The 54,344-nt window shown below is 66.4% G+C and carries 62 protein-coding genes (2 of these 62 running past the window's edge); 35 read left to right on the forward strand and 27 right to left on the reverse strand.

Translation table 11 applies throughout. The features are described from left to right. From AB0H76_RS33955 to AB0H76_RS33965, 3 genes are all read left to right on the forward strand, one after another. Window positions 1–80, forward strand: partial view of a hypothetical protein gene (locus tag AB0H76_RS33955; RefSeq protein WP_357331160.1) — the final stretch only. It extends 1,126 nt beyond the left edge of the window; the window shows 80 of its 1,206 coding nt (coding positions 1,127–1,206); its start codon lies beyond the left edge, outside the window; it ends in the stop codon at window positions 78–80. A gap of 5 nt (window positions 81–85) precedes the next feature. Then, on the forward strand, window positions 86–2,980 hold the full coding sequence (locus AB0H76_RS33960) for a CHAT domain-containing protein (protein WP_357331161.1): 2,895 nt from the start codon (window positions 86–88) through the stop codon (window positions 2,978–2,980). 430 nt (window positions 2,981–3,410) lie between these two features. Then, complete coding sequence (locus tag AB0H76_RS33965; RefSeq protein ID WP_357331162.1) at window positions 3,411–4,268, forward strand: hypothetical protein; 858 nt, start codon at window positions 3,411–3,413, stop codon at window positions 4,266–4,268. Between the two features lie 312 nt (window positions 4,269–4,580). Here the strand turns inward: AB0H76_RS33965 and AB0H76_RS33970 are convergent, their stop codons facing one another. Then, window positions 4,581–4,757 (reverse strand): hypothetical protein, encoded by a 177-nt coding sequence (locus AB0H76_RS33970; protein WP_357331163.1) that lies wholly within the window; start codon window positions 4,755–4,757, stop codon window positions 4,581–4,583. A 44-nt stretch (window positions 4,758–4,801) separates the two neighbouring features. On the opposite strand from AB0H76_RS33970, the gene AB0H76_RS33975 reads away from it, so the two are divergent. From AB0H76_RS33975 to AB0H76_RS33990, 4 genes are all read left to right on the forward strand, one after another. Beyond that, window positions 4,802–5,293 (forward strand): transposase, encoded by a 492-nt coding sequence (locus AB0H76_RS33975; protein ID WP_357331164.1) that lies wholly within the window; start codon window positions 4,802–4,804, stop codon window positions 5,291–5,293. 138 nt (window positions 5,294–5,431) lie between these two features. Further along, window positions 5,432–6,496 carry a hypothetical protein gene (locus AB0H76_RS33980; protein ID WP_357331165.1) on the forward strand — a complete coding sequence of 355 codons (1,065 nt, stop codon included), beginning with the start codon at window positions 5,432–5,434 and terminating at the stop codon, window positions 6,494–6,496. 267 nt (window positions 6,497–6,763) lie between these two features. Beyond that, window positions 6,764–7,327 carry a hypothetical protein gene (locus AB0H76_RS33985; RefSeq protein WP_357331166.1) on the forward strand — a complete coding sequence of 188 codons (564 nt, stop codon included), beginning with the start codon at window positions 6,764–6,766 and terminating at the stop codon, window positions 7,325–7,327. 399 nt (window positions 7,328–7,726) lie between these two features. Further along, window positions 7,727–8,077, forward strand: coding sequence for a DUF732 domain-containing protein (locus AB0H76_RS33990; RefSeq protein WP_357331167.1), 351 nt, complete (start codon window positions 7,727–7,729; stop codon window positions 8,075–8,077). Window positions 8,078–8,389: 312 nt separating this feature from the next. Here the strand turns inward: AB0H76_RS33990 and AB0H76_RS33995 are convergent, their stop codons facing one another. Then, complete coding sequence (locus AB0H76_RS33995) at window positions 8,390–8,854, reverse strand: hypothetical protein (protein ID WP_357331168.1); 465 nt, start codon at window positions 8,852–8,854, stop codon at window positions 8,390–8,392. 439 nt (window positions 8,855–9,293) lie between these two features. Between AB0H76_RS33995 and AB0H76_RS34000 the strand changes: the two genes are divergently transcribed. Continuing rightward, complete coding sequence (locus AB0H76_RS34000) at window positions 9,294–10,964, forward strand: hypothetical protein (protein WP_357331169.1); 1,671 nt, start codon at window positions 9,294–9,296, stop codon at window positions 10,962–10,964. Between the two features lie 84 nt (window positions 10,965–11,048). Here AB0H76_RS34000 and AB0H76_RS34005 read toward each other — a convergent pair whose 3' ends face one another. Next, a complete protein-coding gene (locus AB0H76_RS34005) occupies window positions 11,049–11,621 on the reverse strand; it encodes a TetR family transcriptional regulator (RefSeq protein ID WP_357331170.1) in 573 nt (190 codons plus the stop codon). An 81-nt stretch (window positions 11,622–11,702) separates the two neighbouring features. Between AB0H76_RS34005 and AB0H76_RS34010 the strand changes: the two genes are divergently transcribed. Next, on the forward strand, window positions 11,703–12,656 hold the full coding sequence (locus AB0H76_RS34010; protein ID WP_357331171.1) for an NADP-dependent oxidoreductase: 954 nt from the start codon (window positions 11,703–11,705) through the stop codon (window positions 12,654–12,656). A gap of 273 nt (window positions 12,657–12,929) precedes the next feature. Here AB0H76_RS34010 and AB0H76_RS34015 read toward each other — a convergent pair whose 3' ends face one another. Both AB0H76_RS34015 and AB0H76_RS34020 read right to left on the reverse strand, forming a co-directional pair. Next, complete coding sequence (locus AB0H76_RS34015) at window positions 12,930–14,042, reverse strand: hypothetical protein (protein WP_357331172.1); 1,113 nt, start codon at window positions 14,040–14,042, stop codon at window positions 12,930–12,932. Between the two features lie 405 nt (window positions 14,043–14,447). Beyond that, the gene (locus AB0H76_RS34020; protein ID WP_357331173.1) at window positions 14,448–15,149 is read right to left on the reverse strand and encodes a PAS and ANTAR domain-containing protein; all 702 of its coding nucleotides are present in this window, start codon (window positions 15,147–15,149) and stop codon (window positions 14,448–14,450) included. A 272-nt stretch (window positions 15,150–15,421) separates the two neighbouring features. On the opposite strand from AB0H76_RS34020, the gene AB0H76_RS34025 reads away from it, so the two are divergent. Then, window positions 15,422–16,093 (forward strand): TetR/AcrR family transcriptional regulator, encoded by a 672-nt coding sequence (locus tag AB0H76_RS34025; protein ID WP_357331174.1) that lies wholly within the window; start codon window positions 15,422–15,424, stop codon window positions 16,091–16,093. Next, window positions 16,090–17,127, forward strand: a complete 1,038-nt coding sequence (locus tag AB0H76_RS34030) for an oxygenase MpaB family protein (RefSeq protein ID WP_357331175.1) — start codon at window positions 16,090–16,092, stop codon at window positions 17,125–17,127. The genes AB0H76_RS34025 and AB0H76_RS34030 overlap by 4 nt, the downstream gene beginning before the upstream one ends. Before the next feature lie 165 nt (window positions 17,128–17,292). Here the strand turns inward: AB0H76_RS34030 and AB0H76_RS34035 are convergent, their stop codons facing one another. Both AB0H76_RS34035 and AB0H76_RS34040 read right to left on the reverse strand, forming a co-directional pair. After that, the gene (locus AB0H76_RS34035) at window positions 17,293–17,691 is read right to left on the reverse strand and encodes a hypothetical protein (RefSeq protein WP_357331176.1); all 399 of its coding nucleotides are present in this window, start codon (window positions 17,689–17,691) and stop codon (window positions 17,293–17,295) included. A 195-nt stretch (window positions 17,692–17,886) separates the two neighbouring features. Then, complete coding sequence (locus AB0H76_RS34040) at window positions 17,887–18,270, reverse strand: HIT domain-containing protein (RefSeq protein ID WP_357331177.1); 384 nt, start codon at window positions 18,268–18,270, stop codon at window positions 17,887–17,889. 427 nt (window positions 18,271–18,697) lie between these two features. Between AB0H76_RS34040 and AB0H76_RS34045 the strand changes: the two genes are divergently transcribed. The 5 genes from AB0H76_RS34045 to AB0H76_RS34065 all read left to right on the forward strand — a co-directional run bounded on the left by AB0H76_RS34045 (window position 18,698) and on the right by AB0H76_RS34065 (window position 21,972). Beyond that, entirely contained in the window at window positions 18,698–19,342 is a 645-nt protein-coding gene (locus AB0H76_RS34045; protein ID WP_357331178.1) for a hypothetical protein, read from the forward strand. A gap of 128 nt (window positions 19,343–19,470) precedes the next feature. After that, window positions 19,471–19,938, forward strand: coding sequence for a hypothetical protein (locus tag AB0H76_RS34050; protein WP_357331179.1), 468 nt, complete (start codon window positions 19,471–19,473; stop codon window positions 19,936–19,938). Between the two features lie 226 nt (window positions 19,939–20,164). Continuing rightward, complete coding sequence (locus tag AB0H76_RS34055) at window positions 20,165–20,380, forward strand: hypothetical protein (RefSeq protein WP_357331180.1); 216 nt, start codon at window positions 20,165–20,167, stop codon at window positions 20,378–20,380. A 111-nt stretch (window positions 20,381–20,491) separates the two neighbouring features. Further along, entirely contained in the window at window positions 20,492–21,415 is a 924-nt protein-coding gene (locus AB0H76_RS34060) for an alpha/beta fold hydrolase (protein ID WP_357331181.1), read from the forward strand. A 71-nt stretch (window positions 21,416–21,486) separates the two neighbouring features. Then, on the forward strand, window positions 21,487–21,972 hold the full coding sequence (locus tag AB0H76_RS34065) for a hypothetical protein (protein ID WP_357331182.1): 486 nt from the start codon (window positions 21,487–21,489) through the stop codon (window positions 21,970–21,972). A gap of 28 nt (window positions 21,973–22,000) precedes the next feature. Here AB0H76_RS34065 and AB0H76_RS34070 read toward each other — a convergent pair whose 3' ends face one another. After that, on the reverse strand, window positions 22,001–22,411 hold the full coding sequence (locus AB0H76_RS34070; RefSeq protein ID WP_357331183.1) for a helix-turn-helix domain-containing protein: 411 nt from the start codon (window positions 22,409–22,411) through the stop codon (window positions 22,001–22,003). Between the two features lie 97 nt (window positions 22,412–22,508). On the opposite strand from AB0H76_RS34070, the gene AB0H76_RS34075 reads away from it, so the two are divergent. Further along, entirely contained in the window at window positions 22,509–23,363 is an 855-nt protein-coding gene (locus AB0H76_RS34075; protein WP_357331184.1) for an alpha/beta hydrolase, read from the forward strand. Window positions 23,364–23,366: 3 nt separating this feature from the next. On the opposite strand, the gene AB0H76_RS34080 is transcribed toward AB0H76_RS34075, so the two are convergent. Both AB0H76_RS34080 and AB0H76_RS34085 read right to left on the reverse strand, forming a co-directional pair. Continuing rightward, entirely contained in the window at window positions 23,367–24,125 is a 759-nt protein-coding gene (locus tag AB0H76_RS34080; protein WP_357331185.1) for a hypothetical protein, read from the reverse strand. 128 nt (window positions 24,126–24,253) lie between these two features. After that, a complete protein-coding gene (locus tag AB0H76_RS34085) occupies window positions 24,254–25,246 on the reverse strand; it encodes a helix-turn-helix domain-containing protein (protein ID WP_357331186.1) in 993 nt (330 codons plus the stop codon). A gap of 124 nt (window positions 25,247–25,370) precedes the next feature. On the opposite strand from AB0H76_RS34085, the gene AB0H76_RS34090 reads away from it, so the two are divergent. Continuing rightward, window positions 25,371–25,859, forward strand: coding sequence for a hypothetical protein (locus AB0H76_RS34090; protein ID WP_357331187.1), 489 nt, complete (start codon window positions 25,371–25,373; stop codon window positions 25,857–25,859). A 62-nt stretch (window positions 25,860–25,921) separates the two neighbouring features. On the opposite strand, the gene AB0H76_RS34095 is transcribed toward AB0H76_RS34090, so the two are convergent. Then, a complete protein-coding gene (locus AB0H76_RS34095; RefSeq protein WP_357331188.1) occupies window positions 25,922–26,146 on the reverse strand; it encodes a hypothetical protein in 225 nt (74 codons plus the stop codon). A 229-nt stretch (window positions 26,147–26,375) separates the two neighbouring features. Between AB0H76_RS34095 and AB0H76_RS34100 the strand changes: the two genes are divergently transcribed. The 6 genes from AB0H76_RS34100 to AB0H76_RS34125 all read left to right on the forward strand — a co-directional run bounded on the left by AB0H76_RS34100 (window position 26,376) and on the right by AB0H76_RS34125 (window position 31,138). After that, window positions 26,376–26,720, forward strand: a complete 345-nt coding sequence (locus AB0H76_RS34100) for a hypothetical protein (protein WP_357331189.1) — start codon at window positions 26,376–26,378, stop codon at window positions 26,718–26,720. A gap of 73 nt (window positions 26,721–26,793) precedes the next feature. Beyond that, window positions 26,794–27,093, forward strand: coding sequence for a hypothetical protein (locus AB0H76_RS34105; RefSeq protein WP_357331190.1), 300 nt, complete (start codon window positions 26,794–26,796; stop codon window positions 27,091–27,093). A gap of 68 nt (window positions 27,094–27,161) precedes the next feature. Then, on the forward strand, window positions 27,162–27,764 hold the full coding sequence (locus tag AB0H76_RS34110) for an alpha/beta fold hydrolase (protein WP_357331191.1): 603 nt from the start codon (window positions 27,162–27,164) through the stop codon (window positions 27,762–27,764). Window positions 27,765–27,963: 199 nt separating this feature from the next. After that, window positions 27,964–28,800, forward strand: a complete 837-nt coding sequence (locus AB0H76_RS34115; protein WP_357331192.1) for a ribosome recycling factor — start codon at window positions 27,964–27,966, stop codon at window positions 28,798–28,800. 319 nt (window positions 28,801–29,119) lie between these two features. After that, a complete protein-coding gene (locus AB0H76_RS34120) occupies window positions 29,120–30,151 on the forward strand; it encodes a hypothetical protein (protein ID WP_357331193.1) in 1,032 nt (343 codons plus the stop codon). A 96-nt stretch (window positions 30,152–30,247) separates the two neighbouring features. Then, window positions 30,248–31,138, forward strand: a complete 891-nt coding sequence (locus AB0H76_RS34125) for a hypothetical protein (protein ID WP_357331194.1) — start codon at window positions 30,248–30,250, stop codon at window positions 31,136–31,138. A gap of 1 nt (window position 31,139) precedes the next feature. Here the strand turns inward: AB0H76_RS34125 and aat are convergent, their stop codons facing one another. From aat to AB0H76_RS34140, 3 genes are all read right to left on the reverse strand, one after another. After that, complete coding sequence (aat, locus tag AB0H76_RS34130) at window positions 31,140–31,877, reverse strand: leucyl/phenylalanyl-tRNA--protein transferase (protein WP_357331195.1); 738 nt, start codon at window positions 31,875–31,877, stop codon at window positions 31,140–31,142. 95 nt (window positions 31,878–31,972) lie between these two features. Beyond that, the gene (locus tag AB0H76_RS34135) at window positions 31,973–33,862 is read right to left on the reverse strand and encodes a serine/threonine-protein kinase (RefSeq protein ID WP_357331196.1); all 1,890 of its coding nucleotides are present in this window, start codon (window positions 33,860–33,862) and stop codon (window positions 31,973–31,975) included. A gap of 111 nt (window positions 33,863–33,973) precedes the next feature. Next, window positions 33,974–34,312: a DUF732 domain-containing protein gene (locus AB0H76_RS34140; protein ID WP_357331197.1), complete on the reverse strand. Its 339-nt coding sequence runs from the start codon at window positions 34,310–34,312 to the stop codon at window positions 33,974–33,976. Between the two features lie 228 nt (window positions 34,313–34,540). Here AB0H76_RS34140 and AB0H76_RS34145 point away from each other — a divergent pair, with 228 nt between their 5' ends. Continuing rightward, complete coding sequence (locus AB0H76_RS34145) at window positions 34,541–34,831, forward strand: hypothetical protein (RefSeq protein WP_357331198.1); 291 nt, start codon at window positions 34,541–34,543, stop codon at window positions 34,829–34,831. Between the two features lie 116 nt (window positions 34,832–34,947). Here AB0H76_RS34145 and AB0H76_RS34150 read toward each other — a convergent pair whose 3' ends face one another. Continuing rightward, window positions 34,948–35,328 (reverse strand): helix-turn-helix domain-containing protein, encoded by a 381-nt coding sequence (locus AB0H76_RS34150; RefSeq protein ID WP_357331199.1) that lies wholly within the window; start codon window positions 35,326–35,328, stop codon window positions 34,948–34,950. 95 nt (window positions 35,329–35,423) lie between these two features. Here AB0H76_RS34150 and AB0H76_RS34155 point away from each other — a divergent pair, with 95 nt between their 5' ends. Then, window positions 35,424–35,831 carry a RidA family protein gene (locus AB0H76_RS34155; protein WP_357331200.1) on the forward strand — a complete coding sequence of 136 codons (408 nt, stop codon included), beginning with the start codon at window positions 35,424–35,426 and terminating at the stop codon, window positions 35,829–35,831. A gap of 24 nt (window positions 35,832–35,855) precedes the next feature. Here the strand turns inward: AB0H76_RS34155 and AB0H76_RS34160 are convergent, their stop codons facing one another. Together AB0H76_RS34160 and AB0H76_RS34165 are read right to left on the reverse strand one after the other, a co-directional pair. Further along, window positions 35,856–36,992, reverse strand: coding sequence for an LLM class flavin-dependent oxidoreductase (locus AB0H76_RS34160; RefSeq protein WP_357331201.1), 1,137 nt, complete (start codon window positions 36,990–36,992; stop codon window positions 35,856–35,858). A gap of 204 nt (window positions 36,993–37,196) precedes the next feature. Further along, on the reverse strand, window positions 37,197–37,664 hold the full coding sequence (locus AB0H76_RS34165; protein ID WP_357331202.1) for an NUDIX domain-containing protein: 468 nt from the start codon (window positions 37,662–37,664) through the stop codon (window positions 37,197–37,199). 119 nt (window positions 37,665–37,783) lie between these two features. Between AB0H76_RS34165 and AB0H76_RS34170 the strand changes: the two genes are divergently transcribed. After that, a complete protein-coding gene (locus AB0H76_RS34170; protein WP_357331203.1) occupies window positions 37,784–38,260 on the forward strand; it encodes a DUF1772 domain-containing protein in 477 nt (158 codons plus the stop codon). 33 nt (window positions 38,261–38,293) lie between these two features. Further along, on the forward strand, window positions 38,294–38,692 hold the full coding sequence (locus AB0H76_RS34175; RefSeq protein ID WP_357331204.1) for a PPOX class F420-dependent oxidoreductase: 399 nt from the start codon (window positions 38,294–38,296) through the stop codon (window positions 38,690–38,692). A gap of 36 nt (window positions 38,693–38,728) precedes the next feature. Here AB0H76_RS34175 and AB0H76_RS34180 read toward each other — a convergent pair whose 3' ends face one another. Beyond that, window positions 38,729–39,136 carry a hypothetical protein gene (locus AB0H76_RS34180; RefSeq protein ID WP_357331205.1) on the reverse strand — a complete coding sequence of 136 codons (408 nt, stop codon included), beginning with the start codon at window positions 39,134–39,136 and terminating at the stop codon, window positions 38,729–38,731. Window positions 39,137–39,263: 127 nt separating this feature from the next. Here AB0H76_RS34180 and AB0H76_RS34185 point away from each other — a divergent pair, with 127 nt between their 5' ends. Together AB0H76_RS34185 and AB0H76_RS34190 are read left to right on the forward strand one after the other, a co-directional pair. After that, a complete protein-coding gene (locus AB0H76_RS34185; protein WP_357331206.1) occupies window positions 39,264–41,075 on the forward strand; it encodes a hypothetical protein in 1,812 nt (603 codons plus the stop codon). Window positions 41,076–41,126: 51 nt separating this feature from the next. Then, window positions 41,127–41,933, forward strand: coding sequence for an adenylate/guanylate cyclase domain-containing protein (locus tag AB0H76_RS34190; RefSeq protein WP_357331207.1), 807 nt, complete (start codon window positions 41,127–41,129; stop codon window positions 41,931–41,933). Window positions 41,934–42,230: 297 nt separating this feature from the next. Here AB0H76_RS34190 and AB0H76_RS34195 read toward each other — a convergent pair whose 3' ends face one another. Both AB0H76_RS34195 and AB0H76_RS34200 read right to left on the reverse strand, forming a co-directional pair. Beyond that, window positions 42,231–43,508 (reverse strand): DoxX family protein, encoded by a 1,278-nt coding sequence (locus AB0H76_RS34195; protein WP_357331208.1) that lies wholly within the window; start codon window positions 43,506–43,508, stop codon window positions 42,231–42,233. Then, window positions 43,505–44,083, reverse strand: coding sequence for a M15 family metallopeptidase (locus tag AB0H76_RS34200; protein ID WP_357331209.1), 579 nt, complete (start codon window positions 44,081–44,083; stop codon window positions 43,505–43,507). The genes AB0H76_RS34195 and AB0H76_RS34200 overlap by 4 nt, the downstream gene beginning before the upstream one ends. 89 nt (window positions 44,084–44,172) lie before the next feature. Between AB0H76_RS34200 and vanR-Sc the strand changes: the two genes are divergently transcribed. Both vanR-Sc and AB0H76_RS34210 read left to right on the forward strand, forming a co-directional pair. Continuing rightward, the gene (gene vanR-Sc, locus AB0H76_RS34205; protein ID WP_357331210.1) at window positions 44,173–44,844 is read left to right on the forward strand and encodes a VanSc-type vancomycin resistance response regulator transcription factor VanR; all 672 of its coding nucleotides are present in this window, start codon (window positions 44,173–44,175) and stop codon (window positions 44,842–44,844) included. Window positions 44,845–44,860: 16 nt separating this feature from the next. Beyond that, complete coding sequence (locus AB0H76_RS34210; RefSeq protein ID WP_357331469.1) at window positions 44,861–45,916, forward strand: HAMP domain-containing sensor histidine kinase; 1,056 nt, start codon at window positions 44,861–44,863, stop codon at window positions 45,914–45,916. A 33-nt stretch (window positions 45,917–45,949) separates the two neighbouring features. Here the strand turns inward: AB0H76_RS34210 and AB0H76_RS34215 are convergent, their stop codons facing one another. Continuing rightward, window positions 45,950–46,336, reverse strand: coding sequence for a MerR family transcriptional regulator (locus AB0H76_RS34215; protein WP_357331211.1), 387 nt, complete (start codon window positions 46,334–46,336; stop codon window positions 45,950–45,952). A gap of 88 nt (window positions 46,337–46,424) precedes the next feature. On the opposite strand from AB0H76_RS34215, the gene AB0H76_RS34220 reads away from it, so the two are divergent. Next, a complete protein-coding gene (locus AB0H76_RS34220; RefSeq protein ID WP_357331212.1) occupies window positions 46,425–47,900 on the forward strand; it encodes an MFS transporter in 1,476 nt (491 codons plus the stop codon). Between the two features lie 26 nt (window positions 47,901–47,926). Here AB0H76_RS34220 and AB0H76_RS34225 read toward each other — a convergent pair whose 3' ends face one another. From AB0H76_RS34225 to AB0H76_RS34235, 3 genes are read right to left on the reverse strand one after another with little or no spacing between them, the layout of a single operon-like run. Then, window positions 47,927–48,424: a carboxymuconolactone decarboxylase family protein gene (locus tag AB0H76_RS34225; RefSeq protein WP_357331213.1), complete on the reverse strand. Its 498-nt coding sequence runs from the start codon at window positions 48,422–48,424 to the stop codon at window positions 47,927–47,929. 30 nt (window positions 48,425–48,454) lie between these two features. After that, complete coding sequence (locus tag AB0H76_RS34230; protein WP_357331214.1) at window positions 48,455–48,847, reverse strand: DoxX family protein; 393 nt, start codon at window positions 48,845–48,847, stop codon at window positions 48,455–48,457. Between the two features lie 23 nt (window positions 48,848–48,870). Continuing rightward, complete coding sequence (locus AB0H76_RS34235) at window positions 48,871–50,043, reverse strand: serine hydrolase domain-containing protein (protein ID WP_357331215.1); 1,173 nt, start codon at window positions 50,041–50,043, stop codon at window positions 48,871–48,873. A 173-nt stretch (window positions 50,044–50,216) separates the two neighbouring features. Here AB0H76_RS34235 and AB0H76_RS34240 point away from each other — a divergent pair, with 173 nt between their 5' ends. Then, window positions 50,217–51,104: a sigma-70 family RNA polymerase sigma factor gene (locus AB0H76_RS34240; protein WP_357331216.1), complete on the forward strand. Its 888-nt coding sequence runs from the start codon at window positions 50,217–50,219 to the stop codon at window positions 51,102–51,104. Between the two features lie 21 nt (window positions 51,105–51,125). Here AB0H76_RS34240 and AB0H76_RS34245 read toward each other — a convergent pair whose 3' ends face one another. Then, window positions 51,126–52,337 (reverse strand): pyridoxal phosphate-dependent aminotransferase, encoded by a 1,212-nt coding sequence (locus AB0H76_RS34245; RefSeq protein WP_357331217.1) that lies wholly within the window; start codon window positions 52,335–52,337, stop codon window positions 51,126–51,128. An 84-nt stretch (window positions 52,338–52,421) separates the two neighbouring features. Here AB0H76_RS34245 and AB0H76_RS34250 point away from each other — a divergent pair, with 84 nt between their 5' ends. Beyond that, a complete protein-coding gene (locus tag AB0H76_RS34250) occupies window positions 52,422–53,006 on the forward strand; it encodes a helix-turn-helix domain-containing protein (RefSeq protein ID WP_357331218.1) in 585 nt (194 codons plus the stop codon). Between the two features lie 8 nt (window positions 53,007–53,014). Here AB0H76_RS34250 and AB0H76_RS34255 read toward each other — a convergent pair whose 3' ends face one another. Together AB0H76_RS34255 and AB0H76_RS34260 are read right to left on the reverse strand one after the other, a co-directional pair. After that, the gene (locus AB0H76_RS34255; protein WP_357331219.1) at window positions 53,015–54,166 is read right to left on the reverse strand and encodes an ankyrin repeat domain-containing protein; all 1,152 of its coding nucleotides are present in this window, start codon (window positions 54,164–54,166) and stop codon (window positions 53,015–53,017) included. Between the two features lie 82 nt (window positions 54,167–54,248). Next, window positions 54,249–54,344: the 3' portion of a nuclear transport factor 2 family protein gene (locus AB0H76_RS34260; RefSeq protein WP_357331220.1), read on the reverse strand. Its footprint extends 411 nt past the window's final position; 96 of the gene's 507 nt are visible here — the last part of the coding sequence; its start codon lies beyond the right edge, outside the window; it ends in the stop codon at window positions 54,249–54,251.

A 54,344-nucleotide genomic window follows, 5' to 3' on the forward strand; every position in this document is an offset into this window, starting at 1 on the left:
CCCCCGATCTCGTCGATCACTTCAGCTACTTCGCTCAGACAGCGCTGTCGAACACGCTCACGCGCTGGCTGCGGGGGTGAGCGGTATGGCACGAACCGAGAGCTTCGGCCAGCGCTTGACAGTGTCGCGCGCCGCAGTGTCGTTGAACGAGGCTTTCGAGCAGCTCGCGAGATACAAGCAGACCAGCGACCACGTGCACCTGGCGCGCGCCGTCCAAAGCTGCGAACGGGCCCGTTCACTGCTGGAGCGAGTCACTTCGGGTCCGCCGTGGCACCCGCTGTTCCCGGTGGTGCTCGCGCACCTTTCACACTGTTATCGGACTCGATACGAGCTGAACGGCGCCACCGGCGATCTGGACGCCTCGATCACATGCGCACAGCAGGCGCTCATCGAGGCTCCCGACCACGAGATGGTGCTGGCGTTCAACCATAATCTGGGACTCTCGTTGCTGGCGCGCTTCGAACGAACCCAGGACCTGCGCGATGTCGACCGAGCCATCGAGGTCTACACACCGTATATCGAGCAATCTGCGGCGAGCGCCGAAAGGGCCGCGCACCTGGCCAATTTCAGCCACATATATCGCGCCCGGCACGCCCGGACCAACAATCTCGCCGACCTCGAGACCGCGATATCGCTCGCACAGCAGGCGCTCGACATGGTCGGCAACGACGATTCACATGCGGTATTCGTTCTGGGTGCACTGGCCGTCGGATACAAAGCGCGGTTCGGATTTACCTCCGACATAGACGATCTCGATCGTTCTATCGAATTGTGCGAGCAGGCCGTGGCCGCCCTTCCCGCCACCCACGTACTGCTCCCTGGTCAATGGTCCAACCTGGCCATGGAGTACCTGACGAGATTCGCCTTCAAAGGCGCACTGGCCGATATCGATCGTGCGGTCGAACTCGCCCGGGCGGCCGCGGCCCGGACCAGCCGGGCGGGTCTCGACCATTCCGTCTACGCGAACAACGTCGGAATCGTGCTGCGCCGGCGTGGCGAAAGGCTGGACAGCCTGGCGGATTTGCGCGAGGCGATCGAGGCGGGCGAAGACGCGGTGGCTTCGATCCCGCGCGACCACTCCGACCGTCCGCGCTGGTTGACGAATCTGGGCAGCGCCTATCGGGCGCTCTACGAACGAGTCGGCGATTCCGCGCTGATCGAGCGGTCGCTCGACGCTTTCTCGACCGCCTGTGACGTCGCACCGACCGACTATCCGGAGCGGGCTTGGTGGCTGGTTAACATGGCGATCGTCCGGATCCTGCGGCACCGTGAGACCGCCGATCGCGAGGACCTCGACAGCGCCGTCACCCTGTGCCGGCAGGCGATGAGCGACCTGCCTGACGAGCATCCGAATCAACTACGCGCCTTCACCGTCCTGTTCGACGCACTCCTCAAGCTGGTCGAGACCACCGGCACGCCGATCGATCCGATCGATCTGCGTCGCGGCGTCGAGGCCGTGGAACACGCCACCCCGCCCTCGGCCTATCAGCGTGTCCGGCTGGGGCACGTACTCGGCGAACTCGCCATGGCCGTCGGCGATTTCGCGGTCGCGGTGCGGGCGCTAGACCATGCGGTCGCGGCGCTGCCGGCGGTAGCGGCCTACGAACTCGCGCGCGCCGATCAAGAGGACGCCCTGGCCACCCACTCGGGCCTGGTCGGCGACGCTATCGTGGCGCACCTGCGCAACGGTGATCTCGAAGGAGCGATCGTCGCGGCCGAACACGGCCGGGCGGTGCTCTTCAGCGCCGCGTTGGATGCTCGATCGGATCTGACCGATCTCGACGACCGCGCCCCCGACCTGTCGACCCGGTTGCGGGCGGTTCGAGCCGGCCTCGACGACCGCTCGGAGTCGGTCCCGCAAACAGAATTACGGGTTCGCTGGGCAGCCTACGGCCGACTGCTCGCCCAGATCCGTGCGATGCCGGGTCTAGAGCGGTTCCTGCTGCCACCCACGTTCGAGCAACTGCGCCACGCGGCCGCAGGCGGCTATGTCGTAGTGGTGAACGCGGCCCAGGCCGAGGGCCATGCGGTGATCATCTCCGCCGGCGCCGCCCCCGAACTGGTTGCGCTGCCCGGTCTTCGGCGTGGCGAGGCGTATTCGTGGGCACGCAGGCTCCGATCGGCGACACAGGACCCCTCGGCCGGTTCCAGCGCACGCGAAACCGTGGCGGCCCTGCTGAGCTGGTTGTGGGACACCGTGGTCGAGGCGATAGCCGATGCGCTGCCACCGGGAGTGATCTCGCGGGTGTGGTGGATGCCGGTCGGTCCGCTGGCGACCATGCCCCTGCATGCCGCCGGCCACCCCGGAGCGAACGGCGCACTCGATGTCATGGTGTCCTCTTACATACCCACGCTTCGTGCGCTGATCGTCGCACGGGGCCGGCGGCGCCCGGCCAGCCGACGCCTGATGACCGTCGCGATGCCGACTACTCCCGGGATGCCCCACTTGCCCGGCACGGTCGCCGAATCCGAGGCACTGGCCGCACACCTCACCGCGAGCCAGGAACTCAGCGCCCGCTCGGCCACCGTCGGCGAGGTGACACGCGGAATGGCCGATTGCAACTGGGTCCATTTCGCCTGCCATGCCAGTACCGATCCCGCTGTGCCATCGAACGGTGGACTGCATCTGCACGACGGCAAGCTGTCGATCAACGCTGTCCACCGCTTGCGCCTGGAGAGCGCGGAAATGGCCTACCTGTCGGCTTGCTCCACCGCCAATACTGCAGTGCGACACGCTGACGAATCGGTACACCTGGCCTCTGCTTTCCACCTCGCCGGCTTCCGGCATGTGGTGGCCGCACTGTGGCCGGTCGACGACATGCTGGCAGCTCGCGCCGCGGAAGCGTTCTACACGAACCTGCCGGACGAACCCAGTAGTGACGCCCCCGCCGCCGCGCTGCATTTGGTCGCGCACGAACTGCGCGCCGCCCACCGCGACAGCCCGCACCTGTGGGCGCCGCTGGTACACAGTGGACCGTAAGCGCGAAAAAGCCCCGCCCCGATTAGTTGCTTCGCCGCATCAGCGTATGGAGACGGAGTTCGTGTATCGCTCGCACTGTCGTGAATTGCTCGACCGCGTCGCTGTGGGCGAGGACACGCGTCCGGGCACGGCGGCCGGGATCTGTTGCGCGCTGCTGCAAGTGAGTGAGTTGGCCCGCAGGGGTACACGATTGACCATCCCGACGGCAACCGCAGAGACGTGAGAGCTCGCAGCTGCCAGTCCCGTCCACACCGAACTCCGCTGTCCCGCGCTGGCCGGTTCGGTCGGCCCGGTATGCGGCAGAAGCGGATGTATACCGTCATAGCCTGCTCGAGACTGTCGAGACCTTGCGTCCAAGCGGCTTCGCCTGTGCGGATCCGGCGCGGTACCTCCGTCGCCAAAGATCGCTGCGTTGGCTACCTTCAGCGGCATGATCTATCCCAGTGAGGGTTCGGCGTCGCGGGTAGCGCAACTGGCGAAAATCGCGCTCGAAGATTGGATGCAGGATTGGCCAATCGAGGTCTCCGATCCGGCACGGCTCGACGAGTTCATTGAGCTGTTGCTTGCCCACAAGCTCGATTGGTCGCTGAGCTTTTGGTTACTGGATCTTGTCCTCGAATCGGCCTGGGACGACATGTGCATCGCGCCGCAGGACCGTCGGACGGAACGAACCGAGCCGTTGATCGACGCTTTGGTGGCGGTGTGGAAGGCGACTAAAGCACCGAGAATCGCACTGCAGCTTGAGGACTGGGCATGCGTGGAGGCCGCCGATCCCGACGAGATGTTCGGTGTGAGCCCGCTGGTGCGGGAAGCGCGTCGGCGGGTCGGCCTCAGCACTGCGCGCTCTGCGGACGGGCTGATCTATCTTCTCGACAGTGCGTCGTCCGCTGAACTGGCTGACCAAGGGGCCGATTCCGTACTGTTCGACTACTTAATGTTGGCCGAGGGCGCGGTCGGTATCCGCACCCGAGTCAACGGCAATGTCTCGGTCGCGATCGATGTTCTCGACGCTGCTCCTGGCGATGACAACGATGCTTTCGACAGCGTGACCGAGTGCAGCCTGCGAGTCGACTCCAGCAGGTTGAAACTCATTTCGCCAGCCAGCGACGCGCACGACGGTGACCTGGTAACAGTGCCGGCTGGGTGGCTGCGATTGCGAGTGTCGCTATTCCAGTTCCCAGATTCGAACGCCTCCGCCGATTTGCAGCACGTCCAAATCCAATGCTGGCCTGCCGAACACCGCAAACCAGCCTTGGTCAAAGAACAGAATCCCAACGCTCCTCAGTGATATGACCTGAGTACACTCGTCGGTATCGGCGGATCCGGACGAACTCAATTCGGCTACTTAAGACTGGTGCCAGGGCTTGATCCCGGCCAGGATCAAGTCCAGGTTCCCAGCGAGAAGCCCTCAAATCGGCTGCCCACCCGCATCATTGGTGTGGCTCTCACATGGCTTGCTTCTCGCCGGGCACCGCGCGAGGAGTGGCTGGAAAGGGGTCTGCCCGAGCTCGAAGTAGCGTTGCCCTCCCTCGCCGATCACACCCGTCGACCAGGGAGGACACCGATGACAGTCATCATCGGCATGGACTCACACAAACGCTCAGCCACTATCGAAATCATCGACCACACCGGCAAGATCCGAGCTGTCGGAAGATATGGGACCGACAAGGCCGGATACGCCGAAATGATCGCCGCTGGCCGGCAATTCGGGAACAGAGTCTGGGCTGTGGAAGGCTGCAACGGTGTGGGCCGCCATATCGCTTGCCGCCTGGTCCACGACGGGGAAACCGTGGTGGACGTGCCTGCGAAACTTCCGCCCAAGTGCGAGTATTCGCTACCGGCAACGGCCGCAAGACCGACCCTGTCGATGCCCACTCGGTTGCGATGGCAGCACTGCACTCCCCGAACCTGCTTCGGGTCGAACCCGACCCCGACTTACTCCTGCTGAGCATGCTCGCCGATCGCCGTGACGAACTCGGACGCGCCCGCACCGAAACAATCAACCGACTGCACCGGTTCCTCCTCGAACTCTTCCCTGGAGGGGCCGAGAAATACTTGTCTGCCACCAAGGCACGCGCGTTGATCGCGACGGTCGAACCACGCGATCCGCTCGGCAAAGCCCGCCGCCGGCTGAGCGTCGAGCTGATCGGTGAACTCCAAACACGCGGGGCGCGGCAGAAAGGTTCCAGCCCCCACCGACGTCTATGGATTTGTGGTGGCGAGATCAACCCTTCTGTGACTGACCAACCTGATCACGCTATCTGTCACCGCGGGCGGTTTCTTTCGTATGAAATCTGCCGGGGATTGAAGTAGCCGGGCCGGATATGCGGCGTGCGGTCGAGGGCCTGTGGCGGTTGACTGCAGAGGAGGCGTCCGACCGAATACTCCCGTCGTGGGGTTTGATAGTGTTCGAACTACAGTTCGAACACCCTGATCCGATGAGGTTTGTTCATGACCCCCACCACGCCACCCCGAGCTGTTGATGTCGCAGCCGTGTGTCCCGCCTTGGTACCGCTGGCTCGTCCGGCGACCCGGCTGCACCCGCGCCGCGGCACTCCATCGGCGTACGACAGCTCGATCGGCGGCCCGTTGTTGTGGCCAGCCGACGAGTCATGGCCACACTGTCATGGCCCGCACGGGTGGCACTTGGTAACCGACCCGTTGAATCCGCACGGGCTGAACCCGTTGCAGTCGTTGGCGGATGCCAAGCTGCAGCGGGACAGCCACATGCCGTCGCGGCGGATGGCTGAATTCCATGCCTCGAGTGGGGGGACTTTCACTGCGGAGGAGTGGGAAACAATCGATAGGCTCGAGCGGGGTGTTCCGCTGCCCGAGGGGCCGAACGCCATGTTGGCTGTGGCGCAGTTGTATACGCGTGATGTGCCAGGGTTACGGCCACCTCCGGGCAAGGACCTGCTGCAGATTCTGTGGTGCCCGTTGGACAACGCCGAAGGTATGCCCGAGACCACACTGGTGTGGCGCTCTGCGGCCGACGTCACCGATATTCTGACTGCCCCGCCGGAGCCCGCGGCAGTGGAATACGGTTACGACTACGTGCCCGTGCCGTGCACGGTGGAACCGGAATGCATTGTCGAGTACCCGAACTCGGGTGACCTCCGCGTGCGTGGCGGTGAGCCGCTGGAGCAGGTGCGACGGTGGGCGGTCCAGCATGCCGGGGTCGATGTTCCGGTTGGCCTCGAGGTGGAGGCGGGCTTCGAGCGCTTCGACGAGCTGTGTGTAGCCCCTGGATGGAAGGTCGGCGGCCATATCAGGTGGGGGCTCATGGACCCTTTTCCGCAGCCATGTCCCACCTGCGGAACCGAAACCGAGCCACTGCTCACCATGGCCTCGACCGAATGGGACGGCGCAACTCGCAGCTGGATACCGTACGAAGATCAAGCCCTGGAAGCTGGAACAGCCATCGGTCCCGGCGTCACAATCGCTCGCGGTTACAACATGATCCTGCGCGTCTGCCCAGCATCGCCCGATCACCCGCACATCCAACTCATTCAGTAGCTCTGTCCCATGGGGAAGCGGAAACCCCCGCCGGTCATAACGGAAAACCCGACCCACATTGGTGACAACAACGATGGAAAACCTGTGATAGATACCTGGGCCGGAACGTCGACATTCGCCAGCTAAGACACCTCAGCCGGCGACAAATACGTTGATCAGCCACGCTTGCTCAGCGCGGTATGCGGCAGATGAGTGCGTTCACCCGTTGGCAACAAGGCGCGAACGAGAGCAGCGCGCGCCCGAATTCTGTCCAGTATTGTCACGACAATGGGGAGCGGCAACCGTTACGAGGCATACGAAGATGACCTATGGGAACGGTTGGCCAGACTACTGCCCTCTGCCGAGGACACCGAGAACTTTCGCGACTGCCGAGAATCAGGCCACCAAGAAGCCGGGCTGTGGATCTTGATGCAACGGCTTCTCGAGCACCAGATTCCGATCAACGACCGAACACGCGCCGAGATCGAAATTCTCGCAGAGCAGTGGGGCGAACGGTTGGCCCGCCACGACCAAATCGCCGCCTGCGTCAGGGATTCCACCGACTACGGTTCCATACGACTGCTCCCCGATGATCGCGCGACACCAGTCCATCCAAGCCAGATCGGCATCACCGACGCTGCGCTGACAGGCCTACTCGTCGTCCCATGGCTCGAATGCTTGCGATGCGGACGAGTGCTAGCGCGGGTCCACGCGCAGGAGCCATGGGGAGACTTGAGCTACCTGGCGACTCACTACATCGTCTGGCATCGCACCGCGTCGGACGGGTCCCTCGAGACCTTCGACGAGCCCGACCTACACAGTGCCTTCGAACTGCTCATGAACTGCGCGTGATCCGACCAATGCACTGAAATCGGCATGACAGTCCGTTGGCCGGGAGTGAGGTGCCCACTGAGCGTTGATCTTCCGCGGCACCGCCCTGGCCGGTTCGGTCAGCGCGGTATGCGGCATGTGCGGACGTTTCAGTGGCGGTTGTGAGCCGCTCGGCCCGTCGATCATTCGCAGGGTCGCTTCTTGTCTGCGCCGGGCCGAGGACAGGAAGCCTGCTCGGTCGTCAGCAATTCCAGTGACGCAGCCACGGTGACCGCCGACGCCGAGCAGGCCGGGGAACCCCCTGTGGCCGAAGGCATTCTGTGGACTCGAGCGGCGCTCACAGCTCGCTGCGGACGCCGCGTATGTCCGACATCTTTCGTATGCTCAGCAAACGAAGTCGGACGACAGAAGGCGCGATTGATGTTGGGAAAAAGCACTGCGGTGGCGGCGCTGGCGTGCGCCGCGATCGTGGCGAGCACCGGCTGGGCGAATGCGGGGGTAAGCCCCAAGGAGGAGCAACGCTTCCTCGATGCCGCACGGGACTGGTCGCCCTCGCTGATGTGGGTGTCGGACAGCGGTCTACTGGAGATCGGCTATGCGATGTGCGAGGTGTACGCGAAGCGGGGCGTCGATGTTCCGACCTTGGAAGGCATGATCACCACCGCGATGGACGGGGGCTTGAGCAGGGATCAGGCACGCGCGGTCGGATCCAGCGCCGCGGTGATCCTGTGCACAGAGAACGCCCACGCGGCAATGCTGATGCCCGACTAGGTCTTGACCAACGCGACATCGCCACCTGATTCGGCGGCCGCGATCCGCGCGTGGGCCAGAACGCAGGGGCGGACGGTCTCCGCAAGAGGGCACCTCGATCCATCCTGAACTCGGCAGAGGCGGACGTTCTGAGCGCAGCGGCTCTGGGCCCGCCGGCCACCGCCTCGTGACCACTTCACTCAGCGCGCACAGCGGCAATTGAGTGTGTTTTCGGTGGGTGGCGCTGTCCGGGTGCTGGGTGGAACACGCCGCCTTTGGAACCGTCGGGATGTGGCGTATAGCCGTGACCGGCAAGCGGTTACGACCGGTCGGCTACGTCGTCTCCAATGAGAAAATGACTATGCCATCGTCGTCGTAGTGTCGCGACATACTCCCGAATTGAACACCCTCCACGAGTTCGCAGACCAGCGCGAAGTCCGAATCGGCGATCCCGCACACTGCGCTGTTGTCATCGAAGTCCTGCAATTGGTACACGGTGAGACCGCCCCAGTTCGGCGGGACGTAGATCGAAAGGCCGGTGAGCAAGCCTTTCGGGCGGGAAGAGACAACCTGCGGCGGGCCCAGCAACGAGTGCTCGGAGAAGACGTTGGGCACGGTGAGGTCGAACTCGGACCTTTCGCCGGGGCTGCCGCTGTCGTTGTGGCGCCGGGCCTCCTCTTCGGCCATCTCGAGATCAACGCGGTCCGGGTAGAGGCTGGGATCGACAACGACGGTTTCGAACGTGGTGGGGTACTTGGCAGGGTCGTACTTGGTGATTTCGAACCGGAGCTGTTCCACAGGAGTCCTTCACGACGACGGGTTTGATCATGACGAGTGTATCGACAAGGATTGTGGCGCAGCTGTTTCCAGATCGAATGCGATGTGGGGAGCAAAACACTGAATCGGCAGTCCACTGTTTTTGACCGGCCGCGGATCGACACGGCCGGTTGATCTTCCACCGCATACCGCGTTGGCCTGTTCGGTCAGCGCGGGAATCGGATATACATACATCGGATGCGGTCGTTCTCGGACCGGTCAATAACTCGCCATTCAGCCCAGGACCCGTTGAGATTCTTTCAGCGCTGGCGGATCGGCGAAACCGCTGGGTGGTCGAACCGGCACAGCCGCTGCGGTCGTCGTTCGTGCGGCGATCAATACGGGCCCTGGGGGTCTGCGCGCTGTACGGTTGAACGCAGGGGGCAGACGCGGCTCCCGTTGCGGCACAGGGTAGAGCGGCATGATCGAAAACAACGCAGGCGCATATTCCGGCACACGGCTGGACAGAGCCGAGGGCGTGCGCACCATCTGTGCGTCCGACGAGCGTCCGGACGCGGTCGTCGACCCGAGCGATCGGCCCGACCCGGACACATTCGGCCTCGTGCACCTCGAACTGAGGTACGTCATTCGCGGGCGCGTTCCGGGTTCCCCTTACCGCGGCAACGCATTCCGGCTCGCAGACCTGCCGACCGACGCCGATGCGAGTCGGATGGAGGGCGGGGCCGCCGAATCGGTGGCCAACGACGGGTATACCGGCCCGCGCACTCGGCATGCCGTGCTGCCGGTTCTGCCATTACCTGGCGATGTCGATATCGCAGCCGTACTCCGGGACGGGCGGGATCCCGTCGCACGACTGGTCGCGGAACTGTTCTGGTTCTGGCCCACCGAGTACACCGATCCGGCGGTCGACGGCATCGATCAAGCCAACGCCGAGTGGCTCGACAGGCTGCCCGGCGATCCGATCGCGGCGCACAACTTGGCGGTTCTGCGACACATCGAAGCTTTCGAGACACCGCAGGGCGATCATCCCGAAACCTGGCTCGACGCGCTCACCGCATGGGACATGACGATCGGCGCCGCCGGCACCTGGCGGTGGCTGCACGTGCGCGCCGAACAGGTCCAGGTCGGTGACGATAGGCTCCGGTTCGGGCCGGCCGACCTAGCCGAGCTCCGCCAGGAGTTGCCCGCAGCGATCCTTCGAATCCACGCCAATGCGATCGCGGTCGCCGCCCTGGGCGACCGGATGGACGCTGCCGCAATGCAACTCGAGGTGCTCCACCGATTCGCAGCGCAGGCGGCCGCGTCCCGTAGTGTGTTCGATCCCGCGACCGTGCTGTCCGTGCGTGACGAGATCGCTCGGGAAATTTTGAGCGGCATACCGTTTCACGTTTCGGGCGTGGTCGACAAGGCGACGAGGGATCCGAGGAGCGGGCTTCATCGAGCACGGGATTTGCTCACGAGCGCGGCTCGCGTGGTGGCATTTCTACGAGTTCTGGGTAGCGAAGATCCGGAATCGGTGAACACGATCAAGACCGAGACCACGACCGCGGCGACTAGAGCGATCGCCGTCTACTACCGTGCCTGCAATGACGGTCCGGGAACTCGTGCGGTGCTGGCCGACATCCGCGGGTTCGCGAGCGGCACAAGCGCGGTGCGGTACCTCGACCAGGTGACCTACGAGCTCGACGAGACATGGTTGGCCGAGACCTGCTGGTTCTGTCATGCACGCCCCAGTGTGGCCGGCGCCTCGCGGGTGGTCGGCAGGCAAAAAGTCCTGCGCTACCCCCGAGCCCAGGAAACCAGAATCGATGTCCCGCGATGTGTCAGATGCCGCTTTCTGCACTGGCTCGACAATGTCGTCGGCACGGTGCCGACGGCGCTGACTCTTCTTGGCGTAGTCCTGCTGGCGATCAACATGGCCACCGGCATGCACACCCATGCTTGGCCCCTCCTGGGGCTTGTCGGCGCCATGTTCCTGGGCAGTATGGCCGTCGGTGTACTACTCGCTTTCAAGTTCCCTTCCGGCTTGGCCGATTTCAAGTCGGCCGAGAAATACCCGGGGGTCGAGAAACTGCGATATCCGCCACCGGGCTCCGCACCCCTTCCGGACCGAGCGATCAGCGAGCAATAGCGGATGTTCCGCACGTGCGAACGCCCCGAGATGGTCTCGGGGCATTGATCTTTCAGCTGGATCGTCCAGCCCGGCCGGTCGTACTCAGCGGACCGTCGGGGCTCGCGGCGTGACCGCGTCGCGCAGCTCGGCGGCGGCCCGGGTGATGAGTTCGGAGAAGGTCGCGTCCGGGTTGGCCAGCCAGCGGGAGGTGGCGCGCCGGGAAATCGCGATCGCGATGTCGGAGATGAAGCGTGCTTCGCCGGAATCGATCCCACGGCGTTCGAGTGCCCGCGTCAGTGCGTTGGCGACGTCGGCGAGCTTGATCAGGTCGCGTTCGGCCAGCGCCGGGTTGGCGGCGATCACCCCGACGCGACGCAGTAGGAACTCGCGGGAGCGAAAAGCCTTGTCGGCGGTCCCCAGCGCGGTCAGTAGCGCCTCGAACGGCATGAGGTCCGGGGCCGCCGCCTCGACCCGGGTGACGAGGTGGGTCTCGAGCTCGTTGCCGGCAAAAAGGACTTCCCGCTTGTCGGGGAAGTAGCGGTAGAAGGAGCGTTCGGTCAGCCCCGCGGTACGCGCGATCTGCGCGACCGTGGTGCGCTCGAATCCCTGTGTTTCGAACAGCTCGAGCGCCGCGCGTTCGAGGCGGCCCTGTGCGTCGGATTCCCATCTCGGCATAGTCACCATGATGACAGCAGAGGCTGTCGTCGGGCTGGTAGGGTCAATGACAACAGATGCTGTCATCACTTGGAGATCGCCATGAAGGCTCTACAGTTCGACCGATTCGGTTCCCCGGACGTGATCGTGCTCCGTGAAGTCCCGAAGCCGGAGCCGGGACCCGGCCAGATCCGGGTCGCGGTGCAGGCGTGCGGCCTGAATCCGGGCGATTGGGCGGTGGTCGACGGACTCCTCGCCGACCGATTGCCGCCGTTGCCGCGTGGCCTGGGCTTCGAGATCGCGGGCACCGTCGACGCCCTCGGTGCGGATGTCACGGGCGTCGAGATCGGCGACGGAGTGTTCGGCCCCGCGACTTTCGACGGCCCGACGGCAGGGGCCGCCGAGTACGCGCTGATGGCGGCCTGGGCACGCATTCCCGAGGGCGTCACCGCCGAGCAGGCCTCCGCGCTGCCGATGGCGGCCGAGACCGCGTGGCACGCGCTGGACGACCTCGGCGTCCAGCCGGGTGAGTTGTTGCTCGTCCACGGCGCGGGCTCCACCGTCGGTGAGGCCGCGGTGCGCTTGGCGCTGCACCGGGGAATCCGGGTGATCGCCACCGCCGGGTCCGCACGGGCCGCCGTGCTGGAAGACATCGGCGCCCGAGTAACCGGTTACGGCGACGGCATGGCCGAACGCGTCACCGCTCTGGCCGCCGGCCGCGTTGACCGCGCCCTGGACACGGCCCCGACCGGCGGCCGGATCGACCGCCTCGACCGGGCCAGCCCAGCCGGTGGCGCACTGCCGACCCTGATCGAGCTGACCGGTGACCCCGACCGCGTCCTCACCGTCTCCGACTTCGCCGCCGCGGCCGAGCTGGGTGCCCGGACCACCCACATCGAGATGCGCTATGACCGGCTCGACGAGTTCGCTCGGCTCGCCGGCGAAGGCGTCCTGGCCGTATCGGTCGCCCGCACCTACACCCTCGACCAGATCCACGAGGCTGCCGAGCTCAGCCGGTCCCGTCGGCCCGGCGGCAAGCTCACGCTCGTCCTGTGACCGCCTCGCTGCCCGGCCAGGCGATCCCTCCGCCGAACAAGCGCTGAGACTCGAACCCCGTAACCGCGATAAATCGTGGGGTGGTGCGGATGAAGCTCACAGCGGCGATTCTGTCAGGGTGATCTCAGCGGCTTGTGCGGACACCGAATTATGTTGCCGCGGTCCATGACAACACCGATTCGGCCGCGAGGTGCCGGCGTCGGAGTTCGCGGCAAGGGTGGCAGAAGGATTCGGCGTGGGTGCCGTACCGCACCGGCGAGCCGGGAATCGTTCTCATCGCGACACTTCCAGCCCCGGATTCGAGGCGATCGCCTCGAGCAGCTCGAACGGCAACGGCTCGGGACCATCGCCGGAGGTGACCTGGATCTGGGTCCGGGACGGGCGGGTGACGGTCACGGTGCGGGTCGTTTGTGTGGAGGGTGACGGCTCTATCACTGTGCTTCGCGATTCGTGCCTCTCGACCACCGTTCCGTCCGGCAGCCGACGCGACGTCGCGCCGTCATTCGACGAAAGCTCCTGCGGGAGAGGCTGTTCGATGCTGACCGACACGCTCAACCGTGATCGACGGCCAGGTGTGGTTACCCGAACCGCCTGGCACGCCCCGCCTGTGCTCGCTGGTAGCAGCGCCCCGAGCGGCGGATCGAGGGTCAAGCCGTCGAGTGGTATCTGCGCTAGGACCGCGTCCCATCGACGAGCCTGGGCCTGATCGATCGAGGGGGAGGACTCCGCCCAGATATTGCAGGACTCGGGCGGGCTCGGCGTTCCGGGCGGAACCGGTGCGGTGACGCGGAGCCCGGGAACGGTGACGACCGCGACGAGATCATCGATGGTCAGCGGGACGGTTCCGGTATAGCCGCTTCCGTCACTGGCGTCGTCGGTGGCGTAGGCGTGGGCGACGGATCCGTCGGGCAGGTAAGCGGTGGCCGATCGCGAAAGGGTGCGAACACCATTCGTCTCGTACCAGGTGTCGTGGGTATCGACGATCGTGTCGTCGGGAAGGCGGCGTCTCTCATCGAGATCGCCGGCGACGCACGGCGGAATCGGCGTGCGGGACTCGCGAACGTTCACCGACAGTGAGCCCGATCGGTCGCCGCGCAGCAGCGTGGCGCGCGCATCGGTCCAACCGCCGAACGTCTCGTCCGTCGTCGGGTCGCCGTGGATCGGCTGGAATACCAGTGACCGATCCACCGGTGCGAAGGCGATCTCGACACCACCGGGCAGCGCCGCACGCAGCGCCTTCGTCATCGCGGCGGCCTTGGGCCCGGAGAACCACGGATAGGACGGATTGTCGTACACGGGTGCTTCGTAGGTAACCACCGAAAACAATTGCCCCGGCTGCGGCGGCTCCACCACATCGCAACCCGGGATCCGCACCGGAAATGCCACCGGCGGAGTGACATACGAATAGTCGTCGGCCGATTCCGGCGGCTCCGAAGTGGTCGGGGTGAGCGGTGCGGTGGTCAACTCCGGCTCCGGCTCGTGCAGCAGCCCGGCGATGAGATAGGCGGCGGCGACGATCGCCACGCACGTCAAACCCACCGTCCAGTGGTGGACGGCGGGGGAGGGTGCGGTCGCGTCCCTGTCATCACCGTTTTCCATGTCCTGCATTCTGTCCGCCCGTTCGAGATCCGAGAAACGTCGAGTGGCCGTTCGGCAGTTGTGTGGGACTCAGGGCCCGCCCTCGGCCGTCACGGCGAATCCCGGCCGGGGATAGTCGTCGGGAAGAAGGGAAACCTCGGTGCACGGGTGAGGAACGCTGTGATCGGGCCTCGCATCGCGGATCGGGCTCGATCAACGAGCCCGTTCGTGAATGTTGAGCAGCAGGTGATCGAAGGCCGTTATCGAGCTCGCCTGCAGCGGCGGGATCCGCGGCACCGCCGCGACCAGCGCCTCGGCGAGGTCACGCAACTTCGTGTTGGTCTCCTGCGATCGCCAGATGAGGACTTTGAAGGCTTGCTCGGCATTGATGGAGTACATCAGCATCAACGCGCCTTTGGCCTGTTCGATCGCCGCGCGGGCCTCGAGGAGGTCGGGCACGACGGCATCGAGGGTGTCGCGCTCGGCGGTGGCGATGGTCTCGCCCAAATCCATGTAATAGCCGGAGGTGCCCACCACCAGGCCATCGGGGTCGCAGATGCTGTCGGATACCAGCATCACCTGCCGGGCCCGGCTCGCGGTGTCGAGGAATCGATATCGGCCCACGAACGGCTTGCCCTTGCTCAATGAGCGGGTGATCTCCTCGGCGACATCAGTGTGGTCGTCGGGATGCTTGTGCGACATGAGCAGGTCGTTGGTGGGCTCCACCGCGCCCGGGGCGTAGCCGTGCATGAGGTAGACCTCGGGCGACCATTCCCAGCGCTGAGTGGCGAACCAGAATCGGAAGCTGCCGACATGGGGGCCGCCGGTTCCGAGCAGTACATTCCGATCCGCGTTCCCGGCCGGGTCCGTGCCCTGGCAGGGGCCCGCGGTGTGGGCATCATTCGCCTTGTCCATCGGCGCGTAGGCTCCTTCGTCGTGAAACGGGTTGTCGCCGTTCCGGATTCGAAGCCTGATGCGGAAGGGGGTAGCGGAGACCGGAAGGGGCTGGCTTCTTAACCCCGACCGACGCCGTACGAATATCCCGCCGATCGGATGTTAATCAGCACATCATCGAGATCACTCGCGCCGCGTCCGGCCCGATGCCTCCGCGGCTCGCGATCCGACGAATGCAACAGAATCTATCTGAACTGTTGCATTTATCGCATTCCAGCGTCTAGCGTCGAGGTATGCATCAGACAGCGGCCGCGTTCCTCGCCGGCACCCTGGGCGGCGAGGCCGACGAACACGCCGACCGAACCGCGCGGCGAATCCTCGATGCCGCGGTACTGGAGATGGCCGCCACCGGGATGGGGAAGCTGAAGATCGACGCGGTCGCGCGGCGCGCGGGCGTGAACCGGGCCACCGTCTATCGCCGTTTCGGCGACCTCGACGGACTACTCGAAGCAGTGACCATGCGCGAAGGCCGGCGGATGGCCGCGACCGTGGCCGAAGCCGTCGCCGGGCACGCTGATCACCGCGAACGTCTGGCGGAAGCGTTCGTCGCCTGCCTGCGCATGGCACGCGAGCATCCGGTGATCTCCCGCACCGCGACGCTGGAACCCCACCTCCTGCTGGAAGCGGGCATGGCCGACGATGCCGCACTGCTGTCGCTGGGCGGTGCGGTAGTCGCCGAGCAACTGCGCGCGGCGCAAGCCGATGGCCTTGCCGCGCATCTCGACCCGGACGAGGCCGGGCGCACCGTCGCGATGCTGTTCGCCGCGTGCGTGCTGATGCCGACCAAAGACGGTATCGACCTGCGCACCGACGAATCGGTCCGCGCCTTCGCGCAAAGAACGCTGGTCCCCATGATTTTCGGGCCCGAAACCGCGGCCCGGGCAGTGAAAGGAACACCTCGATGAGCAACCACAATGACGTGGCACCCCACCAGGACTACGGCTTCTTCGGCCCGGACTCGGTGTGCTGGACAGTGTTCGGATACCCCACCGCGGTGTCGGTAGCGTTTCAGCGCACCGTGGTGACCGAGATGTTCGAGCCGTTCCTCATGGCCTCGGTCGCCGACACCGGCGCGGTGATGAAGCGCCCCGACGTGCGCTACGACCGCACCCTGCAGTACATGGCCACCCTCGTCTTCGGTGATACGCGCTCGGTGTTGCAGGCCTCTCAGGTGCTGGTGAAGATCCACTCGAAGATCACCGGCATCGAGCCGATCAGCGGGCTGCGTTACGACGCCAACGACCCCGAAGCGCAACTGTGGATCCACCTGACCGCCTGGCATTCGGTCCTGCTCTGCTACGAGAAGTTCGGCCCCGGCCCGCTCAGCCCCGAACAGGATCGACAGTATTGGGCCGAATGCGCCCGAGCCGCGGAATTTCAGACCATCGATCCCGCGACCGTGCCGCGCTCACGCGCCCAGATGCGCGCCTACTACGACCGAATGAAGCCGGTGCTCGCCGCTCGGGTAGTCACCCAGGAGCACGTCGAGCATCTGCTCGACGGCGCCAGGCTGATGGTGCCCGATCACCGTGGTCTGCGCCCAGTCGCCGAGGTCAGCCGGGTCCTGTTCCGCACCGCCACCATCGCCACACTGCCGCAGTGGATGCGGGCGATGGCTGGTATTCAGCAGAGCGCCCGTACCGACGCCGCCATCACCCTCGTGATGCGGCTGATGTTCCGGGTCGTCGCGAAAAGCGTTGCCGCGCAGCGGCTCATCATCCGCAACGCCAGCCCGCACACCGCGCCGGTGCTGGACCCGATCCTGTGCGAGGTGGCACCGGTCAACCCGATGGTGCGCACCCCGGAACAGGCGCGCGCCGACTACGGCCTCGACACCCCCGCCGAACAGTACGCGGCGATACGTGCCGCCCGCAGTGGCCGGCCCCTGCCCGAGCACGCGGCTCGCGACGGCGCCAGCCCGCTGCTCACCTTCAACTGAGGGGCGTATGGGCTGGCCGGGAGTGCGGGGCAGGTGACTTCGACGTTGATGATCGAGGGGCTTCTGCTCATTACTTTTGCGGCCGGCCCGTGGCAGCCGCTTCGGACCGCCGGGAGAGTGTCACCGCGCCAGCACCCGCTCAGTGATGGCGCGGATCCCTCGTGATCAGCCGAGCGCCGCGGTGATCTTGGCGGCCATCGCCACCACCGCCGGGCTCGGCGCACCCTTGACGAACTGGGCAGCCTCGACAGCGACCAGCACGGTACTACGGAAGTTGTCGACCTCGGCCGGGTACTGCTCCGCGAGCAGGTCCACCGCGGCGGTCAGGGCGGGCAGTACCTGCTCGGCCAGCTCGGCGACGTTCTTACCGGGCAGGGCAATGTCTTTGGACTTCGCCGAGAGCACATGCCCGGTCAAACCGGTCGCCGAGGTCAGCGCGATCGAACCCTGGGTGATGGCCTTGTGCGGGGCGCCGGCGGCGGCCAGCAGGGCGACCGCGCCGTAGGCGGCGGTCCGCAGGGTGGCCTTGTCCTGGTCGTTCAGGGTGATGGTGGTGGTGTTCATGTCGTGTACTCCTCGGTTGTGGCTCCGGGTGTCGGTGCCGTTTTCTTCGATGTACACACAATGTCCGGGTCGGCTGACACCGCCCTGACACCCGGCTGACACACCCTCTGACACCGAGCGCGGCAGGTCACCCGGCCACGCGGCGCGACCGCCTCACTGAGACCGCGCAGCGTCAAAGCGGACGCTCGCGCAAGGTCAATTCGCCAAGGCCGCGCGCAGCCGCCGAGCCAACGTGGTGGCCTGCTCGGGCGTCCACGGCAACACCCCGTTCTCCGCCATCAGCGCGTGGAACTGCTGTTCGTGATAGGGAACACCCGGCGGTAGCGGCGAGATGTGCCAGTGCACATGGGAATTGCCCTGCTGGCTACCCAGGCTCAGCAGATAGGTACGTTCGACCTCAACCGTGGCTTCCACCGCTTTCGTCACCCGGTACACCAGGGTCATCAACTGGATGTACGCGTCCTCGGTGAAGTCGCCCACCACGTGCTGGCGATGAAGTTTCGGGGCAACCAGCACATGGCCGAGCAAGGTCGGGTACTTGTACAGGAAGGCCACGTTGTCCGCAGTCTCGGCGACCACCTCATGCCATCCGTCGCTCCTCGGGCTGGCGACGACCTCGCAGATGAAGCAGGAACTCGACCGGACACGTTGGGCGTAAGCTTCCACATCGAACGGAATACGTTGCATACCAGCCGATTCTGCCGACAAGGTGAACAGACCGCATCGACACGCCTCCATCATGCGCCGCGCAGTGCGTTGGTTCGGATTTCGTGTAACCGGCACGTCCGGATGCATTGAGATGCAACCCCTCTGAATATCCACCGGGTCTGTGCGGCAGTTCAGTGGTTCGACATGGGGGACGCCGCAATGGATTCCGCACCATGGTCGCTTGAATTAGGGTGCTCATCGGGGTCGAACCCCCGGTCGTGGAGGGGATGATCTAGTGGACCAGCGAATACCCGCGGAAGTGCTTGCGGCACACAGTCAGAGCGGCGATCCGGCCACGTTGAACCTGCGGATGCGGCTGTATCCCGAGAGCGCGCTCGAAGGCATGACGGACAGGCTTGTCACCCGCCCGCTCGCACCCGGGATGCTGGAGACTGTCGTGCTGGACACTCCCCAGCATATGTCGGTGCTCAATCGTGGACAGCTCGAGGCACGGGACGAGGATATCTTCGCCGCCGCGCTCGAGCAGTCGATCGGCCGCGAAGAGCACTACGTCGAGTCGATGCGGCTGCAACACGCGCACGCGATCTTCATCGGCGGTACGCACCGCTACATCGCCTCCCACATGCATGTGCTGGCAAGGCATTTCGCGTGGGGCGCGCTCCCTTACGGTGCGTTGGTCTCGTTTCCGCTCCCGGAGTACGTGGTGATTTATCCGCTCGGCCAGACCGGACCCATCGAGTCGCTGGCCGACGTCCAGGAGACGACGGAGCGGCTGTTCGGCGGCGGGTCGAAACCGCTCACCACGCGGATCTTCTGGTGGGTTCCGGGCCGCTACGAACAGATTCCCGAGCCCGAGGCGCTGCGTAGCGGGCTGGTGCCGGACCTGCGACCGGTCGGCATCGAGATCGATGATCGGGCACGTGAGGTCAAGTTCCTGACCGCTGAAACCAATGACCTGTTCAGCACTTTGGCGGAACACTGAGCGAGGCGTCGGCCGGCCGGCCGATACGTGGTGCCCCGATTACTACCGTCATGTGACCTGCTGATGACCCACCTAGCATGGGCAGGGTCCGTCGGGGATTTGATCCATTCGATGTCGAGAGGTCTTACATGTCCAACGGTTCGTTGTCACGTGTCTTGTCCGGCGTTTTCGCCGGTGCGGCCGCACTGCTCCTGCTGGCACCGGAGGCCGCCGCGGCCCCGGACAGTCCTTACAGCTGCTCTGGCGTCTATCTGTCGAGTGATGGTGCCGCGGAGGTGCAGTCGTGCATCTACGCCGAGAACGGGGTACCCAGGGCCTTCGGTGGTCTCAGGATCAAGAACGACAGCATCAACCGCGACAACTGCACGATGGTCGTGACGGTGATCGATAAGGACGCGTATGCGAGCGGGGCCAGCGATGAAGTGGTCGCGACCAGCGGTGAATTCCCTTGCCTGGACGGGAAATACCCCTCTCCGCCGCTGACCGTGGACGCGGCGCTGGCGAAGCCCGATCATCGCTATGTCAGCTTCACCGAAATCACCAAGGACGGGCAGGGGATCGCCCGAATCTACAGTCCGGAACTGATTTTGCCGTAGGGCAGCCGCGCGGCTGCCACCTGCGGTGGGAACTATTGAGCCAGGCCGAGCATGCTCGGCCTGGCTCAGCGCATCCATCGGCCCGGCCACATTCGAGTTCTCTCGCCGGACGATACGATGCCGAGGTGATGGGCGTTCGGCGGTGGTACAGCGAGCACGTGACGTGACAGGGTTTCGATGCCGGCCGACCCCTGCCACCGATCCGACTCCCTGAAGCGAGACCGCAATGCCCAGAACCTTTTTCGGCTCCCTGTTCCGCTTTGTCGGCCGCATCATCGCCGGCGCGCCTGTGCTGGTGCTGTTCCTGGTCGTAGCAGTGCTGGTCGGGTTGTTCGGCGCGGTGTTGCTGCTGACCAATTCCGGCCGCACCGACTCGCCGCCGTCCCCGACGGTCACCACGACGCGCAACTGCGCGCCGTTCGCCTGCAAGGTGGGCCAGTAGAAGGCATCGCACGGACTATGTCCGAATACTGATCCCGGACAGCCGATTTCGCGCTAGAGTCCCTCCCCGAAGGGCGGAAGTGAAACACGTTCTATTGGGAGGGGTTCCATCGTGTCGAGATGGCGAATCGGATCATTGCTGTGCGCGGCCGCGGTAGCGGCAGGCGTGGGTGCCGGGCCCGCGCAGGCCGAACTGCCCGTGGAGTACAGCACGTTGAGTGGAATACGTGCCGAGCTGGCCAACCCCGGCGGCTCACTGCCGGGCAGCAACGACTGGGACTGTAAACCCGGTGCGGCACACCCGAATCCGGTGGTACTCGTGCACGGCGGGGCCGGGGCGGGAGCTCAAACCAACTGGGGCACAATCGTTCCGTTGCTGGCCAACGAAGGCTACTGCGTCTTCGCCCTGACCTACGGCGCGCTCGATCTGCCCTGGCCGGTCTCGGCGCTCGGCGGGATGACCGGCACCGCCGAGCAGAACGCGCGCACCGTCGGCAGGTTCATCGAACGGGTTCTGGCCGAGACGGGCGCCCAGAAGGTCGATGTCGTCGGCCATTCCCTGGGCACGTTGCTGCCGAACTACTACGCGAAACGATTCGGCGGTGCGTCCCGCATCGACCGCTACGTCTCCTTTGCTCCGGTGTGGGAGGGCACCTTCGGTGATCAGTTGGCCATTGCCCGCGAGTACGCCGCCCAACTGGGCGCCGGGCCTGCCCTGGAAGCGGCACTGGCCGCCCAGCCCGCCGGGAACGAAGCGCAGACCGGTTCACCGCTGATGGTCGACCTGCATTCCGACGGCATGTACGTGCCCGGCATCACCTACACGAATATCGTCACCATCCACGACCAGGTCGTCCTGCCGTACACCTCCGGCCTGCTGCCCGGTGACGGGGTTACGAATATCGTTCTGCAAGAAGGGTGTTCGCAGGACATGTCCGATCACCTGACCATCATCGCCGACCCGCGCGCAGCCACCTACCTGCTCAACGCCCTCGATCCGCGACACCCGCGCCCGGTGCCCTGCGCTGCGCGGTAGCAGGCCCACGAACGGCCCGAGCGTCCATTTTCGACTGTCGCAGCCGGCCGCGCAGCGATAGCGTCCGGATCATGTCAGACAACGACCAGGCCCGACTCAGGGCGTACATCGAGGAGTTTCGCGCCGAAGCGGGCCATCCCGCTTTGCCCGCTCAGCGCCTGGACGAACTGGTCACCGCGATCTCCGCCGACCCGGACGGCGGCACCGAGCCATTTGTCCGCGCCCTGTCCGAAGGGCGAACACTCACGCACCGCGAGCGGATCGTCGCGCTCTGGACAGCAGGGGAGCGCGCAGAGGCCGAGCAACTCGCACTCGACGCCGCTGCGGCCGGCGAGCCGATGGCGTTGCGCGACTTGATCAATCACCATCGGCGCGCAGCTGATCGGGAACGCAAGGAGGAGCTTGCCCGCCTCGCCGCGGACCACGGAGATCATCAGCCGTTGCGGACAATCGCCTACCGCTACGAACGCGGCGGCAACAGTTCACGGGCCGCCCAGTCTACCAGCAAGGGCTGGATCGCGGTGATCAGCAAGCGGGTGCCGAACTGCGGCGCATGAACAGGTCTTGAACTTCGAGACACCCGAGCTATTCGCCGGCGGTCGATGCGGCTTGCGCGTCGCTACGGGCGCCGGCGCGGTCGATCTCGGCCATGTGATCCTCGGCCCAGGTGCGCAGCGCCGCCAAGGGGACCTCCAGGGACAGGCCCAGCGCGGTGAGCCGGTAGTGCACACGCGGTGGCACCGTCGGCTCCACTCGGCGGGTGACCAGACCATCCCGGGCCATGCTGTGCAAGGTCACCGACAGCATCTTCTGGGATACACCGGGCATGCGCCGCCGCAGCTCGGCGAACCGCACTTCACCCGGATCGGCCTCCGCGAGGACCTTGACCGCCATCGACGTCCATTTCGTGCCGATGCGGTCCAGCAACTGACGTGTCGGGCATTGACGATCGAACAGATCACCGCGATCCGGTGCCTGCGCTGGTCGGGTAGTCACCTGAACCTCACCACCTGTAGTCGACGTGCCTTCTTGGCAGCGTAGCCGAGGTTACCTACCGTTGCCTGGTAACCATCGGTGACTACCTGGAGGTCTCATGTCCCGCACGCCGCATGCCGCGTCGATCGAACTGCGCCAGATCGAGACCAACGGCATCCACGCCAACGTCGCCCTCGCGGGCGCCGGCCCCGCGGTCGTTCTGCTGCACGGCTTTCCGCACACCTGGCGACTGTGGAGCGAGATCATCGGCCCGTTGTCCGCGCATTACCGCGTGATCGCCCCGGACCTGCGCGGGTTCGGCGCCACCAGTCGTGCGGCGGACGGCTACGACGCCGGCACGCTGGCCACCGACATCGCCGGGATCCTGGATGCCCTCGGCGAACCCACCGCGGCGGTGGTCGCGATCGATGCCGGCACCCCGGTCGCGGTGCTGCTCGCCCTGCGGCGCCCCGACCGGGTGCGACGCCTGGTGGTCATGGAAGCGCTGCTGGGCACGCTCCCGGGCGCCGCGGATTTCCTCGCTGCGGGCCCGCCGTGGTGGTTCGGCTTCCACGCCGTCCCCGGTCTCGCCGAAACGGTCCTGCTCGGCAACGAGGCGCGATACATCGAATGGTTTCTCACCATCGGCACCCGTGGCCGGGGCGTGCGGGCAGATATCCGCGACGCGTTCGTCGACGCCTACGCCAGAGCGGACGCCCTACGCTGCGCCTTCTCCTATTACCGCGCACTGCCGACCAGCGCCCGCCAGATCGAGCACGCCGTGGCGGCCGGCCGGCTCACCACACCCACCTTGGCGATCGGTGCCCATCCGGTCGGCGATGCGCTGGAGCGGCAGTTGCGCCCCATCGCGGCGGATCTCGCCGGACACGTCATTCCGGATTGCGGTCACATCATCCCGCTGGACCGGCCGCGGGAACTGCTCGGCCTCGTGATGCCTTTTCTCGCCGCCTGAGGATCAGGTGCGGGTGAACCGGTAGGTGATGTCGGTGAGCGGGCCGACCTCGATCTGGGAGATCCCGGTGATGCCCAGGTCGAGGCAGTGATCCAGAACCAAATAGGTGGGGGCGGCGCCGTTGGTGGCACCGAGCAGCGCGTAATAGTCGCAGCTACCCCACAATCGCGGGCCCACCGCGACCTTGCCGTCCCGCGCGGGATTGAGCAGAGCCATGTACTGGTAGAGATCGGTCGCTTCGCCCGCGCCCGCGTTCTCGGTCCACATGTAGTTCATCAGCGGCAGCACATAATCGGTGACGTCTTTGTCGGTGGCCTCATCGGAGGCGGCCAGCCGGTACTGGTGGAACAAGATGTCGGAATTGCTGAGCTTCTCGCCGGCTTCGCGCTCGGCGTTCCACAGCAGGAGGGCGCCCTCGTCCGGGATCGGAGTAGCCAGGTACTCGGAGGATTCCTCGGTCGCCGCCGTCCACGTGGTGCGCATGACCCGCCCCGTCGCCGATTTGTCGAAGTCCTGCATTGCCGAACCGTAGAACTTCTCGAACAGCGCCCGGCGCTCGGCAAGCATCTTGATTTGCGCATCGGTGCGCGCGCCGCCGGCCCTGGCGACCGCGTCCATCCTGGTGGCCCGTTCCCGGCCCTTCTGCACGCATTTGTCGTACACGGCTTGCAGTCTCGCGGCCTTGGCGTGCTCGGCCTCGGGGACGGCGATCACGGTGTCGGCCGGGGCGGCGGGAATGTCGGACTGTTCACTCGATGTCATAGCACTGCCTTGCGATGAGATGAATCCCCCTTCGATGGCAGTGTGCGCCAACCGCATCGGCGGCACGCGGCGATTTGTAAACAAACCGCGAGGTCAATGACCTTCTGCGGGTAGACGTTTCACCCGGTTCAGGCGTGCCTCGGCATCGTGGCCGACTTCGACGGCAGTGGTCCCGGCCCGCGAAAGGTCTTGCGGTAGGCCGACGGCGTGGTGCCGATAGCACGCCAGAATTGTTCGCGCATGGTGACCGCGCTGCCGAATCCGCAGAGTTCGGCGATGCGGTCGATGGAGTAGTCGCCGGTCTCGAGCAGGCGCTGGGCCATCGCGATGCGCTGGGTGGCCACCCACGCGGCGACGCCGGTGCCCGCGGTTTCGCGGAAGCGGCGGGTGAAGGTGCGCCGGCTCATACTGGCGTGGGCGGCGAGCCGGTCGACCGACAGATCTTCGTCGAGGTGTTCTATCGCCCAGCGGAGGGTGCTGGTCAAGGGATGCGCGGAACCTGTTGCGGGCAAAGGGTGTTCGATGAATTGTGCCTGCCCGCCCTCGCGATGCGGCGGGGTGACCAGACGGCGGGCGACCCGGTTGGCGAGTTCGGCGCCGTGCTGGCGGCGCAGCAGATGCAGACAGGTGTCGAGCGCGGCGGTGGTCCCGGCCGAGGTGACGATGTCGCCGTCGTCGACGTAGAGCGATTCCCGATCCAGTAGGACATCGGGGAACCGGCGCGCGAACACATCGGCCCACTTCCAATGGGTGGCGGCCGGCCGATGCGCGAGCAGGCCGGTGTCGGCGACGACGAACGCGCCCAGACAGAGGCCGACGACGCGCGCGCCGTTGTCGTGGGCGCTGCGGATCGCCTCGACGATGGCGGGCGGGGCCGGTAGCTCCGGATCCGGCCAGCTCGGCACGATCACCATCGACGCACCCGCTACCTCGTCCAGGCCGTGGCCGGTGGCGACGGTGAACCCGGCGGTGGTGGTGATCGGCGCCGCGCCGGGCGTGCAGACCCGGATCTCGCACGGCGGCAGCTCGGGTGAGGGCTGCTCCTCCCCGAAAACCAAGCACGGCACCGACAGGTGGAACGGGTTGATCCGGTCGAAGGCCACGACGGCGATCACATCCACTGCTGTCTCCCGTCGCCTGCTGCTGGCCCAATTCCGTTGATTGTAGGCACACGAGCCACTGTCGGGCCGGGGCCGGTCGCGAGATCGTTGACGCCGACACTGATTACCCCGTGAGAGGAACCCCATGAATTCGCGTCGCATCGCCCGCTACATCCTGCCGATGCTGGCCGTGGCGATCTCGGCCACCGCCTGCACGACCAGTTCTGCCGCACCCGACACCGCGGCACCGACCCCGGCCGCTCCTGCGCAGGGACCCGCCATCTCGTTCCCTGCCGCCGACCTCGTTTGGCGTGATCTGCCGGACAGCGGCGGCGTCCGGTTCGCCGACGTCCGCGGCGATCTGGCCGGGCACGGACCGTACGAGGCGTTCGTGAAATTCCCTGCCGGAAAAGACAATCCGATGCATATCCACACCAGCGACCTGCCGACCGTGGTCCTCAGCGGCACCTTCTACGCGATCTTCGACGGCAAGCGGATCGAGTACCCCGCGGGTTCCTTCTACACGCTGTCGGCCGACATCCCACACCTGAGCGGCTGCGTGCCGGGCACCGAATGCCTGCTCTTCCAGTATCAGACCGATCACTTCGACCTCGTGCCCACGGCTGCTCGCTGACACTCCGCAACGCTCTCGATCCCGCGCTGTTGCGGCCAGATGTGCGCCGGATCCGCGGAGGACTACTTGGTGCAGAAGTCGACGTTGCCGTCGTTGGGGTAGCCACTGCTCAACGACAGCAGATGGCCGAAGGGGACGCAGCGGACGATCCAGTACAGCGCGTCCGAGGAACCGCTCGACGCCGGTGCGTCTACCGGTGCGGGCTGCGCCGCGGCGGGACCTGCGAGAGCGAAGCTCGACAGGGTGAGCGCGAAGGCGAACGATGGTGCGAGGGCGAATTTTCTCAATGAGTCAGCCTTTCGAATTATGTTGTTGCAGTGCAGTATTGACGCGTATCGCGCTGCCCGCATGCCCTCGATTGTGGTGGCACGGCAACTTCGGCGAGCGAGGCGGCGATGTCGCAAAGGTCGATCTGGCCGGCGCTGCCAAGTCGGCGTGCTGCTAGCTTGAGCCGACGACGGGTTTGGGGGCCTCCGCGTCGATGTTCGTTCGGCCCCCTGCGGGAGGACCGAAAGAATGAACACAGTGGTTCGTCGTGCCGGTATGGCATTGACAGCGTGCGCCGTAATGGGCGTATTCGCCGTGGCAGGTAGTCAAGTGGCGTCGGCCGAGGTGCGTGGCCAGGAATTCACGGGCCCGAATGCTCAGCGGAACTGCGAGAATGCCAAAGCGCTCGTCCAGGTGAAGCCGGGCGACGTCGTGAAGTGCGAGCGCACCCACATCGCGGGCGGCCCCGCGATTCCGTACGACACCTACCAGATCATCGTGACGAGCGCCGAAGAGCGCAAGGGCCGGGAAGACTTCATGAACGACCTCGCGCGGAAGATCCTGTCCGGCAGTGGCGGCGCTCCCGCCCAGTAGTCGAGCATGACACGTAAGCGGTTCTGCCTTGCGGAGGAACCGCTTACGTGGCTCTAACCGTAAAGTGGCGCCCGTGTCCGTGAACATTCATCTTTCGATGTATATCGAGAAGCTGTCCACCCCGGCCGAAGCCGATGCTGTCGAGGCCGCGGTGCAGCAGGTGCTGAAGGACCACGGGATCGAATCGTGGATGTACGTCGGCGCTTTTCACAACCCGCCATGGGTCAAAGTGGCCAGTGAGCACGGGCCGATCATCATCCGGGGCTTCGCGGAATGGAGCGAAACCTTCGAGCGGGATATCACCGGAGCCATCCGCGACATCGCGCCCGGCGCGGACATCGATCTGGAGTGGGGCTTTCCGGACGAACGGTGAACTACGCGCACCGAATGGCGCGCGTCACAGGTACCAAACCGGACCGGTCCGCTCATCGAAATCCAGGTATGCGTCCAGATCGCAATCCCGCGCCCCAGGGACGCGTGCTCGTCCTCCCCGGCGGCAAGGTGCACAGCCGGCAACCCTCGCGCCCCTGGCAACTCGCGAGGATCAGAACCGGCCTCTTGGCGCGGTCGCTACAACGCGATCTCGGCCCGGACTATCGGATCCAGCAGATCCGCTATCGATTTCGCGGCTGGAACGCGCCGAGTTCGGACGCGCTGGACGACGCCGATCAAGCCTTGCGCACACTTGTCGCCCGCGAGGGTGAGCGCACGACCTATCTGGTCGGCCACTCGATGGGGGCCCGAGTCTGCGCCCATCTGGCCGCCCGGCACGACATCGCCGGCATCGTGGCCCTGGCCCCCTGGTGGCCCGAGAACGACGCCGACCGCATTCCATCGCACTGCCGGCTGCTGGTCCTGCACGGCACCGCCGACCGCTGGACCGATCCGCAATCCTCGCGCCGCCAAGTCGACGTCGCCCGAGCGCGGGGGCTCGACGCCACCTGGGAAGCCGTCCCCGGCGCCGGCCACTTCATGCTGAGCCGGCCGCGGATCTGGCATCGACGAGCCGCCGACTTCATCGCGGACCCCCCACGAGCCGCCTGATTCCTCGAACTGATCACCCATTCCGGGAATCAACTCCGAGACCTAGGGAAATCGAAGGTTCCCGTCGATGCCGACAGCGCGACGACTCCGCCACGACGTCCCGGACTCGCGCTACGCTGCTGTTGGGCGGGTGAAAGATCATGGGAAACAGTGTCACTCGCTACCACCCTGTCCCCATGCCGAGGTAGCGAGGTCACACATGATCAACGATGTGCACAAGGATGCCGTCCTGCGTACGGACGAGCCCTACGCCGCGTTTTCGAGTGCGATGTCGGAATTGCTGGGAACGGGGCCGCTCGACCACATTCTCGTGGACTATTTCGGGTCGAGAAAGCCGCTGCCGAAAGTGGCGCACGTGAGCACCCAGGGCCCGACCTCCTCGGTCGCTGCCTTCGATAGTGTGCACAGCGACGCGATTCGGCTGGCCATTGAGCTGGCCGGATTCCAGGTGCGTGTCTCGGGAAAGATGATCAGAGTCGCTGCGCCACGGCCGAACCCGGAAGAATTGATCGCGGTAATCGACGAGCAGGCCGAACAGGCGCGGGCCCGGGTCCGCGATGTGCACAGCGAACTCAACGATCAATGCCGTACGCAATTGGCCGAGGGGGCCTTCAGCGAGGACGAGGCGAGACACACCGGGTCTGTGATCCAACGCTTCACCGAGGAGGCTCTCGGCCACATCGAGAGCGCTGTGACGCTGTACAAGGCCATGGTCTCGGGGCAATATCCGGTGCCACCGGATGACACCGCGGACTTGGAACTGCTCCGGTTCGGCCGCACCTACGACGGCTATGCCGCATTCGACGACGACCCGATCGAACTCGGCCGGGCGGTTCGGCAGGCGCGGCAGTCCTGGGAGCGGGCCGGTGAGCTGCCGAACGATCTAGAACTGTTGCGTACGTGCCTGTTTCTGGAAGTGAAGGAACATCGCCATCGCGGCGACGGCTCGGCATTGAACTCGCATCCGTACCTGCGAGCCCTGGTTACCCGGATCCGGGAGATCTCGGGTGGAAGTGTGCCGTGGAGTGGTCTGTAATCGCGATTACTGGTGATCGGCTCGCCGCCCACAGTACGCATCGCGACCGGCCGGTTCCTCAATGGCGCTATTATCTCGACAGTTGTTCTGGTCCAACCGAATTGAGCGTGCCACACTTGAACGAGGCAATGCCGCACGGTGCGGACAACAGGGGTTTCGCCAGAACGTCGGATGCGCGGTAAGCCGATTTTGGTCGGAGAATTCGCTCGGGCCATAGTTACTCGAGGTGGGCTGCCGCATGCTGAAATGGACGAGGGCGAATCTGGACGTTCCCGGTGTGGGAAACATCGGAGCGCCGAATTCCGAATACCAGCAGCTGTTGACGGCGCTGGACCTCTACGAGGTCTCCAGCAAGGCCGATGCGGACGATCAGAGCTTGGTGCCGGTCCTTCGCCAGGTCCGCGAACGGGCGCAGCAGCAACTCACCCAGCATCCGGCTGAAGAGCGCAACGCCGCCGTGACCAAGGTGCGCGACGACGCGCACACCGAGACCGGCCGGGTGCTGCTCGCGGCCGTGCATCGGGCCGACCGCGTCATGACAGGCGACCCGAATTTCCAGCACGCCGACGCGATACTGCTTGCCGCGGAAGCCTATCTGCGGGAATTCGCCAAGACCGCCGATGCGGCGACCGTGGTGGAAATCCGTGACCGGATCATCGAACACAAGATGACCCACGCCATGCTCTTGAACGACGCGAGCACGGTGGAATGCAACCTGGTCGCGGACAAGTGGTACTACAACAAGCCGAGGAGTGCCGTTCCCGCGGACATAAACTGCGGCCTGTGCACCGCGGCGGCCGTAATCACCGCTGTCACCGGCAGTTTCGTGACCACGGCCGACGTGGTCCGCAAGATACACCCGGCCCCGCAACTGGGCGATGCGGCAAAGACCGGGCTCGCCGGCCGCGACTACGCCAAGGTCTACCAGCACCCCGAAACGTTCGTGAGCTTCGGCCGCAACCTCCAGGGCGGCAGCAGCATGGCCGATCTCACGAAGACCGTGGCCGTGAATGTCAAAGCGGCCGACGGCATCAAGAGTGTGGCGCAGCAGTTCGGCGTGACCGCGCAGGGTCCGCAATCGGCCGCGCAGCCGTACGCGCAGGCGGTGCAGGAGATGCTGCAACCGAAGTACGACGGTTGCGTCTTCGCGGTCCTCGTCGCCTCGGCCGGGCACTGGAACTTCGCGCGCCGCACGCCCGACGGCCTGGTGTTCGTCGACTACCAGACCGACCGGCCCGGGAAACAGGGGCCGCAAATCGGAACCACCCCGCAACTGGGCGTGAAAGACACTGCCGCTGAACGAGATCTGGGGGACCGGCAGAACGCCAGCTTCCTCGCCTTCAGCCTGTAGCCGCCGATGGCCGGCGGAAATACAGGAGCGCGGCGCCTCGCCGTCGTCGTACGATAGCGAGTTCGTCTGTTTCACAGTGAGTCTCGGGGTGGGGCCATGAATTCGACACCAGTACCAGCGGAGTTGCGCATTCGATACAAGGCGCCGGACGGGTACTTATGGGGGTGGGTAACGAGTGTGCTCGGGCTGTCGGTCTTCAGCGCGCTGGTCTTCTGCGGCCTCTACTTCCTGCTGCAGGTGCACTGGTGGTCGCTGCTGGGCCTGCTGCCGATGTTGATCGTCGCCTTCGGTGTCGCCGAGTTCGTCCAAAACCTTACCCGCGCAACGATGTATCGGGCTACCACCACCGAGCTAGTCATGTCCTGGCGCTGGCGCCGGAACTGGTCGGAGATCGAGTGGATGTCGATCGGCGGGAAGTACAGCACCGAGTACCGCGTGGGCCTGCGCAACGGCAAGAGCAAGGGCTTCATACTCGTCGGCGGCTACGACGTGCAGTGGTGGGAGTTCTTCGACTACATCGGCAAGGTGGCCCCGCACGTCCGCTTCATCGACCGCCGCGACCACGACCGGGCCTGGCGTCAGCAGCACCTGGGCCCGAACGCCACCGCCCAATCGACCGGCAAACCGCAGCGCATTCCCCAGTTCCTCGGCTCGATCGGGTTGCTCGCCCTGATCTTCGGCGGCCTGCTCTTCGCCGTCTGGAACTTCGCCGAACCCGGCCGCGCCATGTGCGACGACCAGGTGATGTCACCGGGCGACAAATGTGTCTCCCTGAACGGCGGCGCCAGCACGACCTACGCCGAACAACTCGCCATCAGCAGCCGTCAGCACGACAACGCTCCGATCGCGCTATCCGTCGCGGTCGGCGGTGGTGTTCTGTTCGTCGGCTCGGTGATCGTCCTGCTCGCCGGCGGGGGCAAGGAAGAGGAAGACGAAGACCCCGACCTGCCCCCGATCACCGCGTACCACGCCGTCGACCGAGGCTAGTTCAAGCCGGTAAATGGTTGGGGGAGTGCGGAACTGGGATTTCGAACTGCCAGGGGCCGGCGAGGCCGGGGCGAGCGGCGGCCGGGGTGTGCAGGTGCAGGTAGTCCGCACGGGGGACGTCGATGGCGCCGAGGGAAGTGAGGTGGCTGGAGCTGACCTGGCAGTCGATGAGGGCGAAATCCCAGGCGGTCAGTTGCGCGCAGAGCCAATACAGCGCGACCTTGGAGGTGTCGCGGGCGTGAGAGAACATGGACTCGCCCGCGAAGGAGCGGCCGCGCGCGACGCCGTAGAGGCCGCCGACAAGCTCGCCGTCGCGCCATACTTCGACCGAGTGCGCATGACCGAGTTGGTGCAGGCGCTGGTAGGCGGCCAGCATGTCGGAGCCGATCCAGGTTCCGTTCTCGCTGGCGCGCGGTCCGGCGCAATTCGCCATCACCTCGCCGAAGGCGCGATCCATGGTCACCGCGTAGTCGGCAGTGGTGACAGATCGGCGATGCGACTTGGTCACCCGCAGGTCGGTCGGCACCAGAATGCTGCGCGGATCCGGGCAGTACCAGTGGATCGTTTCGCCGGGGTTGTACCAGGGAAAGATGCCCGCGGAATAGGCCGTCAACAGCCGCTCCGGCGACAGATCCCCGCCGAAAGCGATCAGCCCCGACGGATCCGCCAGCTCGACAGGTGGGAAAGGCTGGTCCGGTTCGGCCAGATACATCCGCATCAGGTCGGTAGCGTCGGTCACCGGACAGACATTACCGATCTAGGTGAGCGGTTTCGGGCTGCGACGACGAGGCGGGCGGTGATCAGCAGATTGCCGCCTTGGTTCAGCGAGCCGAGCTATTCGGGCAGCGTCAGCGTCCACATCGTCACACCGAAGTCTCCGCCGGCCGCGAGCAGGGTGCCATCGGGGCTTGCTGCTACAGATCTACGACCGAGTTCCTTGACCGCCGGCCCTATCGGCTTCCACGTGCGTGTGTCCCACAGTCGCATCTTGTCCCCGACGGCCACGAGTGCACTGCCATCGGGGCTGAAAGTCGCCGCGCGATACGAAGACGAGCGACTGTCCTCTAAATACTCCACTTCCGTAGCGGTGATGTCTGGTGCTCGTCCATCAAGTCGCCACAGCTGAAGGTCGTAACCTGCCACAACAGCTAGCGTTTCGCCGTCGGGGCTGAATGCGAGGGAAAGAACCGCCGCGCGATGCCCGAGAGGGAGCCCGACCGGCCGTCGAGTCTTGACATCCCACAATCGAACCGTCTGGTCGTCACCGCCTGTCGCCAGCAGGGTGCTGTTCGGCTTGAAGGCAATCGCGCGCACTCTGTCACTATGGCCGGTCAGCCGGCCGGCAGGCTGACCCGTACTGGGGCTCCACAGGCGCACGGCGTGGCCCGTCCCGGCACCTCTGCCGCCCGTGGCGAGTAGTGCGCCGTCCGGACTGAAAGCCGCCACCTCCTGGTCGTTGTCGTCGCCGGCGAGAGTGGCTCCGATCGGCCCCCTGTCGCTGGTTCTGGTTACCGGCGCGCCCGAATTCTCCAGTGCGACATAGGCGCCGTCGGAACTCCAGGCGAGCACCGGGTGGCTGAATTCGTCGGTGATCCTTCTGGTCCGGACGTCCCAGATGCGTTTGTAGCCGGCGACCTGGGTACCGTCCCGGTTGAACGAGCAGTGCGTCACCATGATTGGAGTGTCGAGGACATTTCGGTAGGTGAACGGTGCGGTCGGTGTCGCAGGTTGCGTAGCGGAGTTCGGCGACGAAAGGTTGTCACGAAGTAGGAAAGGGATCGCGGCACCCACGGTCGCGATCGGTGCGAGCACGCCCGCACCGATCAGTAGTTGCCTGCGGCCGACCTGCTGCGGACTCGTGGTCTGCCGGGCCCGCACGGTCGAAGCATGCTGTGAGCGAGCCAGTTCCGACACCTGCGCAGCGAGTTCGCCGCAGCGGGCGAAACGGTCATCCGGGCGCTTGGCCAGAGCGCGGGCGATCACCTTGTCGAGTCCGCCTGGGAGGTCGGGCCGCGCCCCCGTGCAGCGCGGCGGCTCGGCTGTGAGATGCGCCGCGACCATCGTCGACTGTTCGGCATATTTGAACGGTGTACAGCCGGTGAGTAATTCATATAGCGAGCAGCCCAGCGAATAGACATCGGCACGCTGATCGGCAGCCAGGCCAAGGAAGCGCTCGGGAGCGGTGTAAGCGAAACTGGCCATGATGCCCGACATCGTGACTGTGTGATCGACCGCGCGCGCAATCCCGAAATCGGTGACCAATGCTCGCTCCCGGCCGTCGGCGCCGACTTCGACAAGCATGTTGGCGGGCTTCACATCCCGGTGCAGCACGCCCGCCCTGTGCGCGTAATCGAGGCCTGCCGCTATATCGCTGATCAACTGCGCCGCTCGTGTCAAGGCCAGGGGTCCCTGTTGGCGGAGCAGAACCGAAGCATCTTGTCCGGCAACGTACTTCATCGCGATCCACAGGCGCGGCTCATCCGGTCTGCTGTGGTCGTACACGGGCACGATGTTCGGATGGTCCAGGCTGGCCGCCAGCGTCGCTTCCCGTGCGAAGTTGCGTCGCATCTTCGCATCGGTATCGGACAGCTCCTCCAGGATCTTCAGTGCTACCTGCCGATCCATCCGAGGATGGCGGGCCAGATAGACCGCTCCCATTCCGCCGGCCCCCAACAGCCGGTCGACGACATACCCTCCGACCACCGTTCCCGAAGCCAGCCTCACACATTCCTCCTGCCCCGGCACCAGCGACAGGTCAGTCTTTCAACCATCGGGTGGAGTGTCCAGCCGCCGGCCTGCCATTCGGACGTGGGCTCTTTCGGAGGCGGCTCCTGATCAGGAGGCGAAGTTCGGGCACAGGTTGGTCGAGGCCGCGCTGACGAACAACGTGCCCTGGGTGAAGTGGTAGTTCTGCTCGACCGCGGAGATCTCGTCGAGGACCGATGCGCCGGCGCGCAAGTGATCACAGGCGACATAGCCCGCGGTGATCATCTCGGCCGTCGACTTCCCGGGCAGGGTGGCGTTGTTCACGCTGATCTCGTCGACGAAGGAGGCTTCGGCGGTGCTGGTGTCGGCGGTTGCGGTGGCACTGCCTACCAGGGCGGCTCCCAGTGTCATCATCGTCGCGGCGGAGGCAATTGCGAAGGTGCGGAAGCTGTTTCGGTTGATCGCCATGGTGTCGTCCTCGGGTTGGAGTGCCGTTGCTGTGGTAGCACCAACGATCCCGCAGCGGAGATCGTTGAAGAACCCACCCCAGGGCTGATACCCACCACCCCCGCCGATCACTGGAGGAGCACGCCGGTGAGTTGCCGTGTGCCCGAGGCTATGTGGGCGCTCGCGGCTGCTGATAATCTCCGTCCAGCCCGCGATCGGCGGGAGTGAGTGTGGTGGGGGGGATGGCCGATGCGGGCTGTGTTCTGGGTGCTGTTCGGTGTGGTGGTCGCGATCGGCGGCTTCGCGAACGGGGTGGACAAACTGACCGAGACCCGGGTGTCGTGTGGGTATCAGCAGATGGGGCGCGGCGACAGCTGCCAGGCGGACGACGGCTCCTCGGTGCGTGTGCGCAGCTACGCCGAGCAGCGGTCGGCCAATCAGGGCGAGGGTTTGATCTCGCTGGTTGTCGGTTTCGCCGCGGTGGTCGGGTGTCTGATCTATCTGATCATCGTGATCGGACGGCGACTCGAGACCGACTAGACGGCGGTCCCTGGATGTCGGTGGCATTGCGATGTCAGCCGCTGGTCGGTCTCACTTTCGCGCGTCAGATCAACGCTCGCGGGGCTGCGGCAGAACAGCGTGGGTCGGCAGTTCCCTCAGGCGTCGAAGCGGTGCCGGGCGGCTTCGATGTCACCCAGGTAGTGCTGAGTCCAGTCGCACATCCTCTCGACCGTTGCGCGTAGTGCCTGGCCCGGCTCGGTGAGGGTGTACTCGACGCGCGGCGGCACGGTGGGATGGACTACCCGCTCGACCAGGCCGTTGCGTTCGAGCATCCGCAGGTTCTGGGTCAGCATCTTGTGGCTGATCCCTTGGACCTCGGTGCGGACTTCGGTGAAGCGCAGGGTGCCTTCGCCGAGTGCCTCGATGATCAACAGCGCCCATTTGCTGGCGACGTCGGAGAAGACCTCGCGCGCCAGTGAATCGACGCGGCCGATGTCGGCTTCCGGGTTCGGGCCGCTGAACTGCTTGGTCACCATCTAGTTCCCCAGTCACTGAAAAGTGCGTTCTTCCATGTCACCGGACACTCTCCTATGGTTCCTGAGTAACTACAAGAGACCACGAGGAGATCGTCATGGCTATTACCTCGATCTATCCCGGCGGATTGCCCGAGATCGACGTGTACCGACAGGTATCGATCGCCTCCGGGGCCAAGCTGGTCTCCATCGCCGGACAGGTCGCCTGGGACGCCGAAGGAGTCACCGTCGGCGTCGGTGACCTCGCCGCACAGGTCGAGCAGTGCTACCTCAACATCGGCACCGCGCTGAGCGCGGTGGGCGGTCGCTTCGACGACGTGGCCAAAATGACTGTCTATGTTGTCGATTGGACTCCGGACAAGATGCCGGCCCTGCTGGACGGGATAGCGCGGGCAGGCGCCAAACTCGGGGTGACCCCGATCCCGCCGGCCACGCTGCTGGGCGTCGCCGCACTCGATGTCCCCGAGCATCTGGTCGAGATCGAGGCCACCGCCGTCCTCGACTGATCGAGTCGCGTTGGAGACCCGCCCTCACCCCACCGCGAGCGGACCCGGCTTCCGTTTCTTCAACCTGCTGATCAACCGCCGCTGTTCCCGGAGTCCGGCCGCGGCCAGCGTCGGTTTGACCGCGGAGGCGAAGGCGTAGAAGAGGATGTGATTGAGGCCGGCGTCGAGGTAGGGGTCCAGCCAGCGCTCGACGTCGGTGGCGGTGCCGGAGGGCATCAGGGCGCGCACCAGTTCGGGGGTGACGTGCTTGCTGTATTCGGCGAATTGCTCGCCTTCGAAGACGGCGGGATCCACGTGGGTGTAGCCGGGGTTGTCCGCGCCGAGGGGGTGAGTCGCGCCGGCGGCGGTCCAGCTGGCTCCCGGCATGACCAGCGCCATGGCCCGGATGAAGGGGGCGCGGCACAGTTCGTCGAGGACGCGCTGGTCGGGGGCCAGCAGTGGGGCCAGCAAGACGCTGCGGTGCAAGGTTTCCGGGTCGCGGCCGGAGTCTCGGGCGCCGCGCGCGAAGTGGGTCGCGGCGGTGTGCCAGGAGGTGGTGGTGTCGTTGAGGATGAACATCCAGCCGTCGCCGAGTTGGCCGGCGATCCGGCACGCGCGCGGGCCCTGTGCGGCCACCCACACCGGGGGAGTCGTGCCGTTGAGGGGCGGCAGGCCGAATCTGGCCTCGCGCCAATCGTGGAACGGCCCGGTGTGCGTGAGGAGTTCGTCGGGGGAGGACCAGGCGGCGCGCAGCGCGGTCAAGGAGTCGGCGAGGCGGCCGGCGCGCGGCTCGAGCGTCAGGCCGTAGGGGACGGTGTTCTCGTATTCGCCCGACCCGATCCCCAGCACGACCTTGCCGCGCGACAGATGATGCAACGACATCCACGCCCGCGCCAGATCGGCCGGACTGCGCCGGACCACGTCGGTGACCGCGACGCCCATCATCGGCCCGCGAGGGCGCGCCCACCGGGCCAGGGCGATTGTCGGATCCAAGTACGCGTCCAGCGAGGAAACGTAGCGCGCCATCGGTGAGAACCGGACGTTCCACGCGGCAGCGGGAAAGGCGGATTTGGTGTGGTCGGAAAACCAGATGTCGTCGACGCCCAGCAAACTCGCGGTTCGCATGTTCATCTTGATCGCCCACACGGGAGCGACGGGCTCGATCAGGGACCCGATCCGCACCCCCTCGTCCTGGGGCCGAACCTTGTACGGACTTTCACGCCGGTCCATCGCCCACCCCCGAGAGGTAGTAATCGTCCTCGATTTATAGCAAGGAGCTAGGACTCCTGACCCGGAAATGGGGTGAACACGACGCCCGGTCCGGCAGGTCGGGCCCTGCCGCGAACCTGCGGGGACGCAGGAGAATTCACGACCGGGGAAATCCGGTCAGTGCTGGATCAGGCCGCCGACCGGAATCGTGGCGATATGCCCGGAGGGCGGAAGAGTCCGGGCCAGTGCCAATCCGGTATCGACGAGCGAAGATCGGCGCAAAGCGGCGACGTCGGAGATCGGGGTCCAGGTCGGATCGATGGTCGCACCGTCGGGTTCGGCCCGAAGCCGGCCACCCGCCACGCGGACTCGATAGAAGACGCCGACATTCTGGTGCTCGACGCCGGCGTAGGCGACCGCCGCGGGAATCACTCGTGAATCCACGCCGAGCAGGCTCTCGACGACCCCGCGGTAACCGGTTTCCTCGGCCAGCTCACGAGTCACCGCATCGAAGGGATCCTCGGCGTGCTCGACTTTGCCGCCGGGCAGGGTCCAGGTGGTCTCGCCGGTGTGCGCGACATGGCAGGCGAGCAGCACCCGCCCCTGCTCGATGCATACGGCATAGGCCGCCAGTCTGAAGCTCATCCGAACCCTCCGAACTTGCACGGTGATCTGAAATCTAGCATCGCTAGACAAGCTAGCGACCCAATGTTATCGTTGCTCCAGTTCCTAGCGCCGCTAGATTTTCCAGAAAGAGAAGCCACATGCTCATCGTCGCCGGCCAGATCATCGCCGCCATCGCCATTCTCGCCAATGCCGTCGTCTATGGCACCGATGTCTGCGGGGCCGTGATCATGCGGTCGGTGTACCGCAAGCTCGATGACGCGACCGTCACCACGAGTGCGGGGTGGGGGCACTACTACGGCGACAAGCGCATGCCGGTGGTCGGTGTGGGCGGTGTGGTCACCGCGGTGCTCACGCTGCTGATCGCGCTGGTGGCCGGGCAGGTCGGCGCGGCGGTCGCGGCGGGGATCACGGTGGTGGCGCTGCTCACCTGGCTGGCCTTCTACGTCCGCGTCGCCAAGCCGATCAACACCCAGCAGACCGCCGCCGCGCAGAGCGGCATCATTCCGGCCAATGCCCGTGCGCTGCAGGACAAGTGGGACAGCATCCTGAAGTACCGGGTCACCCTGCAGTTCATCGCCATCGCCGGACTGTGCGCCACGCTGATCCTGTTCTGAACCTGATATCGAAATCACCGAGGAGTAATCGACATGACCTTCACCAGCAACGAGCAGCAGTTCCTCGCCGAGGCCGGCATCGGCCGGCTGGCCACGGTGTCACCCGACGGCGTGGTGCAGAACAACCCGACCAGCTACCGGGTGAACGCCGACGGCACCATCGACATCGGCGGCATGGCGATGCGCGGCAGCCGCAAGTACCGCAATGTCGAGGCGGGCAGCCGGGTGTCCTTCGTCATCGATCAGCAGGTTTCCTTCGAGCCCTACGTGATTCGCGGCGTCGAGGTGCGCGGCACGGCCGAGGCGCTCGACGACGAGGAGCCGCCGTTCCCGCCCCAGGAACGCGCGATCATCCGAATTCGCCCCGAGCGGGTCATCTCCTGGGGCATCGACGGCGGGTCCTTCGACTTCACCAGTCGCGGCGCGGAGTAGCCCGGCAGCGCGAACACGCCCGCACGAGCCGCAGCCTCAGGACGAGGCCGCGGCTCGTCGTGCGTCCATGTAGTCGGCGGTTCCGATCGTCGTGTAATCCATTGTGTAACTCCACATCGCGAACAGCTGCTGATCCGCGCGCTCGTAGGTTTTGCCGAAGCCGTTGTCCAAGACCTCGTTCCACTCCAGCCCTTGGGAGTAGTGGTCGAACAGGCGGGTATTACGTTCGGCGGCAGCGGCTTCGGAGTCGGCCGGCGTCTGGAAGATCACCTCGTGCAACTCCGCGTACCAGTAGGTGAGAAGCACCCGGCCGCCGGGGACGCGCAGGCACAGGACGAACGAGTCCGGGATCTCGGTTTCGTCGGTCCACCACTCGACATCCGCGGTTTCGTCCAGCGCGTCCGGAGAGGTCATCAAGTCGAACAGCGGTAGGTCCTGCGTCATGACGAACCGCACCCCCGGCCTTGGGAAAACACGCGCCAACTGTAGCTGGCGGCGGCGCGCCCGCGGCACCGCGCCCACCGGCCGGAGATCCGCGCTGTGCGAGCCGCCGAGGCTACGGTAAAAAGCCATGGACACCGCAGTGGTCGCCCCAACCGTGCCCATCCGTGCCTCCCCGCCGGAGCCGGCCGTCCCGGACGCGCGGCCGGTCGTCGTCGCGGCCGTCTGCTTGATTCTGGGGCAGCTGGCGATTCGCGGCTGGGTCGCCGGGAGCGGCTATTTCTACTGGGACGACCTCATTCTGAGCGGCCGGGCCGCCAGTTACCCGCTGTGGTCGGCCGACCTCCTGCTCTACGACCACGACGGGCATTTCATGCCCATGGCATTCGTCACCGCCTGGCTGGTGACCGCGATCGCGCCGTTGCAGTGGGCGGGCCCGGTGGTGTCGATGCTGGTCCTGCAACTGGCGGCGTCGGTGGCGGTGGTGCGCATGCTGATCGTGCTGATGAGTGCGCGGCGGCTGCTCCTCGTCCCGCTCGTCTTCTATCTGTTCTGTCCGCTGACGCTGCCGGCGTTCGCGTGGTGGTCCGCCGCGCTGAACGCACTGCCGCTGCAGATCGCGCTCGCGTGGGTGATCGGCGATGTGGTGCTGTTGCTGCGCGGTGCCGGGCGCCGGCATGTCGTGTCGGCGCTGCTGGTGTTCGCCGCGGCGCTGTTGTTCTTCGAGAAGGCGGTGATCATTCCGCCGGTGGCGCTTGCCGTTGCGGCGCTTGCCCATTACCTCGCCGAGGGCCGGGTCGGCCGGCGCGAGATCTGGCGGCGGGGCGCGGGGTTGTGGGCCGGGTTCGCGGTCGTGCTGGTGTTCTGGTCGATCGGCTACCTGTCGGTCGTCGATGTTTCCGTCGAGCAGCACAGCGTGGGCGAACTGCGGGAGCTGCTGCCGCACGCGACATCGCTGGGCGTCGTCCCGGCGCTCTTCGGCGGACCGTGGATCTGGGAGCGCTGGATCCCGTCGACACCGTGGGCGGACCCACCGGGCTGGGCCGTGGCGGCCGCGTGGGTGGCGCTGGGTGTGGTTGCGGCACTGTCGATTTGCGGGCGGCGCCGGGTATGGGCGGTGTGGCTGGCGACCGCGGTGTACGTGCTGGTCGCCCAGTTGCCGGTCGCACTGGCCCGCAGCGGACCCAATACGGCGAGCGAAATCATGCAGTCCCTGCGCTATTTCGCCGATCTCGGCGTGGTGCTCGCGGCGGCGATGGGGTTGGCGCTGAGCGCCCCGGCGCGGCGCGGCATCCGGACCCGTTCGCGAACGGCGGTCGCCGTGCTGGCGCTGTTCGTGGTCAGCAGCCTGTGCACCACCTACACCTTCGTGCGGTCCTGGCGCGCCGACCCGACGCGCACCTACCTGACGAACGTCGAAGCGGCACTGGCCGAACACGACGAGGTGCCGCTACTCGAGCAGGAACTCCCGTGGGACGTCCTGAATCCGCTGGTGTATCCGGAGAATCTGGCCAGCCGGGCGCTGGCCGCCATCGCGCCGCCGGGCACCTTCGCCGAATCGACGCCGAAGCTCCGGATGATCACCGATTCCGGCGCCATCGTCGACGCCGGTGTGTGGTGGAACCGCAGCATCCTGGCCGGGCCGGAGCCGGACTGCGGCTACCGGATTCGCGGCGCCGGCCCGGTGGCGCTGCCGCTCGACGGCCCGATGCTCGAACACGAATGGACCGCGCAGCTCAACTACCTCGCGAACCGCGACGGCCGGATCACCCTCGCCTTCGAACACGGCAGGCCGGTCGAAGCTCCGGTCCGGCAGGGCTTGAACACTGTCTTCGTTCGGCTGGTCGGCAGCGGTCAGCAGCTTCGAATAGATACTCACACAACAGGTCTGACGCTTTGTGTGGGCGTTGGCCCGGTCGGTGTCGCGTCCTACGACAACTGAACCGCGGCACCGGCTAGAGTCGGACAACCACCTTCGACGACGGACCCGGTGATGATCGAACTCGTACTTGTGGCAGTCGCGGCACTCGAAGCCGTGGGTTTGGTCGTGCTGGCCGTCTGGCTGCGGCGCAGCCGGCAGGAGGTCGAGGAGCTCCAGCGCCGGGTCGATGCCCGGCAGATGCTGAAGCTGACCAGCCGGGAGGCGGTCAAGACCGTGTGGGATACCGCGAACATTTTGCGGAAGAAGGGGTTTCGCGGTGCGGTGCTCTCATCGATCGAGGATCTGGCCGGCTGGGCCCAGGTCGAACGGCCGGACCTGGCCCGGCTGACACCCGACGGGCACGTCGTGATCGCGTTCTCCGATATCGAAGGATCCACCGCCCTCAATGAACGCCTGGGTGATCGGGTCTGGGTCAAACTGCTCGGCCGTCACGACCGGCTGATCCGGAAACTCGTCGCCGAGCACGGCGGGCATATCGTGAAGAGCCAGGGCGACGGCTTCATGATCGCCTTCGCCGAGCCCGAGCAGGCGGTGCGGTGCAGCCTGGATGTGCAGCACGCGCTCGGCAACGGCGCCGCACTCGCCGGCCGCGAGCCGATCCGCGTTCGCATCGGCATCCACATGGGCACCTCGGTGCGGCGCGGTGATGATCTGTTCGGCCGCAACGTAGCCATGGCGGCGCGCGTCGCCGGGCAGGCCGACGGTGGGGAAGTGCTGGTCAGCGCCGCCGTGTGGGAAGCGCTCGGCGCCGAGCGTGATCTCGCGGTGCGGGCCGAACGGGAAGTCGAGCTGAAGGGCCTGCACGGCACCCATCGTCTCTATGCGGTCGAACGGGTGCGTGCCGAGTCGGATCGCTGATGCTCGTAGCAGATTCCGTCGACGGTTGATCCGTCCGGCAGCGAGTGCGGCCACCGCCTCGGTCGCGTAGCCGGCTTGCCGGTGCCCAGGGCCGATCCACTACCCGAGCGTCCGTGTCGATGCGTTGTCGCCGGCCGGGTGCACGGTCGCGCCGCCGATCACGAGTGCGTCCGACCGGGACTCGAGCACGAGCAGCCCGGGCGTGGGTGCCAGCGCCGGAATGACGTTGTGGCGGAGGCGATGCGCCAGGTGGAAAGCATGGGCGCACACTATGCGATCCGCGGCCGCATCTCACGGCTAGCGGAAGTACGGGTAGTCCTGTACCCAGTGGAAGCCGCGGCTGCGCAGCACGAAGCTGTTCGGATCCACGCGGTCCAGGGTGATCGTCACCGGGCGGTCGTGCAGTGCTCCGCGGAGCAGGAGCCGGTCCGGGGTGGGGCGCTCGGCAGCCAGCGTCGCGAAGGGTGCCGGGTCGGTCGCCGCGGTGAGGTCCAGCCGTCCGCCGGGCCGGAAGTCGGCGCGCGCGGGGACCAGGTCGCCGTTCATCCGCTGGTAGGTCGCCTCCCTCGGGTCGTCGAAAACGAGCCGCTGCCAACGGGTCTCGTCGGTCGTCAGCGGAGGTATCGCTTGCCCGTCGAGGGTGAATTCGCGCACGTCCCAGATGCCGTACAGCTCGGACTTGGGGCTGCCGGCGCCGTGCTGGTCTTGCCAGACCACCCAGCGGTCGATACCGCTACCCAGCGCGATCCAGATGCCGAGGGCCACCGGCACCCACAGCGCGATGCGGTTGCGGCGCGGATCGGTGAACAGCGCGGGTTGCGTCAGTGGCTCGCACGCGCGTTGCCGCACGAACACATTCAGCAGCCGTCCGAGGTACGGGGCGAGCAGGACCAGGCTCATCAGCAGCAGGTTCGCGGCGAACAGCTTTTCCGGGATGTCGAAGGTCATGTTCAGCAGCAGGACCTGGGCCATGCTCGCCAGACTCACCACGGCGCCCAGTACCGCGGTCCGGGAAACGAACAGCAGCAGCCCCGCCACGACTTCGACCGCGCCGAGCGCCATTTCGTACGGATAGGAGCTGCCGACCTGCAGCCACAGCACCGAAGCCGGACTGAAATCGCCATACGGCTGCAACAGCCGTGCCAGCGTGGGTGCGGGCATCTGGGAGGGGATCAGCTTGGCGAATCCGAAGGACAGCATCTGCCCGCCCAGGCACAGCCGCAGGAACAGCGGGAACCACGCCGCCAGGCGCGGATGGGCGGCACGACGATCGAACACCGTCCACACCGTGGCGGCGACGACCGCGGCAACCAGGATGCAGAGCACCAGCACCCAGACCGCGGCCTGGTCGCCGACTCCGGAGTCCTGGTGCAAGACCGCGTCGACCCCGAAGAAGGTCCGGCCCACCCAGCCGGTGAGGGGGTCGGTCAGGATGACCACCCACGGTCCGGCGGGTGTGCGGATCCAGCGGCCGAGAACGCCCAGCAGGGCGAACGGGATGAACGTCTGGAGCAGGCAGTACAGCCCGAAATAGACGACGCAGAACCGGAATACGAACAGTTGCGGGCGATTCATCGGTGCATCCTCGGGTCGTGGGTGGGGTCGGCGTACAGGGGCGGGCAGCCGTCCTGGGCGGCGTCGGGCCGAAGTTCGTAGTGCCAGGGCTCGTTGCGGTAGATCTGGCACAGCCCGTACCGGTCGCCGTGCCTGGACAGCCAGGCCGCCGCGTCGGTCGGTCCGATGTCGACCGCGTCACCGGACACGTGCGGGGACGTGTCGGGAGTAGCCACCCATCGCGCCGCCGCGGCCTCGGAGCCGTACTTCGTGATCGCCTCGCGGAGTAGTCGTTCCTGCTCGTCGGTGGAACGCCAGCCACTGTTGACGACGAACTCGACGCCGTCCGCCGCGGCGTCTTCGGCGGCTCGGCGCAAGGCGTCGAGCAAGTCGCCGCTGAGGTTGGCCACGGCCGGACTGTCGTCGTCGAAGACCGTCCGGTCAGGTCCGTGCCGGGTGTCGAGGTATCGGGCGGCCGAGGCGGCCAGGGCTGTCAGCGGCTGGAAACCGCGGACACCGATCAGTGCCGCGCTGAGGAGTACCAGGACGGTCAAGACGATCCATCGCCCGGTCGGTGCTGGTTTGCTGTAGGTCATGCCTTCAGTGAAGGCAGCGCGGTGTTGCCGGCGCGTATGCGCTTTTCGATACGCCCGCGATATGCCCCGATGGGGAGAATCGAGAGTCTATGCGTGTATTGATCGTCGAGGACGAACCCTATCTGGCCGAGGCCATCCGCGATGGCCTGCGCCTGCAAGCGATCGCCGCCGATATCGCCGGTGACGGCGACACGGCGTGGGAGTTGCTGAGCGTCAACGCCTATGACATCGCCGTCCTGGACCGGGACATCCCGGGTCCCTCCGGCGACGAGATCGCCGAACGGATCGTGGCCTCCGGCAGCGGCATGCCGATCCTGATGCTCACCGCCGCGGACCGGCTCGACGACAAGGCGAGCGGGTTCGGGCTCGGCGCCGACGACTACCTCACCAAACCGTTCGCGCTGCAAGAGTTGGTGCTCAGGCTCAGGGCACTCGATCGCCGCCGCGCGCACAGCAGGCCGCCCGTGCGGGAGATCGCGGGCCTGCGGCTGGATCCGTTTCGCCGCGAGGTCTACCGCGACGGCAACTACGTCGCGCTGACCCGGAAACAATTCGCGGTGCTCGAGGTCTTGGTCGCTGCCGAAGGCGGGCTCGTCAGCGCCGAGGAGCTGCTGGAACGGGCGTGGGACGAGAACGCCGACCCGTTCACCAACGCCGTGCGCATCACGGTCTCGGCGTTGCGCAAACGGCTCGGCGAGCCCTGGCTCATCGCCACGGTGCCCGGCGTCGGTTACCGCATCAGCGGAGACGGCCGTGGTTAGAGCGCCGGGTTTGAGCGTGCGTCTCAAACTCACCCTCAGCTACGCCGGGTTCCTCATGCTCGCAGGCACTTTGCTGCTGGCGGCCCTGGCGATCTTCTACCTCTACCTGATGCCTGCCGGTTGGATCGAGGTCAGCGGCAACTTCTGGATCGACCGCTCGGTGCTGCTGCGCGCGTTCGCCCCGTTCATCGGCGTGGTCCTGGGCTTCCTGCTGATCTTCGGTCTCGTCGGCGGGTGGCTGCTGGCCGGCCGCATGCTCGCCCCCCTGGCGCGTATCACCGACGCCACCCGTGCGGCCGCGAATGGTTCACTCTCGCACCGGATCCGGCTGCCCGGTCCACAGGACGAGTTCCGCGAACTCGCCGACGTCTTCGACACCATGCTCGCCCGGCTCGAAACGCACGTCGCCGAACAGCGGCGCTTCGCCGCCAACGCCTCCCATGAACTGCGCACCCCGCTGGCGATCACCCAGACGCTGCTCGAAGTGGCCCGCACCGATCCGCGCCGCGACACCGGCGAGCTGCTGGCCCTGCTGCACGCGGTCAACACCCGGGCGATCAACCTCACCGAAGCGCTGCTGCTGCTCAGCCGCGCCGAGCAGCGGGCCTTCGCCCGGGAACCGATCGATCTGTCTCTCCTCGCGGAGGAAGCCGCCGAAACATTGCTCCCACTCGCGGAGAAGCGCGGCCTCACCCTCGAGACCTCCGGCGAGATCACGCCTGCCCTCGGTTCGCACGCGCTCCTGCTGCAGCTGACCACGAACCTCGTGCAGAACGCGATCGTGCACAATCTGCCCGAAGCGGGTTCCGTGTGGGTCAGCACCAGCGCGCACCCCGACGCCGCGGTGCTCACTGTCGAGAACACAGGCGAAAAGCTTACTGCCCAGATGGTTTCCACCCTGGCCGAGCCGTTTCAGCGCGGCACCCAGCGCATCCGCACCGACCACGCGGGTGTCGGCCTCGGCCTGGCGATCGTCCAGAGCATCACCCGGGCGCACGGCGGAACCCTCACTCTCACCCCGCGCGCCGCCGGTGGTCTCCGCGTCACGGTTCGGCTGCCCGCCGGTTCATAACCGCGCGGCGATCGACCTCGGTCGCTGCGGATTTCAGTCGCTCGGCAAGCCGACCGCGCGCACCACCTCGGGTGGGGCCGTGGCGATGACGGTGTCGAGGGCTTGGCGGGCGATCTCGAGATCGCGGATGTTCGCGCTGAGGCGGTCGCGCTCGCGGAACAGGTCCACCAGGAGTTCGGGGCAGTCGGCGATGAGTTTGCCGTCGCCGGAGGACAGGCAGGGGAGCAGGTCGGCGATGGTGGTGGTGGACAGGCCCGCGGCGAGCAGGCTGCGGATGTGCAGCACGGTCTCGACATCGGATTCGCTGAATTCCCGGTACCCCGAGGGCTGCCGGTCCGGTTGCAGCAGCCCCTGCTCCTCGTAGTAGCGCAGCAGGCGCTGACTGACTCCCGTACGTCGCTGCAACGCCCCGATGCGCACTCGGCCTCCACCTCGACTTGACTCTCACATTGATGTGAAACTTTAGCATCGCGATATGTCCGCTCCGCACTCTCTCTCCGGCACTCGAATGCCGAAAACCGCTGCCGGGCCCCGTGAATGGGCCGGCCTCGCGGTGCTCGCCCTGCCCACGCTGTTGCTCGCGATGGACGTCACCGTCCTCTATCTGGCCGTACCGCACCTGACGGCCGACCTGCGGCCGAGCGGCATCGAACAACTCTGGATCGCCGACATCTACGGCTTCATGATCGCCGGTTTCCTGATCACCATGGGCACCGTCGGCGACCGCATCGGCCGGCGCAAACTGCTGATGCTCGGCGCGACCGCGTTCGCCGCGGCCTCGGTGCTCGCCGCGTTCGCCACCACCTCGCTGCTGTTGATCATCGCCCGTGCACTGCTCGGAATCGCGGGCGCGACCCTGATGCCCTCCACGCTCGCGTTGATCACCAACATGTTCCGCGAGGCCGGGCAGCGTGCGATGGCCATCGGTGTGTGGGCTACGTGCATGTCGGCGGGCATGGCGGTCGGCCCGATCATCGGCGGCGTGATGCTCGAATCATTCTGGTGGGGTTCGGTTTTCCTGCTCGCCGTGCCGGTGATGGCGCTGCTGCTCGGCACCGCGCCGGTACTGCTGCCCGAATATCGTGACACCGCCGCGGGCCGCGTCGACGTACCCAGTGTGCTGCTGAGCCTGGCGACCATTCTGCCGGTGGTCTTCGGCATCAAGAAGACGGCCGAGGCCGGGTTCGCCGTCCTGCCGGTCGCGGCTCTGGCGATCGGCGCCGGATTCGGCTTGTTGTTCGTGCGCAGGCAGCGGACGCTGGCGAATCCGCTGCTGGAACTGCGGCTGTTCGGCAATCCGGCGTTCCGCGCGGCCTTGCTGATTCTGCTGTTCGGCCTCGGAACCGTCGGTGGCAGTTACCTGTTCATCACCCAGTATCTGCAATCGGTGCGCGGGCTGACCCCGCTGGGAGCCGGTCTGTGGCTGCTGCCACCGGCGGGCGCGCTGATTCTGGCCTCGACGCTGACGCCGATCATCGCGCGCAAAGTGGAACCCAGGACCGTCGTCGCCGCCGCGTTGGCGCTCGCCACGCTCGGCTATCTGACCCTGGCCTTCGTCGACGCGGTCGGCGGGTTGCCGCTGCTGGTGTCGGGGTTCGTGCTGGTCTACGCCGGTATCAGTCCGCTGATGGTGCTCGGCACCGATCTCGTCATCGGGACCACGCCGCCGGAGAAGGCGGGCTCGGCGGCGGCGATGTCGGAGACCAGCATGGAATTCGGTGTCGCTACAGGCATTGCCGTCCTCGGGGTCGTCGGCACCGCGGTCTATCAGGCCGGGATGCCGGATGCCCCGGAGCCGGCGCGAGATTCGCTCGGGGGCGCCGCGCAGTACGGCGACGCGGTGCTGGGCGCGGCGCGCGCGGCGTTCACGAACGGACTCAACGTCACGGCTGTGGTCTGTGCGGTGGTCACGGCGGTGCTGGCCGTAGTGGCGCTGCGATCGCTAGATCCTTCGCTCACCAGCACGGGTTCTGGACATCCCTGAACCCGTGCTGGTGGACGATCATGTGGTCAGGACGGCACCGGCGTCCACTGTTCGGACTGCGGGCGGCCGGGTATCGGCTTGCCGATAAGGGCAAGCGGCACAAAGAAATTCACTTGCCCGATGACAATCGCCAGGGTAGCCAGGGCCGTGTGGTCGTAGTGCTCGGCGGCGTGCGCGTAGAGCTTTTCGGAGACTCGCTCGCCGTGCGATGCCGGTTGCAGGATCGCCTCGACCAAGGCCAGCGCGGCTCGTTCGGGTTCGGTGAAGCAGGGAGCGTCGCACCAAGTCGCGACCGCGGCGATGCGCTCTTCGGGGCAACCGGCGGCGCGCAGGTTGCCCGCGTGCAGGATGGCCAGGTAGGTGCTCCCGACGATCTGGCCCGCCCGCAATTGGACCAGGCCGATCGTGGTGCGCGGGACCGCTCCGTTGCCGGTGGCTTTGAACAGCGCCGCGCCGATCTCGCCGAGCGCCGGGACCAACTGTTGCGGGTTGGGAAGTCGCGAGCTGGTTGGGTTGATTGTCATGATGGCTTTCCTTGTCTTGTGCTGGAGTTTTCAGGCGGCACGGGGTACCGGCAGCCACGCCCGGGCGGCGAAGGTCGCGGCGGTGAAGAACACCGGCATGGCCCACTTGTCGGGGCCGTCGCCGACGGCCAGATGGGAAGCGGCGGCACCGCCGTACACGAAGACCAGTCCGGCGTAGGCCCACTCCTTCGTCACGGGGTGGCCGGGGGTCAGGATCGCGGCGAGCGCGGCGGTCTTGGCGACACCGAGGATGGTCGCGAAATACATCGGGTAGCCCAGATGGTCGAACGCGTCGCGGACATAGGAAATCCGGGCGAGATCCCAGTAGGCGCCGACCGCGGTCTCGGCCAGGACGGCGGTCACGGGCACCCAGCGTGCGAGCTTCGGACTGCGGGAACGCAGCGAGGTGGTGCGAAGGGACATGATGTTGCTCCTGAAGCGAATAGTCAGGCGGCCGAGGCGAAGTCGGCGGCCAGGGCGGCGCGATGCACCGCGGCGGCCAACCGGGCATTCTCGGGGGCGTTGAACGCGAACGCGGCGCGGCGGCGGGTATAGCCGTAGGCGAGGCCACTGTGCGGGTCGGCGAAGCCATCCGAGCCCGCCGAGCCGGTGTGCCCGAAAGCGTGCGCGCCCAGGAATGGGTACAGCAGGCCCTTGGCTTCGAATCCCAGGGCGTAGGGCGCGCGTTCGCCGCGCACCAGGTCGAAGCCGCCGGAGTGGATCGTCGAGACGGTGGCGATGGTTTCCAGCGACAGCAGCGGCTCCCGGCCGCCGATACCGGTGCTGGCGGCCGCGTACATCGCTGCCAGGCCGTTCGCGCTGCCGACACCGCCGACCGAACCCGGACCCCGGCGGCGCAGTGTGGTGTCGTTGGGCAGCGTCATGACGTCGGCGGCGGTGAAACCGCGCGCGTTGAGGTTGTAGGCGATACCCGCGATGCTCTGCGGGGCGGGCGAATTCGCGGCGAAGGCGGCCGCCGCGTCCGGGGTCGCTCGCCACGGCAGGATCGGCAGGTACCGGTGGTCGAGTTCGGCGGGCAACCCGAGGTAGACGTCCAATCCGTACGGGGCGCGGATGTGTTGCCCGAACAGCTGCTGGATGGTGCTACCGGTGACCGCGCGCACCACCTCGCCGACAATGGCGTAGGTCACGAACCCGCCGTAGCCGTGCACGCTGCGTGGCTCGAAGAACGGCCGTTGGCCCACCAGTCGTTCCGCGACGACGGATTCATCGGCCAGCTCGTCGACGGTGAAACCGCCGTCGACGCCGATGACCCCGGAGCGGTGCACCAGCACGTCGCGCACCGTGATCTGCTGCTTGCCCGCTGTGGCGAACCGCGGCCAGTAGTGGGCCACCGGCAGGTCGACATCGAGGATGCCGTCCTGGATCAGTAGCGCGACCACCAAACCGGCGGCGCCCTTGCTCGTCGAATGAAGACCGGTCAGCGTGCCGGCCGATACTTCGGGCCCAGCCCAGAGATTCACCACCGGGCGGCCTCGGACGTAAGCGGCCAGCTGCGCGCCCGACTCCCCGTCTTCCTCGGCGACGACGGCCGCGAATTCGGCCCGGACGCTCTCGAATCCGGCGGCGACAGTGCCCTGTATCTCGATCGTGTTCACGGTAGTTCCCTTCGGTCGCTGCTCCGGCGGAGCGTGTTCTGCTGCCCTGACGGATGGCAGGGGCAGAACGTGACCCTTCGTGGAAACAGCTGGTCCAGGGGTAGCCGACGCGCTGCGGTCACACTTCCGGGCTCCGGTTCGTCATCCATGCGGGACGAACTCGAGGAGGACCCGTGTACGAAGCGCAGTTGCTGGCCGAGCGGTTCGAAGAAGACCGCTTTCACCTGCGGGCGGTCGCCTATCGGATGCTGGGCTCATCGACCGAGGCCGAAGACGCGGTCCAGGAGGCGTGGCTGCGCTTGGCGCGGGCCGATACCAGCGACGTGGCGAACTTCGGCGGCTGGCTGACGACCGTCGTCGGCCGGGTCTGCCTGGATATGCTGCGGACACGCAAGGTCCGCAACGAGCAACCGCTGGAAATCGAGCATCTGCCGGATCCGGTGATCACGAGCGAAGCCGCAACCGACCCTGAACATGAAGCGCTGCTTGCGGATTCGGTGGGATCAGCGCTGCTGGTCGTCCTGGAATCGCTGAGCCCGGCCGAGCGGCTCGCCTTCGTTCTGCACGACATGTTCGCGCTGCCCTACGAACAGATCGCGCCCCTCATCGACCGCACCCCGCAGACCGCCAAGAAGCTGGCCAGCCAAGCGCGCCGCCGCGTGCAGGGCGGCGTCCCCGGCCCGGACGCGGACCACGCGCGCCGGCGCCGCGTCGTCGATGCCTTCCTCACTGCCGCGCGCGGCGGCGATTTCGGCGAACTACTCCGGTTGCTCGACCCCGATGTGGTGTTGCGCGCGGACGCCGGCGCCGCGATGCAGGTGATCCGCGGTGCTGCCGCGGTGGCCGGGCAGGCCGAAACCTTCCAGCGCATGGCCACCCGCTGCACCACCCACGCCGCCCTCGTCGACGGCGGCCCCGGCTTGGTCAACACCCTCGACGGTCACCTGTTCTCGATCATCGGCTTCACCGTCATCGATGACCGCATCAGCGCGATCGATATTCTCTCCGATCCCGAACGGCTCGCACACCTCGACCTGACCGCCGTACTCGGCGGGAGGTGAAGGTGCGTCCGGGCGGCCGCGCTACTGCCGGTAGGTGGCGAGGAATCGGCCGATGCGTTCGACGATCGCCTCGAGTTCGTCGGCGTAGGGCAGGGTGACGATCCGGAAGTGGTCGGGGCGTGGCCAATTGAAGCCGGTGCCCTGGACGATGTGCAGTTTCTCCTGGAGCAGTAGATCCAGGACGAACCGTTCGTCGTCCTTGATCGGGTACATGTCGAGATCGATGCGCGGGAAGGCGTAGAGCGCGCCTTTGGGTTTCACGCAGGAGATGCCGGGGATCGCGTTGAGCGCCTCCCAGGCGCGGTCGCGCTGTTCGCGCAGGCGTCCGCCGGGCATGCGCAGCTCGTCGATGCTCTGATGGCCGCCGAGGGCGGCCTGAATCGCCTGTTGCGCAGGCACATTGGCGCACAGACGCAGGCCGGCGAGCATGGTGAGGCCTTCGAGATAACTCTGGGCGTGCTGAATCGGGCCCGATACCACCAGCCAGCCCGACCGGAAGCCGGCGCAGCGGTAGGACTTCGACAGGCCGGAGAAGGTCAGGCAGAGCAGGTCCGGCGCGAGCGAGGCCGTGGCGGTGTGGGCGAGGTCGTCGTACAGGATCTTGTCGTAGATCTCGTCGGAGAACACGATCAGGTCGTGGCGGCGCGCGACCTCGAGGACCTCGCGCAGCACCTCCGGCGAATACACCGCCCCCGTCGGATTGTTCGGGTTGATGAGAACGATGGCGCGGGTGCGGTCGGTGATCTTGGCCTCGATGTCGGCGACATCGGGGAACCAGTCCGCGGCCTCGTCGCAGAGGTAGTGCACCGGCTTGCCGCCGTTGAGCGTGGTCGCCGCGGTCCACAGCGGGAAGTCCGGTGCCGGAATCAGCACTTCGTCGCCGTTTTCCAGCAGCGCCGTCATCGCCATCATGATCAGCTCGGACACCCCGTTGCCGAGGAAGACGTCCTCGACGTCCACACCCTCGACACCGAGGGTCTGGTAGTACTGCACGACCGCGCGCCGGGCCGAGAGCAACCCCTTCGACGACGAATAGCCGCTCGACAGCGGCAGATTCCGGACGATGTCCTGCAGGATCTCCGCTGGCGCTTCGAACCCGAACGGCTGCGGGTTGCCGGTGTTGAGCTTAACCACGTGGTGCCCTTCGGCCTCCAGCCGAGCCGCGTGCTCCGCGACCGGGCCGCGGATCTCGTAGGACACACCCGCCAACTTGCTCGACTGCCTGATCTGCATGAACGTCCCTTCTCGCGATGACCTCCGCACACTGTACTTGGAAATTCCAAGTAGTCACTTGGAATTTCCAAGTACAGTGTCGGTGTGCCCCGCCGAAGCTATGACCACTACTGTGCCGCCAGCCGTGCCCTCGACGTGATCGGCGATCGCTGGAGTCTGCTGGTCGTCCGCGAATTGCTGTCCGGCCCGCGACGTTACAGCGATCTGTTCGCCGACCTGCCCGGCATCAGTACCGATGTGCTCGCGACGCGGCTGAAGGACCTGGAACGCGACGGCATCCTGACCCGGCATCGGATCGGGCCGCGCGCGACCTCGGCCTACGAGTTGACCGTCGACGGGGCGGCGCTGCGCCCCGTCCTGGACGCGCTGTCCGCCTGGGGGACACCGGCACTCGGAGAACGCCGCCCGACCGACGCGGTGCGCGCGCACTGGCTCGCCCTTCCGCTGGGGCGGGCCATCGGAGAGCAGATCGACAAGGGGACCGTCACCGTGCGGATCGGCGAGACTGTTTTTCACGTGGTCGTCGATGGGGCCGAGATCACACACCAGGACGGGCCCGCACCCGGCCCGGCCATCGATCTCGTGCTCGATCTGGCGACCGCGAACGCGGTCGCGAACGGGACACTCGCGCTGGCCGATGCGGGGCCGGACGCGCAGTGGTCATCCTGAGGCCCGAGTTACCCGGGGTATTCCCGGAGCAGTCGTTCCATTCCGGACAGTCCTGTCGAACCGGCGAGGTCCAAGGGTGTTCTGCCGTCGGCGGTTTCAGGGGCGATGTCCGCGCCCGCGGCGAGTAGGACTCTGGCGATGGCGGCGTGGCGATAGACGACGGCGATGTGCAGCGCGGTCCAGCCGGTCGATGTGCGCGCGTTCGGTGCCGCGCCCGCGGCGAGCAGCATCCGGGTGATTTCGACGCGGCCGTGATCGGCGGCGACGTGTAGTGGGGTCCAGCCGGTGTGGTTCGCTGCGTCGCCGTCGGATCCGGCGTTCAGGAGTTCTCGGATCCCGTCCGCGTCACCCGTGGCGGCGGCGACGTGCATGGCTGTGGCGCCCTGGTCGTCCGCTGTCGCCTGCGTTCCGCCGGTGACCAGCAGTCGAATGTTCTCCTGATGGCGGAAAGCGATGACGAGATCCCCGGGGGTTCGACCGTGGGCATCCAGTGCCCGCGGGTCGGCGCCGCCGTCGAGCAGACGTGCCACGACCTCGGCTGATTTGTGGCGGGCGGCGATGTGCAGGAGTGTGCCGCCCTCGGCGTTGCGCTGGTCCGCCTCGACGACGGCTTTGATCACCTCGACGTCGCGGCTCGCGAGCACCTGCTCGGCGACCGTGTGGCCGTACTTGTCGGCGGCGTAGATGTCCGCGCCTGCCTGCAGGAGAATGCGAATGATCTCCGAATTGCCCCGGTGCACAGCGAGCGCCAAGGCCCGGTTCTCGTCGTGGGCGAGATCGGCCCCGGCATCGAGCAGCGTGCGCACGGCATCCGGGCGGCCCAGTGCGGTCGCGACCTTCAAGGTGGTTACCCGCGACTTCGTGGTGGTGTCGGGATCCATGCCCTGCGCCACCATGGTGAGGATGTCGTCGAGTGCGCCGGCCCCGATCGCGTTGCGCAATGGCTGGTCCAGCCGGGCCTCCTCGCCGCCGGCGAGAATCGCGAAACAACCGCTGAGGGTGGCGCCTTCGGCGGCGCGGGCGAGCTCCCGCTCGATCTCGGCGGCACTGTGCGCGGGGGCCACCACCTGGCCATCCACCAGACCGACCAGGTGCTCCATCCCGTCGCATCGAACGCGGATCGGCCGCCGCAGGAAGGGTTCTGGGTCCGGTGCGTTCATCGAGGGCATCACTCCTGGCATACCCCGGCCGCGTTTCCGTGTCGATCGTCTGGTCACCGAGGCGGGTGCCACCCGGATGATTTTACGCCGGACGCCCGTGCCCGGATTCGACAACGGCGACCGCCGGTGAACTGTTTCGATCCGGGGTTGTTTCCGGATTCTCGAAGGCCTGCGCGAC

Origin of the sequence: Nocardia sp. NPDC050712 (assembly GCF_040654295.1) — a bacterium.
GTDB lineage: Bacteria > Actinomycetota > Actinomycetes > Mycobacteriales > Mycobacteriaceae > Nocardia.

Bases quoted from the DNA above. Each gene is read 5' to 3' on its own strand.
- AB0H76_RS33960 (WP_357331161.1), top strand. From the start codon at position 86: ATGGCACGAACCGAGAGCTTCGGCCAGCGCTTGACAGTGTCGCGCGCC.
- AB0H76_RS33965 (WP_357331162.1), top strand. From the start codon at position 3,411: ATGATCTATCCCAGTGAGGGTTCGGCGTCGCGGGTAGCGCAACTGGCG.
- AB0H76_RS33980 (WP_357331165.1), top strand. From the start codon at position 5,432: ATGACCCCCACCACGCCACCCCGAGCTGTTGATGTCGCAGCCGTGTGT.
- AB0H76_RS33985 (WP_357331166.1), top strand. From the start codon at position 6,764: ATGGGGAGCGGCAACCGTTACGAGGCATACGAAGATGACCTATGGGAA.
- AB0H76_RS33990 (WP_357331167.1), top strand. From the start codon at position 7,727: ATGTTGGGAAAAAGCACTGCGGTGGCGGCGCTGGCGTGCGCCGCGATC.
- AB0H76_RS34000 (WP_357331169.1), top strand. From the start codon at position 9,294: ATGATCGAAAACAACGCAGGCGCATATTCCGGCACACGGCTGGACAGA.
- AB0H76_RS34005 (WP_357331170.1), bottom strand. From the start codon at position 11,621: ATGCCGAGATGGGAATCCGACGCACAGGGCCGCCTCGAACGCGCGGCG.
- AB0H76_RS34010 (WP_357331171.1), top strand. From the start codon at position 11,703: ATGAAGGCTCTACAGTTCGACCGATTCGGTTCCCCGGACGTGATCGTG.
- AB0H76_RS34020 (WP_357331173.1), bottom strand. From the start codon at position 15,149: ATGGACAAGGCGAATGATGCCCACACCGCGGGCCCCTGCCAGGGCACG.
- AB0H76_RS34025 (WP_357331174.1), top strand. From the start codon at position 15,422: ATGCATCAGACAGCGGCCGCGTTCCTCGCCGGCACCCTGGGCGGCGAG.
- AB0H76_RS34030 (WP_357331175.1), top strand. From the start codon at position 16,090: ATGAGCAACCACAATGACGTGGCACCCCACCAGGACTACGGCTTCTTC.
- AB0H76_RS34035 (WP_357331176.1), bottom strand. From the start codon at position 17,691: ATGAACACCACCACCATCACCCTGAACGACCAGGACAAGGCCACCCTG.
- AB0H76_RS34050 (WP_357331179.1), top strand. From the start codon at position 19,471: ATGTCCAACGGTTCGTTGTCACGTGTCTTGTCCGGCGTTTTCGCCGGT.
- AB0H76_RS34055 (WP_357331180.1), top strand. From the start codon at position 20,165: ATGCCCAGAACCTTTTTCGGCTCCCTGTTCCGCTTTGTCGGCCGCATC.
- AB0H76_RS34065 (WP_357331182.1), top strand. From the start codon at position 21,487: ATGTCAGACAACGACCAGGCCCGACTCAGGGCGTACATCGAGGAGTTT.
- AB0H76_RS34075 (WP_357331184.1), top strand. From the start codon at position 22,509: ATGTCCCGCACGCCGCATGCCGCGTCGATCGAACTGCGCCAGATCGAG.
- AB0H76_RS34080 (WP_357331185.1), bottom strand. From the start codon at position 24,125: ATGACATCGAGTGAACAGTCCGACATTCCCGCCGCCCCGGCCGACACC.
- AB0H76_RS34090 (WP_357331187.1), top strand. From the start codon at position 25,371: ATGAATTCGCGTCGCATCGCCCGCTACATCCTGCCGATGCTGGCCGTG.
- AB0H76_RS34100 (WP_357331189.1), top strand. From the start codon at position 26,376: ATGAACACAGTGGTTCGTCGTGCCGGTATGGCATTGACAGCGTGCGCC.
- AB0H76_RS34110 (WP_357331191.1), top strand. From the start codon at position 27,162: ATGCGTCCAGATCGCAATCCCGCGCCCCAGGGACGCGTGCTCGTCCTC.
- AB0H76_RS34115 (WP_357331192.1), top strand. From the start codon at position 27,964: ATGATCAACGATGTGCACAAGGATGCCGTCCTGCGTACGGACGAGCCC.
- AB0H76_RS34125 (WP_357331194.1), top strand. From the start codon at position 30,248: ATGAATTCGACACCAGTACCAGCGGAGTTGCGCATTCGATACAAGGCG.
- AB0H76_RS34140 (WP_357331197.1), bottom strand. From the start codon at position 34,312: ATGGCGATCAACCGAAACAGCTTCCGCACCTTCGCAATTGCCTCCGCC.
- AB0H76_RS34145 (WP_357331198.1), top strand. From the start codon at position 34,541: ATGCGGGCTGTGTTCTGGGTGCTGTTCGGTGTGGTGGTCGCGATCGGC.
- AB0H76_RS34150 (WP_357331199.1), bottom strand. From the start codon at position 35,328: ATGGTGACCAAGCAGTTCAGCGGCCCGAACCCGGAAGCCGACATCGGC.
- AB0H76_RS34155 (WP_357331200.1), top strand. From the start codon at position 35,424: ATGGCTATTACCTCGATCTATCCCGGCGGATTGCCCGAGATCGACGTG.
- AB0H76_RS34165 (WP_357331202.1), bottom strand. From the start codon at position 37,664: ATGAGCTTCAGACTGGCGGCCTATGCCGTATGCATCGAGCAGGGGCGG.
- AB0H76_RS34170 (WP_357331203.1), top strand. From the start codon at position 37,784: ATGCTCATCGTCGCCGGCCAGATCATCGCCGCCATCGCCATTCTCGCC.
- AB0H76_RS34175 (WP_357331204.1), top strand. From the start codon at position 38,294: ATGACCTTCACCAGCAACGAGCAGCAGTTCCTCGCCGAGGCCGGCATC.
- AB0H76_RS34180 (WP_357331205.1), bottom strand. From the start codon at position 39,136: ATGACGCAGGACCTACCGCTGTTCGACTTGATGACCTCTCCGGACGCG.
- AB0H76_RS34185 (WP_357331206.1), top strand. From the start codon at position 39,264: ATGGACACCGCAGTGGTCGCCCCAACCGTGCCCATCCGTGCCTCCCCG.
- AB0H76_RS34190 (WP_357331207.1), top strand. From the start codon at position 41,127: ATGATCGAACTCGTACTTGTGGCAGTCGCGGCACTCGAAGCCGTGGGT.
- AB0H76_RS34195 (WP_357331208.1), bottom strand. From the start codon at position 43,508: ATGAATCGCCCGCAACTGTTCGTATTCCGGTTCTGCGTCGTCTATTTC.
- AB0H76_RS34200 (WP_357331209.1), bottom strand. From the start codon at position 44,083: ATGACCTACAGCAAACCAGCACCGACCGGGCGATGGATCGTCTTGACC.
- vanR-Sc (WP_357331210.1), top strand. From the start codon at position 44,173: ATGCGTGTATTGATCGTCGAGGACGAACCCTATCTGGCCGAGGCCATC.
- AB0H76_RS34220 (WP_357331212.1), top strand. From the start codon at position 46,425: ATGCCGAAAACCGCTGCCGGGCCCCGTGAATGGGCCGGCCTCGCGGTG.
- AB0H76_RS34225 (WP_357331213.1), bottom strand. From the start codon at position 48,424: ATGACAATCAACCCAACCAGCTCGCGACTTCCCAACCCGCAACAGTTG.
- AB0H76_RS34230 (WP_357331214.1), bottom strand. From the start codon at position 48,847: ATGTCCCTTCGCACCACCTCGCTGCGTTCCCGCAGTCCGAAGCTCGCA.
- AB0H76_RS34245 (WP_357331217.1), bottom strand. From the start codon at position 52,337: ATGCAGATCAGGCAGTCGAGCAAGTTGGCGGGTGTGTCCTACGAGATC.
- AB0H76_RS34255 (WP_357331219.1), bottom strand. From the start codon at position 54,166: ATGAACGCACCGGACCCAGAACCCTTCCTGCGGCGGCCGATCCGCGTT.